We start from the raw sequence: 57,671 nt of genomic DNA, 5'->3' as shown, positions 1-57,671 counted from the left end.
CTTCCCTGTTTTTAAGTTGATAGATTTTAGATACTGAATCAAAATTTGTAGCATCGCAACCCAAACCCCAAACAGTATCTGTTGGGTACAAAATAGTTTTTCCTTCTTTGAGGTATTGATGTGTAATTGAAATTTGTGATAACATTATTGCTTTCCAAACATTTTATTCATTTTATACCTACGTAGCCAAGGAAGCTCTCTAGATTCTGGAACTCCATGTTTTTTAATATAATCTTCTGTAGCATCTACCATTCTTTCTGCAGATTTACCATCACTATAAGGATGGTATTCGTTAAAAATTTCTTTTCTCTCTTTCTTATACGGGTCTTGCTCTAAATTAATTTTTACCTTCTCAGTTAATTTCTCGTAAGTTAAAGAATTGTCCCATTTAAAAACTTTAGAGTGAGTCTTAAACGTAATTACGGGTTTATTTAGCAATAAAAACTCATATACAACAGATGATGTATCAGAAATCATTAAATCAGAAATTAATAAATATTTTATAATATTTCTTTCATCTACATATAAAATATTACTAGTTTTATCAGCAATATCCTTATATTTTTTTATGAATTCACTTGACATTAAATCATGGAATTTAATAATAATTAAATAATTTTTATGAATTGCTAAATGTTCAATTTCCTTCTCTAAAAAAGGGGCGCATGTAAGTGATGGTGAAAATGTTGGAGCAAAGAGAATTATTTTTTCTACATTAAACTTATTTAAAAGATCTTTTTTATCTGTGTCAAACTTATGTAGAGTTTGGCCATAAACATCAAGTTTTGGCCACCCAGTTTCTATAACTTCAAAATCTTTATACTTACTTTTTAATTGCAGGAATTTTCTTGTAAAATAAGGTCCTTGAGTTAAATATAAATCAAAGTACTTTCGAATTCTAAAATGTCCTTTTTTCTCTCCTGCAAAACCATGAAAAACCTGAACTTTTACCCCTCTTAAAAAATGTGGTACTTCATTCCCTGGAACAAAAAGAGCATCACTTTTAAAATCTACAACTTCTTTTATATTTGAAGTTATATATTCATTTTTAAAAGGAAACTTCTGAATAACTTCTTCTCTAACAAACCATACATATTGGTAATTTCTTTGCTTTAAAACTTTCATAATAGGTTCTAAAATACCAAAAGAGTATGGGTTCATACAGAAAAGTACCACTTTCATAATTACAGTAATTTATTAGCGTTCTCTAAATCTTCTTTAAAATCTATTTCTATACAATTATATTTAGAAATGTCAATCACTTTTAATTTTAAATTATCAGCACTTATTGCGTTTTCTAATCCTTTTTCAAAATAGTCATTATCATCACACAATTCTAAATGCTTGATAAAACTATTCAAATCTTTCGAAGAAATAAAATTAATCCCTACAGCTTCTCCTAAAGCATTTTTAACTTCTTTAGACAGTTCTGAAACAAAACCATTTTTTAATGTATATTTTACTTCCTCATCTGCAACACTTTGTGTATTTACAGAAATAAAAGAATTTTCATTCCTAATATCCTCTAATAATAAAGACAGTAATTTTTCATCAAAAACAACATCACCATTAAACCATAAAACTGATTTTCCTTTATGTTTTTTTAAGGCTTGTAGTAAACTTTTAGAAGTGTTTGTTCTATCAAAAAAAGGATTATAAACATAATTAACTTCAGGAAACCTTTCCATAATTAAATCCTTTTTAAATCCCACAACAGTTGTTACATCATTAATATCAAAATATTTCTTTATATTTTGTAATTGCTTCTGCATTATACTTTTACCATCTTTTAAGGGGGTTAACGGTTTAGGAAAAGGGTTTCCTAATCTTGAACCAATACCAGCAGCTAAAATAATTATCTTCATTATTTCTCTTTATTTATTTTAAATCTCTATTCAATAACCAAAGTTTTACATATCGTGTAAATACTCTATAAGCAAATGTTTTAGCAAACACAAATCCCGCAAAACCATCTAAAAACCCGAAACGGATTATATAATGAATAAAAAATCGAACAAACGGTTTTATTAAAAGATGATAAAGAGTTACCTTTTTCCCTTTCCCGTGAAGTTCTACTGCTTGTAACCAAGCATATCTATTTAATTTAGAAATATAATAATCAAAACTTCTATAAGAAAAATGATCAATTTTATTTTTAAAAAAACCTAATTTCCCATTTGCAGTAATGGTTTCATGAACAAGATTTCCGTTGTATTTACAATAATCTTTTAAGAACAAACGAATTACCTTATCTCTCTGGCAACCACCATAATTTAGTTTTCTACCCATAAAAAACAATGTTCTTCTTACATAAAAACCAACACAACCTTTGGGATTCTTTACAACTTCTAAAATTTCTTTTTCTACTTTAGGTGTAACACGTTCGTCTGCATCTAATATATATATCCAAGAATGATTTGCTTGTTCAATTGCAAAGTTTTTTTGGGTGGAAAAATCATCAAACTTTCGCAGAATAATTTTTACATTTAACTCTTCTGCTATTTCAATTGTTTTATCTGTACTATAAGAATCTATAACAATAATTTCATTAGCAAAACTAACAGATTTGATTGCGTCTTTTATATGTAATTCTTCGTTAAGCGTAGGAATAATTGCGGTAATCTTTGTCATAGATTTCTTTTATTAAACAGCTACGTCGTACTCTCGTAATGCATCGTTTAATGAAGTTTTTTTATTGGTACTTTCTTTTCTCTTTCCGATAATTAACGCACAAGGAACATTGTATGCTCCTGCAGCAAATTTTTTGGTATAACTTCCAGGAATCACTACAGATCTTGCAGGAACAACTCCTTTCATTTCTATAGGTTCATCACCTGTTACATCTATAATTTTTGTGCTCATTGTTAAAACAACATTTGCGCCTAAAACAGCTTCTTTTTCAACTCTTACGCCTTCTACTACAATACATCTAGATCCAATAAAAGCGCCATCTTCAATAATTACAGGTGCTGCTTGCAAAGGCTCTAAAACTCCACCAATTCCCACTCCACCTGAAAGGTGTACATTCTTACCAATCTGTGCACAAGACCCCACAGTTGCCCAAGTATCTACCATCGTACCTTCATCTACATAAGCACCAATATTTACATAACTTGGCATTAAAATAGTTCCTGAAGATATGTATGCACCATGTCTTGCAACTGCATTTGGCACAACTCTAATTCCTCTTTCTGCAAAGTTTCTTTTTAATGGAATTTTATCGTGATACTCAAAAATACCTGCTTCTAAAGTTTCCATTTTTTGAATTGGAAAATATAAAACAACTGCTTTTTTCACCCACTCGTTTACTTGCCATCCATCAATGGTTGGTTCTGCAACTCTTAATGCTCCTTTATCTAATAAATCAACTACTTTTCTAATTGTATCAATCGTTTTTTGTTCTTTTAACAAATCGCGATTTTCCCAAGCTGATTCAATAATTTCTCTAATATTATTCATTTTTAAATTTACTTTTTGCAAATATAAATCTATCTGTAAAAATAGATAGCGAAGATACATTTTTTAAACAGAAAACCTCCTTTTGTTTAAAAGAACGTACTTTTGTAAAAAATATTTAACTTGAGTAGAATTATTGCCATAGATTTCGGAAAAAAAAGAACAGGAATAGCTGTTACAGACGAAATGCAAATTATAGCTTCTGGCTTAACAACTGTAAATACAGATCAATTAATCCCGTTTTTAAAAGAGTATACTTCCAAAGAAAATGTTGAACTTTTTTTAGTAGGAAAGCCCAAACAAATGGACAATTCGGATAGTGAAAGTGAAGCTTTAATTCTTCCTTTTTTAAAAAAACTGTCAAAAAAAATTCCGCAAATACCTTTTAAAAGAGTAGATGAGCGATTTACATCTAAAATGGCTTTTCAGACCATGATAGATAGTGGTTTGGGTAAAAACAAACGAAAAGACAAAGCTTTAGTAGACGAAATAAGTGCAACTATAATTTTACAGTCATATTTATATAACAAATAGTTTCCCACAAAAAGCATTCTTTGTATTTTTGCAATCGTTAAAAAATTACACATGATATTACCAATTGTTGCTTACGGAGATCCAGTTTTAAGAAAAGTAGGAATAGAAATTGATGCAAATTACCCAGGTTTAGAAGAATTAATTTCTAATATGAAAGAAACAATGTACAATGCTTCTGGTGTTGGTTTAGCTGCGCCACAAATTGGTAAGGCAATTCGTTTATTTGTTATTGATGCTTCTCCCTTTGCAGAAGATGAAGATCTATCCGACAAAGACAGAGCAGTTTTAAAAGACTTTAATAAAGTTTTTATCAACGCAGAAATTGTAAATGAAGAAGGAGATGAATGGGCTTTTAACGAGGGTTGTTTGAGCATTCCTGATATCCTTGAAGATGTTTTTCGTCAACCTAAAATCACCATAGAATATCAAGATGAAGATTTTAACAAACACACAGAAGTTTTAGATGGGTTGGCTGCAAGAGTTTTTCAACATGAATATGATCATATTGAAGGAATTTTGTTTACAGACAAACTATCAACATTAAAGAAAAGAATCATAAAAAAGAAATTAGAAAACATTTCTAAAGGAAAAATAAAAGCAGATTACAGAATGCGTTTTCCTAATTTAAAGAAGAAAAAATAAGTCTTAAAAGACAAAAAAATATACAGATGGAATTTAATAAAATTATTGCCGTTACTGGTAAACCAGGATTATATCAAGTAGTTTCTCAATCTAAAAATGCAATTATCGTAGAATCTTTAACCGATCAAAAAAGATTAGCAATTAACTCTACACAAAATGTAAGCTTGTTAGAAAATATTGCTATTTATACCTACGAAGAAGAAGTTCTTTTATTATCGATCTTTAAAACTATGTTTGAAAAATCGGAAGGAAAAGAAGTCATTTCTCATAAAGAAAGTGGAAAAAAATTAATAGCTTATTTTTCAGAAATCCTACCTAATTATGATGATGAACGAGTGTATACTTCTAACATAAAAAAAGTAATACAGTGGTTTAACCTTTTAGTAAAAGCAGGAATGGATTTTTCTAAAATTGAAGCTACAACCGAAAAAAGTTAATTCATTTGTATAAAATATCACTAACAGGAAAAAATAAAACAGAAGCACTTCAATTATTAAAAGATGTAGCTTCTGTTTTACATTCTTGTAAATTAGATTATTGGCTAGAAGGAGGTACTTTATTGGGTATTATTAGGGAAAATAGGTTATTACCCTGGGATAACGATGTAGATATTTCAATGATGGTTCCTAAAAAAAAACAATTAAATAATTTAATTGTCACACTTAAAAAAAGCGGTTTTAGAATACGAGTTCGTACAATTCAAAAAAACACAAAACCTTTAATTAAAAATAATGTTAGGATTATTAAAGTTAGAAATAAACATTTTTTTGGTTTGTTAAAAGGAAATGTGTGTTTAGAAATTTTTATTAAATACAATATTGAGGGAAATGCATACTGGCAAGTTGGAGAAAAAGTTAAAAATGTTCCGTTTAAATTTTATGATACTTTAAAAACAGTAAAATTTAATGACTATAATTTTTTAATTCCAGAAAAAGCAATCGAATATTTAACATACAGGTATGGTGATTGGCAAACTCCTAAAAAAGAATGGGATACTTTTAAAGATGACAATGCCCTAAAATAAACTACTTTACCAACTGTAAGGTATTCTTTAAAATTGTACTACTTACACTTTCTGTATATTTAAAGTATTCAATATAACAAGTTGTTTTGGGAAAACGACCTTTCCAATCATCACCAACAGAAATGGCATCAATTTGATAATCATCAACAATTTTCTGTTTATTTTTATCTACTTGAGCAATTACTTCATCTACACAACTTATAGATTCAATAACACGCTTTCTTTCATGATAAGGAATTACAGGAACCTTTCCTTTTTCCTTTAAAATTAATTCATCTGTAGAAACACCTACAATTAAATAATCACACATTTTTTTTGTTTTTTCTAAGATATTTAAATGTCCATAATGAAATAAATCAAAACAACCAGATGTATACATTCTCTTGTACTTTTTGTTTGATTTTTTTAACATTACTATAATTTCTGAATTGGAATTTAATTGAACAGCAACTTCTTTTTCATTAAATATTCTGTATATTTCTTTTACTGTTCTTAGTAAAAAATCAACTCCTAGATCCAACTTAGTAGTCAAATTAATTATATTGTTTGACTCATTAAAAACGATACTCCATTCTTTATCTAATTTCCTTTTAATTATGGCAACCTGCTCTTTCATTATAATCATCTTTTAAACCGTAAATATACCACCAATAAACGAAACCTTTTTAAGATTAATTAACTACTTTAGTATTATAAAAAAGAACAATGTATCAAAGAAAAGATCAATTAGCCGCTTTTAATCGTTTGTTAGATATAATGGATGACCTTCGAGAGAAATGTCCTTGGGATAAAAAACAAACTTTAGAAAGCCTACGTCATTTAACAATTGAAGAGACATACGAACTTGCTGATGCAATTTTAGATAACGATTTACAAGAAATCAAAAAAGAATTAGGTGATGTGCTTTTGCACATTATTTTTTACGCGAAAATTGGAAGTGAAAAAAAAGCATTTGATATTGCAGATGTTGCTAATGCTATTTCTGATAAATTAATTCATAGACATCCTCACATTTATGGGGATGTAAAAGTAGAAAATGAAGAAGATGTAAAACGTAATTGGGAACATTTAAAACTAAAAGAAGGAAACAAATCAGTATTAGAAGGAGTTCCAAAAAGTTTACCTGCTGTTGTAAAAGCTAGTAGAATTCAAGAAAAAGTTGCAGGAGTTGGTTTTGACTGGGAAGAACCACAGCAAGTTTGGGAAAAAGTACAAGAAGAACTTTCTGAACTCAATGAAGAAATAAAAATTGGAAATAAAGAAAATACCGAAAAAGAATTTGGTGATGTCCTTTTTTCTATGATTAACTACGCTCGTTTTATTGGTGTAAACCCCGAAAATGCTTTAGAAAAAACCAATAAAAAATTTATCAATCGTTTTCAGTTTTTGGAGGAATCTGCTAAAAAAGAAGGCAAACAACTCTCAGACATGACTTTAATAGAAATGGATGTTTATTGGGAAAAGTCTAAAGAATTTTTCAAATAACAACAATTAGAAACACTTTTATTACCCTATTGAAACAAAAAGCAGAAAAAATTACTTGACAAATCTTCTTAAAACTAATATTTTAATAACCTAACAAAATTGGTACATTTGCAAATATGCGAATAGATATTATTTCAGTAGCTCCTAATTTATTAGAAAGTCCGTTTAGTCATTCAATAATTAAACGCGCACAAGATAAAAGTTTGGCAGAAATTACAATTCATGATTTACGTGAATTTGGCTTGGGCAACTACAAACAAATTGACGACACTCAATTTGGTGGTGGTGCAGGAATGGTTATGATGATTGAACCAATTGCAAACTGTATTCGAAAGCTACAATCAGAAAGAGATTATGACGAAATTATTTACATGACTCCAGATGCAAAAACATTAAATCAATCAACAGCAAATACACTTTCATTAAAAGAAAACATCTTAATCCTTACAGGACATTACAAAGGTGTAGATCAAAGAATTAGAGATTTATTTATTACGAAAGAGATTTCTATTGGAGACTATGTTTTAACTGGAGGAGAATTAGCTGCTGCTGTTTTAGTAGACGCCATAGTACGATTAATTCCAGGAGTTATTGGTGATGAACAATCTGCTTTAACAGATTCTTTTCAAGACAATTTATTATCGCCTCCTGTTTATACAAGACCTTCAGATTTTGAAGGAAATAAAGTTCCTGAAATCTTATTGTCAGGAAACTTTCCAAAAATTGAAGATTGGAGAAGCGATCAAGCTTATAAAAGAACTAAAGAAATAAGACCTGATTTAATAGCCGATGAATAAATTTATATCAACCCTAAAAAAAAACAAAGCCATTTCTTGGGTTTTTGGATTTCAACTTTTTAGATTGATATTACTTCCGTTTATGGGCTTAATGCCGCAAGATGCTTATTATTATTTATACGGACAAAACTTATCTTTATCTTATTTTGATCATCCTGGTATGATTGGCTATTTTTTAAGAATCTTTACAGATATCTTTGGTCAATCTGTTTTTTCAATAAAATTAGCTAATTTTGTAATTACCTCTTTTACAATCTTAAGTTTCTATAAGTTAGCCTCTTATTTCTTATCCAAACAGAAACTTCAAAGAGCTATTGTTTTGTTAGCTTCTACCATTTTTATTTCTATATTATCATTTAATTCTACTCCTGATGTTCCTTTATTATTATTCTGGACATTGAGTTTAATCTGTTTATACAAAGCCATTTTTGAAGAAAAAAAGTGGTTTTGGATTTTAGGAGGAATTGCTATGGGATTAGCTTTTGATAGTAAATACACTGCATTATTATTACAAATTGGTTTCATTGCTTTTCTACTTTTTTCAAACAAATACAGAAAACTTTTTCTATCTCCGTGGATGTGGATTTCTTTAATCATATCTGTGGCAGTAACATTTCCTGTTTGGTACTGGAACTATCAAAATGAATTTGCTTCTTTTGCCTTTCAATCATCAGAAAGAACTAGTTCTATATCAGAATTTAAAATATCTCCTAAAAATTTCTTTGGAGCTATTGGACATCAAATGTTCTTATTATTACCTGTATTATTTTTAGTTTTTATAACCTTCACTTATAAGTATATAAAAAGAACTTTATTAAAATTTAAAATACCACAAGGTAAAACCTTATTTTTATTAGCCTTTTTCGTTCCTACATTTATAGGTTTCTTTTGCCTTACTCCTATTTATTGGGTAAAATTAAATTGGATGATGCCCTCTTACATCACCGGTATTATTTTAGCAGGAATGTTTATCAGTAAAAAATTAATTAAGATTCAAATTATTTTTTCAATCGTTTTTCATGTTCTATTTAGCTTACAAATTTTATTTTATTTAGTACCTATTAAAAGCGATGACACTTGGGTTGGCTGGAAAGAATTGGCTATTGAAACAAAAAAACTACAAGAGAAACACCCAAATACATTTGTATTTTCTGATGACAATTATAAAACATCGGCGTGTTTAAACTTTTTTATGGATGACAAAATTTATGCACAAAACATCATTGGTTTACCTGCATTACATTTTGATTACTTAGGTGATAACCTATCGATTTTAAATAATAAAAACGCTTTATTTATTGACTCTGACAAACGTTTTAAAAACACTAATAAAAAAGGAAAACACAATCCTTTACTAGACCATTATTTTAGTAATGTCACAGAACTAGAGCCTATAATTATTAAAATTAACGGCAAAGAATCGCGAAAATTTTGGGTTTTCTATTGCACTAATTATCAAGCAAAAAAATAATTAATTTTAGTTTTATCAACAAAAAATAATGATTACTTTTGCAACCGCTAAATTAACCTCTGACGAAGAAATCGTGAATGTTGTTTTACAAAAACTATAAATATTAAATATGGAAGCTTTAATTAAATTTGTTCAAGACGAATTTGTAACAAAAAAAGAATTTGCAGAATTTGCTGCAGGAGATACAATAACTGTATACTACGAAATTAAAGAGGGTGAAAAAGTAAGAACTCAGTTTTTTAGAGGAGTTGTTATACAAAGAAGAGGAACTGGTCTTTCTGAAACTTTTACAATCAGAAAAATGTCTGGTACAGTAGGTGTTGAAAGAATTTTCCCTGTAAACTTACCTTCTATTCAAAAAATTGAAGTTAATAAAAGAGGTAAAGTACGTAGAGCTCGTATTTTCTACTTTAGAGGTCTTACTGGTAAAAAAGCTAGAATTACTGAAAAAAGAAGATAATCTCTTTTACACTATAATATTAAAAAAGCGTTTTGAATTTTCAGAACGCTTTTTTTAATGAACAAATGTTAACAACCTTAGTTAATATTCTGTTGATTATTAATTAGTTAATTTTTTTGAGCAATTAGAAATCAATCTTACTTTTGAACTTATATTTACAATTTAATTAAACTTATAAGTCTTCAAAACTAATAATAATTATAGTAAATATATAAAGAAAGGTAAAGTTCCTTATAAATTATTGTCATCATTCTCGATGTTTATTACTTAAACATACATCTAAAAAACGTATAATTATAAAATTGTACTTATTTAGGTTATGACAATTGAAATAGGTTATATTTTTTATATTAAATACAAACAATATAAAACTATTTCTAAAAAGCGATATCAAACAATAAATTGTTTGATATCGCTTTTATTTTATACTCATTATAAATTTACTTCTCCTTATTTTAAATTATTCTCATTAAAAGATAATAAATAATAAGAAATTAACAATAAGAAAGTCATCAGTAATTCTTAAATTTGTTCCGCTTATTTTTTGAGCAATTCCAACTTTTATCAATCTAAAATAACATACAGATAATGGCTAAAATTATATACACAAAAACAGATGAAGCTCCAGCATTGGCTACTCGTTCTTTTTTACCAATTGTAAAAGCTTTCACAAAATCTTCTAATGTAGAAATTGAAACAAAAGACATTTCTTTAGCTACTAGAATTTTAGCAAGTTTTTCAGATTTTCTAAATGAAGATCAACAAGTAGAAGATGCTTTAGCAGAGTTAGCCGAATTGACAAAAAAACCGGAAGCTAATATTATAAAATTACCTAATATTAGTGCTTCTGTACCACAATTAAAAGCGGCTATTGAAGAGCTACAAACTTTAGGTTACGCAATCCCAGATTTTCCTGAAGAAATAAAAACAGATGAGGATAAAGCAATTTTAGCACGTTATAATAAAGTAAAAGGCTCTGCTGTAAATCCTGTTTTACGTGAAGGAAATTCTGATAGAAGAGCTCCTAAAGCTGTAAAAAATTACGCTCGTAAAAATCCTCACTCAATGGGTGCATGGAGTTCTGATTCCAAAACTAGTGTTGCTACAATGAGCGAAGGAGATTTTGCTAATAACGAAAAATCTATAACTGTAGACAAAGCCACTAACATCAATATCGTTCACATTGCTAACGACGGCACAAAAACTCCATTAAAAGAAAATTTAGCTTTAATTGACGGAGAAATTATTGATGCTACTGTTTTGAGTAAAAAAGCATTGCTTGCATTTTTAGAAAAAGAATTTGCTGATGCAAAAAAACAAGGTGTATTACTTTCATTACACATGAAAGCAACTATGATGAAAGTTTCTGATCCTATCATTTTTGGTCATGCCGTAAGAGTATACTTTAAAGAATTGTTTGAAAAATACGGAGACCTTTTTGATGAAATCGGAGTTGACGTAAATAATGGTTTTGGTAATTTATTAAGTAATCTTGATGAAGTTTCTCCAGAGAAAAAAACTGAAATCTTAGCTGATATTGATGCTATTTATAAAAAAAATGCAGATTTAGCAATGGTAAATTCTGATAAAGGAATTACCAATTTAAACGTTCCTTCTGATATCATTATTGATGCTTCTATGCCAGCAATGATTAGAACTTCTGGTAAAATGTGGAATGCTAAAGGTGAATTACAAGATACAAAAGCAGTGATTCCTGATAGTTCTTACGCAGATATTTACTCTGCAACCATAGATTTTTGTAAAAAACATGGTGCATTTGACCCAACAACAATGGGAACTGTACCTAATGTTGGTTTAATGGCACAAAAAGCAGAAGAATATGGATCTCACGATAAAACGTTTGAAATTGCTGCTGATGGAAAAGTACAAGTTATAGACGAAAACGGAACTATCTTACTTGAACATAATGTAGAAAGTGGAGATATTTGGAGAATGTGTCAAGCAAAAGATTTACCAATTCAAGACTGGATAAAATTAGCTGTAACAAGAGCTAGAGAATCTAACACACCAGCAGTTTTTTGGTTAGATAAAAACAGAGCACATGATGCTGAGATCATTAAAAAGGTAAATCTATACTTACCAAAATATGATACTACTGGATTAGACATTAGAATTCTATCTCCTCTAAAAGCTACAGAGTTTACACTAGAAAGAATTATTAATGGAGAAGATACAATCTCTGTTTCAGGAAACGTATTAAGAGATTATTTAACAGATTTATTTCCAATTTTAGAATTAGGTACTTCTGCAAAAATGTTGTCTATAGTACCTTTAATGAAGGGTGGTGGTATGTTTGAAACTGGAGCAGGTGGATCTGCCCCAAAACACGTACAACAGTTTTTAAATGAAAATCATTTAAGATGGGATTCTTTAGGAGAATTTTTAGCCTTAGCAGTTTCTTTAGAACATTTAGGAAATACAACAAATAATTCTAAAGCTTTAGTTTTATCAGAAACTTTAGATGATGCAACAGATAAATTTTTAGATAATAAAAAATCTCCTTCAAGAAAAGTGGGCGAATTAGACAATAGAGGTTCTCATTTTTACTTGGCTTTATATTGGGCTGAAGCATTAGCTAATCAAGACAAAGACTCAGAATTAAAAGCTCAATTTAAAATTGTTGCAGCTTCATTAAAAGAAAATGAAACGAAAATTATTTCTGAATTAAATGAGATACAAGGAAAACCCGTAAATATTGGAGGATATTATAAACCTACTGAAGAGTTAGTAAATAATTCAATGAGACCAAATAGCACATTAAATGCTATTTTAAGTTCAATCTAATTGAATGTATTTCTAGATATAAATATAAAGAGTGCTTTTTAAGCACTCTTTTTTTTAGATTTGTTTTAAATTTAAAAAAGATAGAAATAAATAATTCAGTCTACAATTAAAACATTTTTTTAGGTCTATTTACTTTCAAAAGCGTACTTTTGTTTATTAAAAAACAATAATCATTAAACAAAATAATGTATAAAAAAATATTTTTACTAATTATCCTTTTCCCTCTATCTTTTTTGGGGCAAGAAAAAATAACCCTTAGTGGAACCGTTTATGACGAGCTAAATAACGAAACTCTTATTGGTGTTTCTATTTATTTTCCTGAATTAAATTCTGGAACAACTACCAATGAATATGGATTTTATTCTATAACCATTCCAAAAGGAAATTATAAAATACAAGTAAGTTATTTAGGATACAAACCTTTTCTAACAACTTTAAACTTATCAGAAAAAACTTCTAAAAATTTTAAATTAAAAGAAGAAACAGAAAGTTTAGATGAAATCATCATTGAAAGTAACATAGAAAAACTAAATGTAAGAACAGCTCAAATGAGTGTTAACAGACTTACAGCTGCGTCAATAAAACAAATTCCTGTAGTTTTAGGAGAAGCAGATATTATTAAATCTTTAATACTTTTACCAGGTGTAACTAGCGCTGGTGAAGGTGCTTCTGGCTTTAATGTTCGTGGTGGTGCGGCAGATCAAAATTTAATTTTATTAGATGAAGCTACTGTTTTTAACTCATCACATCTATTTGGCTTTTTCTCGGTTTTTAATCCTGATGTAATAAAAGACATCAAACTATATAAAGGTGGAATTCCTGCAAAATACGGAGGAAGATTGTCTTCTGTTTTAGACATTTATCAAAAAGAAGGAAATAGTAAAAATTTTAATTTAACTGGTGGAATTGGTTTAGTTTCAAGTCGATTATTAGCTGAAGGTCCTATAGAAAAAGAAAAAAGTTCTTTTTTAATTGGTGGTAGAGCTTCTTATGCTCATCTTTTTTTACCACTATTTGATAATGATAACAAAGCTTATTTTTATGATTTAAACAGCAAAATTAACTATCGTTTTAACGATAGAAACAACCTTTTTTTATCTACCTATTTTGGGAAAGATGTTTTTGGAATTAGCGATAATTTTGTAAACACATACGGAAATACCGTTGCAAACTTGCGCTGGAATCACCTTTTTTCAGACAAATTATTTTCTAATTTATCCTTAATTTATTCAGATTATTTTTATGGATTAACTCTTGATTTTGTTGGTTTCGAGTGGGATTCTGGCATAACCAACTTTAACCTAAAATACGATTTTAAACATTATTTAAATGAAAAATTTAAATTGAGTTATGGAATTAATAATATTTACATCAAATTTAATCCAGGAGAAATTACTCCTAATAGAGAAGACTCCGGAATTGTTGCAGAAAAACTAATCGACAAATATGCTAATGAATTTGCAGCCTATATAAATGTAGAGCACAAAGTTAACAATAGCCTACGTTTTCAATATGGAATTCGTTTTAGCAACTTTAAACGATTAGGACAAGATGAACTAAACATTTATGAAAATGATTTGCCAGTAATCTATAATTCTGAGTTTAAAAAATATGAATCTGCAGAAGCTATTGGTACAGAAAGTTTTAAAAGAAAAAATGTGATTTCTAATTTTAGCAATATAGAACCACGCCTATCTATGTCTTATATTATAGATGATAACACTTCTGTAAAAGCTAGTTATAATAGAATGGCACAATACCTTCATTTACTCTCTAATACTTCTTCTCCTACTCCATTAGATGTTTGGACTCCAAGTGGAAAATACATAAAACCACAATTACTCGATCAATATGCAATTGGATATTTTAAAAACTTAAAAAATGGAGATTATTCTATAGAAACAGAAGCTTTTTACAAAGACATTCAAAATAGAATAGACTACATAAACGGAGCCAATTTAATTGCAAATAATGAAATTGAAACCGTTATTTTAAATGGAAAAGCAAGAGCTTATGGTTTAGAAATTTTGTTAAAAAAGAATGAAGGAAAACTAAAAGGATGGTTTGCATATACCTTATCAAGATCTGAACAATTAACTGAAGGAAGAAATGCAAATGAACCTGGAATTAATCAAGGAAATTGGTATAATACGCCTTTTGATAAAACTCACGATTTTTCTATAAATGCAAGTTACGAATTAAATAAAAAATGGACATTTAATTCTAATTTCGTGTTTCAAACAGGACAACCTACAAATTATCCTGTTGGGCAATATGAAGTTCAAGGACTAAATGTACCAATTTATGATGACAACAGAAGAAATGCCGATAGATTACCAGCATATCATCGATTAGATATTTCTGCTACCTTAACCCCAAGAAAAAACAAAAATAGAAAATGGCAAGCAGAATGGGTTTTTGGTATTTATAATTTATATGGAAGGCAAAATGCAGCTTCCATCAACTTTAAACAGAACAGAGAAACCTTTAGAAATGAAGCTATAAAAACTTCCATTTTTGGATTAGTTCCTTCTGTAACCTATAACTTTAAATTTTAAGGCAATGAAAAAATCATATATAATTTCCGTTTTAATTATCATCTTTTTTTCTAATTGTGAAAAAGTAATAGATATTGATGTTCCTTCAACAGAACCTAGATTGGTAATAGATGCTTCTTTTGAAATACTGTTTAACGAAAATCCTGTAGTAGCAAATACTATTGTAAAATTAAGTTTATCTGCTGATTATTTTGATGATGACATACCTCCAGTTACCAATGCAGATGTATTTTTAACAAACTTATCTAATAATACCATTATAACTTTTTCTGATGGAAATTCTGATGGAAATTACGAACCAACTACTTCGTTTATTCCTGCGGATGATATAACGTATGAATTGACTGTTATTTATGAAAACCAAATATACAAAGGGAAGGCTACAAAAGTAAAATCAACTCCTTTTACAAGTGTAATTCAAGGAGATGAAACTCTTTTTTCAGGAAAAGAAACCGAAATAAAAATCACCTTTAAAGATCCTCCAATTGTAGAAAATTATTATTTATTTGATTTTGATAAAAATTTATTCTTAGCAATTGATGATCGATATTTTAATGGTTCTAATTATAATTTTTCTTTTTTCTATCAAGAAGATGATATTGAATTACCAACGACTGTAAACATAAAAATGTCTGGAGTCACCAAAGAATTCTACACCTATTTTGAAGTTTTAATAAGTCAAAGCGGACAAAATTCTGGTGGGCCCTTTCAATCAGCTCCATCCTCTTTATTAGGAAATATGATAAACACCACAAACGAAGTTAATTTTCCTTTAGGTTATTTTCACATATCAGAAACAGATACATACAGTTTAAACTTAATAGAGAAAGATTAATTTTGTTATATAAAATTCTATTAAAAATAGAGAAAAACTGTATTTTTGAGCGATGACTTTTATAAAAACAACAGAACAAGATTCTAACTATAATCAGTTAGAAAAAATGTCTTTGGCAGATTTGTTAACAAACATTAATAATGAAGATAAAACAGTACCTTTTGCCGTAGAAAAATCGTTGCCACAAATAGAAAAATTAACTCAACAAATAGTCGACAAATTAAAAATTGGTGGAAGACTTTTTTATATTGGAGCAGGTACAAGTGGTCGTTTAGGAGTTTTAGATGCATCTGAATGTCCACCAACTTTTGGTGTTCCAAGTGAATTAGTTGTTGGATTAATTGCTGGAGGAGATACTGCTATTAGAAACGCGGTTGAATTTGCAGAAGATTCGACAAACCAAGGTTGGTTAGATTTACAAGAAAAAAACATTTGCAACAAAGATGTTGTTATTGGCATTGCTGCTTCAGGAACAACTCCATATGTAATTACTGCTTTAGAAGAATGTAATAAAAATAAAATTATTACGGGATGTATAACTTGTAATAAAAATAGCCCCTTAGCAGATGTGTCTCAATTTCCAATAGAAGTAATTGTAGGTCCAGAATTTGTAACCGGAAGCTCTAGAATGAAAGCAGGAACCGCACAAAAACTTGTCTTGAACATGATTTCTACGTCAACCATGATTCAGTTAGGAAAAATTAAAGGCAATAAAATGGTAGACATGCAACTTTCTAACAAAAAATTAGTAAATAGAGGAGAAAACATGTTAGTTTCAGAATTAAATATCGACCAAAATATGGCTAGCAAATTATTAGCTAAGTATGGAAGTGTAAGAAACGCTGTAAAAAATTATAAAAAATGAGTACAGATGTAAACTTATTAGGCAAAGGATTAAGACAATTAGCTTTTCTAATTCTATTATTTATTCTCTCTCCTATTTCGTTAACTATGGGGTTTAAAGCCCTAAAAAAATACTCAGAGAGCCCAGAAATTTATATTGCCTATCTAATTTTAGGTTTCAGTTTTATAATTATAATTTTTACTTTTTACTTTGCTTTCAAAACTTTTAAGACTTTGCTTAATTCAATATTTGTAGATTCTAAAAAATAATAATGCAACATACTGATGGAATCATAATTATCTTATCCTATCCAGATACAGTAGTAAGACCAGCATATTGGGAAATTTCTAGTAAAATTTGGCCTAAAATAGGTATTGGTAGCAAACACGCCATACAAGCAGGTCATGCTGCTCTTTTATTAATTCAAAAAGACAATCCTAAAATTAATTATTTTGATTTTGGAAGATATATTACCACATATGGAAATGGGCGTGTAAGATCTAAAGAAACTGATCCAGAGCTAGAAATACCCCTTCATGCTGAATTTAAAAACGGAATTTTATCTAATTTAGAAAACATCTTACTTTGGATTGAAAGTCATCCTGATAAAACCCATGGAGAAGGAAGGTTAATTGCTAGCGTTAATACTGCTATTGATTATTTTAAAGCTAAAGATTTTATTAATGATTTAATCAAACAAAAGGAAATTCCTTATGGAGCTTTCATAAAAAAAGGTACCAATTGTGCTCGATTTGTAACGGATACTATTTTACATTCTTGTCATAAAAAAAGCATTAAATTAAAATTAAAGGCTTCTTATTTACTAACCCCTAGTCCTATAGGGAATGTTATAAAAGGGACAACAGAAGAAAAAGTTTACACCATTTTTAAACAAGAACTTAAAGAGTATTCTAATAGATCAATAGTCAAAGAATATAAGGCTTCTTTCTTTAATAAATTTGATAAAGAGCTTATTTTAGAAGGGACAGAGTTACCAAATAAAAAACATTTTAACTTACCCAAAGGAACCTGGTTAGGAGGAATTGGTAGTGGTGCTTGGTTTAAAATTGAAGCAAAATTAAATCAAAAATTCTATAAAATTGCTAGGTATACGAGTAATGGAAACAAAGATTTTGAAGGATTGTTTAACGCTAAAAACGTTAACTTTAATCCCAAAGAAGAACATCATTTTATACACCCAACCAATTGTTTTGAAGTTTTTATAAAGCAAAATGAAGAAGTTTTTTCTTTTAAAAGATCTTCTTAAGAATTCTTACAAACACTCATTTTAGGAGTTGTTGGATTAAAACCAAAATCTGCATCTGGAAGTTCTATTCCTAATTGATAAATGATATATCCAATTGTTGCAAAATGATGTAGAGCATGACTTTGAGCCTGCATCAAAGCTGCAGCTAAAGAATAATTTGCTGTAAACTTTCCCAAACCTAAATCATCCGAAATTTGAACTGTAGCAGTAAAATCAACTTCATTAATTTCTCTTAATTGAGAAATTACTTTGTTAAAGTACAATATACCATTAACTGTTTTAGTCTGTGCTAATTCATTTCTTTCTCTAATAGACAAATCTACAGATTTACTTTCTAAACCATTAAAAACACAGGTAAAAACATCTAAAACGTGACGAATATGACAACCTATACTAGAAAAATAAGGTGCTACAGATTTATCAGCATATTCCTCATCAGAAATTGTTTTTAATAATTTTATTCCTCTTTCTAAATTTTTCTCAATGGCATCAATCATAAAAGTTAATTTCTTGTTTTAGTCGTTAAATCTTTGCTCAATTTACAAGTTCTTTTTCTTTTATTGAAACTATTTTAAATATTTTATAAACCCTTAAAAAACAAAAACTTAAAACCGAATACCGAGAAATAAAACACAAAACCGAATACGATGATTATTTTTTTGGCACGTTCTTTGAAAATACAATAATCAAATACGGAAGCCGAAAAGTATTTAGAGTAGGCAAAACCCTTAAAACCATATATTATGAAAAAAGGTGTACTTATATTAATAGGAATGTTCATGATGGTTTCTACTGTTGAAGCCAAAAATGGCAACGAACTACCAAACAGAATTGGGTTTAATTACTCTTATGATAACTCCGTAAATTTTATTGAACGCGGTATAGAATTTTTTGTTTTTACAAATGGAGATTTTGATTTTAATACTCTTTCCAACAGCTCTTACTATGATTACAATGGTAAAAGAACAAGAAGAACTGTAGGTGTTAAAATTGACAGAGATTTTAGAGGAAGAATAAGAAGAGTTGGAAATGTTTTTATCAATTATGATCTAAGAGGAAATGTGACTAGAATTGGAAACATTTTCATGAGATATAATAGAGGAAAACTTACAAAAGTAGGTGATTTACAAATACGTTATGATAGAATGGGATACCCTGTTTTTTATGGAAACGTAAAAAATTATTACTACGATAATGACATTAAAATTAATTTAAGTTTTGGAGATGTTTTTGAATACAACGACACCTATTTCTACAAAAGAGATTTTAGAAGTAACTATTCTCAAATTAGAGAAGACAATAATTTCTATTATTATAAAGCTAAACCAAATGCTAAAATTGGGAAGCGTAGTAAAATTTTAAAAAGAAGAAAGCCTGTTTCTAAAAAAGTGCAAAAGAAAATTGTTAAGAGAAACACAAATCATTCTTATAGAAAATCTAATGACAGAAAAACTCCTGTTGCCAAAAGAAAAACGAATATAAAAGAAACAAAAAGAGTAACTACAAGAAAAAGAAATTAATAAAACAGGTGTTTATACCTAAATAAACCCCTTAGTAGTTCTCTATCTTTGTAATATCAATTTTATAATTGATTATTGTATAACTATGATAAGTTGTGATAGAAAAAGTAGAAGTCAAAAGCCTCATTTATAGTTATAAATGAGGCTTTTTAAATTTTAAAACTTATTTCAATTTATCTGATCAACTTTTTATATTTAATACGTTTTGGCATTAAATCTCCACCTAAACGATTCTTTTTATTTTCTTCATAATCAGAAAAAGATCCTTCAAAGAAATACACTTCACTATTACCTTCAAAAGCTAAAATATGAGTACAAACTCTATCTAAAAACCATCTATCGTGACTAATAACCACAGCACATCCAGCAAAATTTTCTAGCCCTTCTTCTAACGCCCTTAATGTATTAACATCCAAATCATTTGTAGGTTCATCTAATAACAGTACATTCCCTTCCTCTTTCAAAGTCATTGCTAAATGCAGTCTATTTCTTTCTCCTCCAGATAATGTAGCAACTTTTTTATTTTGTTCGCTTCCCGAGAAATTAAAACGACTTAAATAAGCTCTAGAATTCACTTGCTTTCCTCCCATCATTACTAAATCCTGACCATCGGAAAAATTTTCCCAAATAGTTTTATTAGGATCTATATCAGAATGTGCTTGATCTACGTATGCAATTTTAGCTGTTTCACCAACCTTAAAACTTCCTGAATCAGGGGTTTCTTCTCCCATAATCATTTTAAAAATGGTAGTTTTTCCTGCTCCATTAGGTCCAATAACACCTACAATTCCCGCTTGTGGAAGATTAAATTCTAAATTTTCATATAATATTTTATCATCAAAAGCCTTAGAAACACCAGAAGCCTCAATCACATTTGTACCTAAACGTGGTCCGTTTGGAATATAGATTTCTAATTTTTCATCAACTTGTTTCTGATCTTGACTCATTAATTTGTCGTAGTTCTTTAAACGTGCTTTTTGCTTTGTTTGACGACCTTTTGCTCCTTGACGAACCCATTCTAACTCCCTTTCTAATGTTTTTTGACGTTTAGAAGCTGTTTTACTTTCTTGTGCCATTCTATTTGATTTCTGATCTAACCAAGAAGAGTAATTTCCTTTCCAAGGAATTCCTTCACCTCGATCCAATTCAAGAATCCAACCGGCAACATTATCTAAAAAATATCTATCGTGCGTTACTGCAATTACAGTTCCTTTATATTGCGCCAAATGATGTTCTAACCAATGTACAGATTCTGCATCTAAGTGATTGGTAGGTTCATCTAACAATAAAATTTCTGGCTCTTGTAATAATAGTCTACATAAAGCAACACGTCTTTTTTCTCCACCAGAAAGCACACCTATTTTTTTATCAGAATCTGGAGTTCTTAAGGCATCCATTGCTATTTCTAATTTGGTATCTAATTCCCACGCATTAGCAGCATCAATTTTATCTTGCAATTCTGCTTGTTGCGCCATTAGTTTCTCCATCTTATCCGCATCAGAATAGACTTCTTCTAAACCAAACATGTCGTTGATTTTATTGTATTCATCAAGAATTGCAACAGTTTCTGCAACCCCTTCTTTTACAATCTCTAATACCGTTTTTTCTGGATCTAATTGTGGTTCTTGTTCTAAATACCCAACATTATAACCTGGTGAAAAAGTTACATCACCTTGAAAATTCTTTTCTACTCCTGCTATTATTTTTAATAAAGTTGATTTTCCTGATCCATTTAACCCAAGAATACCAATTTTTGCTCCGTAAAAGAAACTTAAATAAATATCTTTTAAAACTTGTTTATTTGTTGATTGGTAGGTTTTAGAAACCTTGTTCATTGAAAAGATAACTTTCTTATCGTCTGACATTTTTATTTTGTTTTTATAAAATTTAAATTGAAAATTGCTACTAAAAATGTGTAGACTGTTATACCCTTCCTTTTAAGGCATTAAAAACCCAAGCAATTGCAAAAAAACCAATACCAACTGCTGCAAATCCCCAACCTGCAACATCATCGTATCTAAAGGCTCCTAATGCAATTAAAGCTAATCCTACAAATATCATTATAAAAGTAGCCCAACCAAGGACAGTATTTTTATTCATTCCCATAATTCATTAATTAGTTTGTATAATTAACAAATATCTGAAAAATAAAGGAGATTTTATAAAATAGAATAATGTTTTTAATACCTTCCATTCCTTTGACCTATAGGAGCTCTTGTTCTTTGTACACCTTTTTGCTCTGGTTGTTTAGGAAGTAAACTTCTTTTCTTTTTCTTTTGATATTTTATCCATTTTTTATTTTGTTTTTTGGATAAAAAACTTTCTAAAGTTTGGTTTAATTTCTCTTCATTTTTTTTTATAGAATCTCTAATAGGTAATATGGTTAATTCTATTTTCTTTCTTATATTCATTGCTAAATCTGGATTTGATCTAGCTTGTTTTCCTATTGTATTCACAAATAATTCTAATTCTTGAAGTTTTTGAAAATTTAAAAAAGAAATGTTTTTTACTTTGTCATTGTAGACTCTTAAAGCCTTTTTTGTAGAATTCTTAACTTCATCTTTCTTTACTTTGATTTTACTAGGAACTTCATCCAAATCATAATAAAAAATATTGGCTGCATTTTTAGCATTGAACTTTATCATTTTTGGTGCCTCTTGAGCAAATGCTAAAATGCTTTGAAATATGATAATTAAAACTAGTATTTTTTTCATTTCTTAATAATTTACTACAAAAGTAAGGAATTTTAGAGTTTAGCAGCTAATCTTGCTCCTTGATTTATAGCTCTTTTTGCATCTAACTCGCTTGCAAAATCTGCTCCACCAATAACGTGTACGTTTTTATTAGCATCTAAAAGAGGTTGATATAATTCTTTAAACGGAGTTTGTCCTGCACAAATAACAATATTATCTACTTCTAAAACTTTTGCTTCTTCATTTTGTATATAATGCAAACCATCATCATCTATTTTTGTATAAGAAACTTCTCCAATAAATTGGACTTTCTTTTTCTTTAGAGTAGATCTATGAATCCAACCGGTAGTTTTACCAAGGTTCCCTCCAAATTTACCTTTGCTTCTTTTAAACATAAAGACTTCTCTTGGTGATGCTTCAAATTCTGGTTTTACATTTTCAATACCTGCTCTTGCTTCTAAAGATTTATCAATCCCCCATTCTTTTAACCAAGCATCAATATTTTTTGATGTAGATTCTCCTTCGTGTGTTAAATATTCAGAAACATCAAAACCAATTCCTCCTGCTCCAATTACAGCAACACGTTTCCCTACTGGTTTTTTCAGTTTTAAAACATCTATATAACTTAATACTTTTGGATGATCAATTCCTTCTATTTTTAACTCTCTTGGTTTAATCCCTGTTGCAATAACAATTTCTTCAAAATCAGATTTTAACAAATATTCTGTAGAAACTTTTGTGTTTAATTTTACAATTACATTGAACAATTCAATTTGTTTATTAAAATAACGTAAGGTTTCATAAAACTCTTCTTTACCTGGAATTTGTTTTGCAATATTAAATTGACCGCCAATTTCTTTATCAGCATCAAATAAAGTAACAATATGACCTCTTTGTGCTGCAATTGTAGCAGCTGCCAATCCTGCTGGACCTGCACCGATTACAGCTATTTTCTTTTTATTATCTGTTGGATTATAAACCAATTCAGTTTCATGACAAGCTCTTGGATTTACCAAACAACTTGCTACTTTTTGTTGAAACACGTGATCTAAACACGCTTGATTACATCCAATGCAAGTATTAATTTCATCTGCTTTTTCTTGCTCCGCTTTGTTTACCCATTCTGGATCAGCTAAAAAAGGGCGTGCCATAGAAATCATATCTGCGTCACCATTTGCCAGTACTTTCTCTGCAGTCTCGGGCATATTTATTCTATTAGAAGTAATTAAAGGAATCTTAATTTCTTCTTTCATTCTTTTAGTAACCCAAGTAAATGCTGCTCTTGGTACCGATGTTGCAATTGTTGGTATTCTTGCTTCGTGCCAACCAATTCCGGTATTTATTATAGTTGCTCCTGCTTTTTCAATCTCTTTACCTAATTGAACAACCTCTTCCCAAGAACTTCCATTCTCTACCAAGTCTAACATTGACAACCTATAAATTATAATAAAATCTTGACCAACAGCCTCACGAGTTTGTTTTACCAATTCTATTGGAAAACGCATTCTATTTTCATAATCTCCTCCCCAAGAATCTGTTCTTTTATTCGTTCTTTTTGCCATAAACTGATTAATTAAATAGCCTTCAGACCCCATAATTTCAACACCATCATAACCTGCTACTTTAGATAGTTTTGCACAGTTTACAAAATCATTAATAGTTCTTTTAATACCTGATTGTGTTAATTTAAAAGGTTTGAAAGGTGTTATTGGCGATTGTATTTTAGAAGGTGCAACACTAAATGGATGATATCCATAACGACCAGAGTGCAAAATCTGCATACAAATTTTACCCCCTTCTTTATGAACTGCTGCTGTAATTTTTTGATGATGTTTTGCATGTTTTTTTGTAGACATTCTTGCTGCAAATGGACCTGTCCAACCTTGAACATTGGGTGCAATTCCTCCAGTAACGATTAATCCAACTCCTCCTTTTGCTCTTTCTGCATAGTAAGCTGCTATTCTATCTAATCCATTTTTTTCTTCTTCTAAACCTGTATGCATAGACCCCATTAAAATTCTATTTTTTAAGGTTGTAAATCCTAAATCTAAAGGTTCAAAAATGTGCTTATATTTCATGTTATTTGGAATTAAATTTATTATGCACGCATAATACTTTGCAAGATATGTTTATTTTTTGAAAAGAAAAAACCAAAGAAATTGATTCTTTGGTTTCTAAATTACGAAACTCTATTAATTCATAGGAACATCAATAATTAATAATTTACTAGATTTATTTGCCTTGATAGAGACTTTTTTTACTTCAGAAATCCCTATAGCATCTCTTTTATTTAAAGTTATATCTGCAACAGAAATTTCACCTTCAATTAAGAAAAAATAAGCTCCATTTTTTAATTCATATTCAGTTTCAACACATTTATCTAAATCTATCATAGAAATATATCCTTGCTGATTAATCGGAAGAGCCCCCTCAACTAATTGATCTTTAGGAGAAACTAATATTTGAAATTTATTTTTTCTTTCGATTGGATCAAACTTTTTTTGATTGTAATATGGAGTAACATTTTCTTTTTCTGGAATAATCCATAATTGAAGAAAGTTGACTTCTTTAGTTTTACTATCATTAAATTCTGAATGCGTTAAACCTGTTCCTGCACTCATTACTTGAACTTCGTCAACTTCAATAGAACGTTTGTTATTTATACTATCTTTATGAGAAAGTGCTCCAGAAATTGGTATTGAAATAATTTCCATATTTTGATGTGGATGTGTTCCAAAACCCATTTTTGGCTGAACCACATCATCGTTTAAAACACGCAACCTTCCAAAACTCATTCTTTCTTTATTCTGATAACCTGCAAAACTAAATGTATGATATGATTTTAACCAACCGAAATTTGCGTAGCCTCTTGTATTTGCTTTATGTAATATTGTTTTCATTATAAATTTAAATTAATATAAATACCCCATTTTACCTTGTTTATAATCTCGCATTGCTTCTAATATTTCGGTTTGAGAATTCATAACATAGGGTCCGTATTGAGCAATTTTTTCTTGAATAGGTACTCCTGATAAAATTAAAATTGTACTTGCTTTTTTTGTTGTAAATTGAATTGTATTTCCAAGTTGACTAAAGGTAATCATTTGATTTTCTCCTTTTTTTAATGTTTCTGAATTATTTACCAAAAGTTCACCATCTAACAAATAAATCAAAGCTTGATGATTCTCAGGAATTTCAATCTCCATTTCCCCACCTACATCTGCTTTTACTGTAAAAACATTTACTTCTGTTTGCGTTTTGATGTTTCCAAAAACACCTTTTTGTTGTCCTGCTATAATATTTAATTGTACTGCTTTATCTTCAGAAAAAATTGTTGGTATTTGCTCTTTTTTTAAATGTTGATAATGAGGTGTTAACATTTTATCTTTTGCAGGAAGATTTACCCATAATTGAATACCTTCTAAATCTCCACCTTTTTTTACAAACTCTTTGGTTGGTGCTTCTGCATGAATAATTCCTCGACCAGCAGTTGTCCATTGAACTCCTCCTGCTTTTAATATCATTTCATTTCCCAAAGAATCTCTGTGCAATTGCTCTCCTTTAAACAAAAGTGTTATAGGTTCGAAACCTCTATGAGGATGAGGACCTAAATCAAAAGGATTATTAAATTCTGAAATTGCATAAGGCCCGTAATGGTGTAATAATAAAAATGGATCTACATTTTCTACGCCATCTGAAGGTAATGGCTGACGTAACTTTATAGCTCCCATATTTACTAAAGGACTTTCGACTTTATGTTCTATTGTTTTTAAATTTTTCACTTTAGTTTTGTTTAAATTATTTTCCAAGGAAAATATATTGACAAATTTTTACCTTATTTTATCTAATAAGTCGCTTAAAACAATTGCTTCTTCTTCTGTTATCTTGTCTAAAAAAGACATGTTTTTATTATTGTCTATGGTAAATAATAATTTTAGTCCAAGCTCTGTTATTTTTACATACACAACCCTTCTATCATGTTCACAACGCTCTCTTTCAATTAAATTTTTATCACATAATTTATCCATTAAACGAGTTGCGTTTGGTGCTCTTTCAATCATTCTGTCTTTTACAATTTGCACCTTAATTCTTTCTTTAGCTCCTCGTAAAATTCTTAAAATATTGTATTGTTGAGGTGAAATTCCATAAGGCTTAAAAAACTCATTTTCTTTACTATTTAACCAATTAGACGTATATTTTATATTAATTAAAGCCTTTAACTTATTGCTATCAAACTTAGATTTTATATCTTTTGAAATGTCTCCCATAATAATTTATTTAGTTTAAAAAACTAAGCTCTTAGTTTTAAATCTTGCATTATTTTATTAAATTCTTCTGTTGTTGGTGTACGGTAAATTAAATCATTTACAAATAAAGTTGGAAATTTTACCACACCATCATACAGTTCTTTACTGTGATTTCTAGCTTCTACGTCTTTAGAAAGGTCTTTATAAACATAAGGAACATCTGTTGAATTTAAAAAATTTTTAAATGCAACTGTATATGCATGTCCTTTTTTCCCGTATAAAACAATTTTCATTTTTTATAGATTTAGCAAGTTTTCAAATTGCTGTACTTGTTCTATCAATAATGACAACAAATCTTCATTTACAATTTTATCATCTTTAAAATTATCGTAAAAATTAGGTAAAGAAAAAGTAATTAATTCTTTTGCTCCTTGTCTTGGAAATCTTTGTTCTGCTGCTGCTAAAACAAACTTACCTCCCATTCCTCCTGGAGAGGTTGCCATTAATAATAATGGTTTATCTCTAAAAATTTTTACATCAATTCTAGAGCTCCAATCAAATATATTTTTAAAAGCTGCTGCATAAGAACCATTGTGTTCTGCTAATGATAAAATAAAGCCATCATAATGATCTAATAAAGAAGTAAATTTCTTTACATCTTCTGGAAAACCGTTTTTCTCTTCATCTTCACTAAAAACAGGAATCGTAAATTCTCTTAAGTCAATAATATCGAAAGAAGTGTTTTGTAGATTTTCTGCAGCGAATGTTGCTAATTTTTTATTGATAGAAGTTGAACTTGTACTTCCTGCAAATGCTAATATTTTTTTCATTTATTATATTTTTTTTAAAACTTGTTCTCGATTGCGCTCGAACTAGCAACTAATTTTACTGAATACTACTTACTATTTCAGTTTCTCCCTTTACCATTTTGGCAACTGGACATTTCCCTGCAATTACTAATAATCTTTTTTTCTGATCTTCTGTAACTTCTTTTTCAAACGAAATTTCTTCGTTTAAATACGAACCCGTTTCGTCTTTTAATTGAGAAACATGTACATTAATTTCACCAACATCCCAACCTTTTCTTTCTGCGTACATTCTTAAAGTGATAGAAACACAACCCCCTATTGCTGTTAATAGATATTCTACAGGAGTTGGCCCATTATTATCACCTCCAGAAGTAACGGGTTCATCAATCGTTAAAAAATGATTTCTAGCTTTAGCCTCTGCTAAGTAATTACGATTCGTTAAAGTAACTTTTGATGCAACAGTATTTTCCATTTTATTTTTGTTTTTGATATTCTATTAAAGAAACGATTATTTCTCTAATAGAATATTTAAATTCTTAACAAAGTTACAAAATAAAATTTTATTTACCAAGGAAAATAAATCCAAGGAAATATTTTAAAAAGTATTTAAAAAATAGATTGCTTAAAATTGGTAAACAAGTTTAGCCCTGATTGAAGTGGTATCCTTTTTTTGTTTTTCGCAAAAAAAGATAAAACGGAAAGCAGGAAATAGCTACAATGAAAATTACTGATTAATTTTAATAGAATCTATTTGTTTTTGAAGTCGTTGAATTTCTTTTATATTTTTTTCTTGTTTAGAAATTATCTTTATAGAATCTAATATTTGTTTATTTTTCTCTAAAATAGTTTTCTCTTTCTCAAAATAAACATTTGCTCCTTCACTCGTTCTCCAAGCTTCATTTAGTTGATTATACACCTCTTCATTCCAAGTACTAGGTTTCTTTGCATTGATCCAAACAACATCTCTGTACTCACTATCCACTAAGGCTAAATCTGGTGTTGCAGAACCATCAAACTGTTCTGGATTATTATCGCTAATTGTAGAAACTGTTCCCAAAAAAAACATTCGCTTTCTACCAGCAATATTTTTAATATAAGGTCTAAACTCTACTGGAGTATTAGAACTCCAATCGTATTCTTTTTTCGATTCTTTTACTTTTAAAGGCATTGCAGAAACACCTGCATATCCTTGTTTTTTAGATGCATGATCGTAATAATACATTTTATCTGTTCCATCTGCAGGAATAAAAACGCTGTAACTTAAACTCGTTCTTTCATTACCAACAGGTTCTAATCCAAACCAATGATACAAACCACTAAATGCATCCGTTTTAGTATCTGAAAAATCGAAATCGGTAACATAAGGTTGTGCATTTTGATCTTTAGGTGCATTCGGAATCTTTACAGCACTTTTCATATTCCAAGGAAGCGGATCTGAAAATCCTGCTAAAAACTTTAAGCTTTCTGCTTGTAAACGAGAAACTTTTTCTGCTAAGGTATTTTGCTTAGTTAAATACTCGTGATTTTTCATTTCTTCGGGAGAAATAAATGTTCCTTTTCCAATTGCAATTCTTTCTAAATAATCTTTAAAATTATGCTTCCCATTTTCTACAACCATCACACCACCAAAAGTTGGATAAGGAAAAAAGAAACCTTTCCATTTTATCAAACTTACAACTTCTACCCAAGCACCTGCATCATTTTTCATATAAAACGTATCACTTGGTTCGTAATTAAATAACATCCAAGGATTGAAACGTTGCACAACTGCATTGTAAGTATTTCTACTAAACTTTAAAGACTCTCCAATAGAAAATGTTACAGGAATTCTATTTTCGTTAGAAAAACGCGGGAAAGGTGTTGTACTTGACACAGAAAAAACCTCTTCTGTATTGTCTTTTATTCCTTGCCAAACATATTTTTCTGTAGGCTGAATTGCCATTGTCCATTGATTCTTTCCATCAACTCTAACCAAATGAGGAAGGGAAACATCTTTTGTTTCTCCTACAGATTCATTTGCCATCGAGAAAATATTTCTTAAAGGTTGGATTCTTTCATTCTGAGTTAAAGGCAGCTCAACAATTTCTATACGATTTAAATTATTAAAAACATTATATGTTTTCATATAATCATACATTTTAAAGTGAAAACCTACCAAATAAATCGCACCAAAAAATAATGTTAGTAGAAATAATATGCCTAATCTTTTCCCGGTAATTGCAGATTTTCTGAATTTTCTTAAACCCAAAAACAACACAATAGAACATAATAAAATGATGAAAATAAATTTTCTAAAAAACAATAATACAGGTTGATAATCATCTCTTAAAAAGAATAATAAACCTAATAAAATAAGACTAAAAAAAATGATTCTTTTTTTCTGTTTTGCTCCTTTATTCCAATAGTTTTTAATCATAATTATCCCCATCTTAATCTTCTAAAAAGAAGAAATTTACAGTGTGAGTAACTGTGTTTTATATTTTAAATAACGACTAATTTTCGCCATGTTTACTTACATGAATAATACTACCGTACATTGCAATGATTATACAAATTAGAGAAATAAAAGGCAACAAGTTCTTCCATCCAAAAAAGTGATTGTAATCTGAAATAAAAAATTGACCTATCATCATAATAATTGCAGCAAATAAAACATAATATCTTACTTTATTCCCCATTATAATAAACCTTTATCTTTTAAACGTTCTCTTGCACTTTTTTCTTCCGTTTTAGGTACTTCTTTTTTTACTTCTTTATTTTCTATTTCTTTAGATTGCAAATCTTCCATAAAGTCTTTTCCTTTTTCTATAACTTCTTGAAATTTATCTTCTAAAGAATCTGTTTGTTCTTCAATTATTTCTGATGATTTAAAAATAAAACCAGCAAAATAAGTTCCTATTAAGGTGCCAAAAATCATTGATGAAAATAAGGAAATCGTAGCTAAATCAATAGGTATTAAAAAACGAGTTATTAAAATAACTATTAAAAAAAAAGACATGATAAACACTAATCTTAATAAAAAACTTTGCTGATAAAAGAATCCTTTTTTATCAGTTGCTTTCATTTGTAGCTCTTTAGAGTTCATTAATTTATTAAAAAAACGGTAGAAGCTATTTCCTTGAGATTCTCTCCAATATAAAATGATTCCAAATACTATTGAGGCAATAAATATAATGAGTTCTAATGTCATGTTCTTAATTTTCTGGTTCTGTATAAAATTAATCTATTTTTTCTAAAAATTGTTACAAATGGTGTCAATAACCCAATCTTTCATAGAATCATCTAATTTTTTATATTGCTGATAAAAATCTTCTTTATCATACCAATATAAAAACAAAACATCTATTGAAACTACATTGACTAATAAATTCCAAATTAAATCTTGATGATTTGCTTTTAAAGAAGAATGTGGTTTGTGCAAAGCAAAATAGATTTCTTGATCTACAATATCTTGAACCTTAATATTTTTAGATATTTTCTTTTTCTCTAAATAGATTTCTAAACCCATCACTTTTTTTCTATCTGAAATAGCAATTTTATTTAAGTAACTTTTAAACAAAATCTGATCTTGTAAGATGTTTTTTATTGGATGATTCGTTTCTTTTAAATAAGTAGAAAAAGTAAATTTCTTAATTCTGTCGTATCTTTTTGATTGGACTTCTTCTTTTAAATCACACTCAATTATAAGATGTTTTTTTAATTTATCTATCAACTCAATATGGGAAATATGATACATTAAAACTTCATAAATTGTATCTTTTATTGCTTCTTTATAAGTAGTTTCATTTTCAAAAATTAAAATAGGTTCTATAAAATCTCTTAAAATGTAAATTCCGCCAAAAGCCTTTGTATAAAAAGAATCTGTAGTAAATAAAATATCTTCTAACTCTAAATCTCGTTCTCTTAAATCTCCATGTTTTTTTGCTGAAACTAATAATTTCTGATGCAGATCTTCATCAATAAAATTATTGTCTTTGTTAAATTCTTCTACAAGCTTTAATTGTGCTGCTTTTGCTTTGTCTAAATTATCAATTAGATGAAATTTAATAATAATATCTTTATATTTTAACACATCTAAAGGTTCGTAAAAGACATCAATATTTTGATCGAATTCTACACAAATAGCAGAGTCTCTTGTAATATCTGTGATTTTATTTCCATGTTTTTTAAAGACCGCTTTCATCATTTCTTTATCAAAAGAATGAAACGGATTATAAATAGCAATTCCTTTTTGCAAAGGTGTAATAATGATTCCATTAGGATTTGCCTCCCCATTATTAAGATAGTTTGTATCCTTTTTTTCTTCAGCAATTTCGGGGCTCCAACCAATTCCATCAATAGAAAACGTTGTTAGTTTAGAAGTAGTTAAACCTAGTTTTAATAAACATTTGTTATAACGCTCAACTAATTTTCCACTTACAGAAATTAGCTCATTTCTATATAAATTGGCCTGTTTTAATCTATCCATTATATTTACTTTTTACAACAAAAGTTCCAGCAGCTGCATCTCCAATTCTTTGGTTGTCTTTATTTAAAGCTGCTACAATAATTCCTATCAATAAAAAAAAGTCTAGAAAACCTAAAAAGAACCTTATAAAAGCTTGCCCCATTGTTATAGGTTCATTTTTTTTAGTTACAACTTTTATATCTAAAAAACGTTTTCCAATTGTTTGTCCCCAAATACCTTCACTTATTGGCCATAAAAAAAACAATAAGCAAAAACTTATTAAAGCAGGTATTCCTTCTAAGTGATAACTAAAAATACTATTATTTTCAGGATTAAATATCAACCCTAATATTACCCCTGTTAAGTAGTAAATAAAAAAATCGACAAAAGCGGCTACAATTCTTCTACCAATACTCGCTTTTTCAAATCTCTTATAATAATTTTCAAATTCTTCTAACATTCTAATAATCTGTTAACCTGTGCGTATTGTAATAATGAAATTGTTTTAATATCTCTTATTTCACCTAAAGAAATCATTTTAATTGCTTCTACAAAAGGGATTTCTAAAACTTCAATATCTTCTGTTTCACTTGCCAGACCTCCTCCTTCACTCACTTTCATTTGATCTGAATATTCTGCAATAAAATAATGCAAAATTTCAGTCACAGAACCAGGAGAAGAATAAGCTTCAAAAACTTTTTGTACTGTTTTAATTTTATACCCCGTTTCTTCTTCAACTTCTTTTCTTATACAATCTTCGGGATTATGATTGTCTAAAACCCCTGCACAAGCTTCAATTAAAAAACCATTTTTATTATCATTTACATAGGTTGGCATTCTAAACTGTTTCACCAAAATAACTGTTTGTTTCTCTCGATTATACAAAAGAATTACAGCTCCATTTCCTCGATCATAACATTCTCTAATTTGGGTTACCCAATCTCCATTATTCATTTGAAAATCAAAAGTAAACTTGTTAAGTGTATACCAATTATCTGACAACAACTCTTTCTTTATATTTTTAATTCTTTTATCGCTCACTTTCAAAAGTATTTCTAGCTTCTAAATCTATATTTAATTGATTTACTCTTGCATCAACTTTTCGTTTAAAGTCAGTATCTGCAATTGTTGCTACATTATCTAAATATCTTACTACTTCTTGTCTTCTTATTTCTGAAAAATCTAAACCTTTCATGTTTGCTTTCATCAATTCTTGCAACATATTAAACTTAGTTTCGTATTTCTGCTTGAAATAAATTTCAGGGTTCTCAAACCAATTTGGTTCTAAATCGAAATCTGTTAAACGTAAAGAAATTGCAGATTGAATATTACGAACATCTCTAGATGAAAAGAATGGAAATATTTTCTGAATTTCTTTATATAAATTGGCAAAGAATAAATGCTCGTTAGTTCTATGTGTATTTTCTGCTTTATCATAAGCCTCTAAAACTCTTTCTTCTGATGGTTTTTCTACAGAATTTAAAATATCTCCCATGTTTTTTGCCAATCCTTGATCTTTCAAAAATTGATAATTTGATGGATTTTGCATATTCACAAAATCAGGAATTGTTTTTTCAAATTTCTTCCACCAAATATAATCTTGATCTAAAAAATCGTGTTCTGTTCTTGCCCCATCAATTTTAAATCTTCCTTGCACTCTAGAAATTACCGCTTTATCTAACATTTCTGGTAAATTGGTAAATAATCCTATAGAAGAATTTCCATAATTTACGGCATAAGCACCTTCAGTATAACGTAAGAAAACACCAATTACTTCTTTCACTCCTGCAGAAACTCCTTGAGCAGTTCTTTCTTGCAAATTATTTTCTGCATCATCTATAGGCGCAAAAATTAATTTTGTTGGATCTTGCATTGGCTTCATCCATTCTACCATTTTTTCGGCAGATCCTCCTTGAAAAGTAGAAATCAGTGTGTCTGGCATTGGATGAAATAAAAACGGAATGTCTAAATTCTCTGAATGCTCTTTTAAACGAGTTGCAATGGCAGCAATTAGCATACTTTTTCCTGTTCCAGGAATTCCATATCCCATAAAAACAGGCATAAATCCTCCCAATTCTTGAAATGGATTTTTCTTTGCTTCAAAATCATAACTCAGCATTCTTTCTGTTAATCTACGTGCAAAATGTTTGGCATCTTTATTACCTACAATTTGTTCAAACTGAATTTTATTGAACTCTATACTTTTTGCCGTTCCAGAAAAAACATTATTCCAACCAGAAATAGCAAAATCAGATTTTTCTAATTTATAAGTTCTATCTTCTATGGTTTCTGTGTATTCTAAACTGCTTTTTCGCAACTGAATTTCATCTATCAAAGCTTCAAAATAAACTACTGTAAAATCGATAACATCTCTATCAGATTTAACAATATCAGGGTGTCCCAAATATTTATCAAAATAAAACAAAGTACAAGCAATTCCTTTTGATGGTGATAATAAAGAAACTTCTGGAATGCCAGCAAACTTTTGCTTCATCACAGATAAATCGTCTGAAGCATGTGGCTTTAAATCATGTAAAATTTTATACGAAATAGCAAATAATTGAAAAGCTGTTGCTGTTTGCATTTTGCTTTCAAATTCTCTTTTGCCTGATGAATCTAAAGCTGATTTTCTTTCGTTTAAAGACGATAATCCAGATGCATCATAATAAGAATCTTTGATCCAGATTCCTAAAGTTAATCCTTCTTGAACTGCAAATAAAGTTTGATTTAAGTGAACAGGAATTGCAATTGAATCTGGTAATAATCGTTTTTTTAAAGCTAAAATAGTTCTAGAAACTGAAGTAACTTCGATATTAGATCCAGAGTTTGCCCTAGACAAATACAATAAAATTGAATTGTCTTTTGCGTCTTTATTTTTAGCCCTATTACTTTGCTCCCATTGAATACTTTTTAAATAACTAGAAGCTTCATCTCGAAGCATATCTAATTCATTTTGTTTGATAGGAAAAGTTGAGTTTTTTTGCATAGTTTTTTTTTAGTTTTCAATATACAGTTATAGTAAGCAGTATTGAAAACTGCTCCTGTTACTGCCAACTTTATATTTTATCAATTTTCAAACTGGCCAACTCAATAGGCGGTTTTGCCAATTTATTTAAAGTATTTGGTGTCTGATTATATAATAATTGAATAATTCTGTGGGGAGCTAAAACGTATTTTTGCTGAATGACTTCACTCCATTTTTGCATAGTTTGTTTTGAGAAAAAACCTCCTTCTGTAAACGTATCTCCAGAAAAAACCTCATCTATTTTTAAGGACAAGGCATATGATTCTAAAGGAATTTCATTTTTAGCAATTCCGCTTAAAATAGTATGTGTAATTTCATTTTCATCTTTTGCAAACACATTATGAAACGGCCCCAAATCTATTCTTTTAATATGTTTTGGATGAATATTTGATAATTTCCGATCGATATTATACGCCATAGTGTCTAAAGACATTTCTCTATCTGCGCTTTCTTTTAGTACTTCATAAATTTTTTCTTTATTTATTTTACCATCATAATCAAAGTATAAATAACAAATAAAAGGGCGGTTATGACTTACGTCATAAAAACTCCAACTTGTCATATATTGATGATTTTCAGCTTCTTTTGCTGTTATAATTTTACCCTGTACAAATCGATTAAAAATGTATTTTTTTTCTACAGAAGTATAATAAACAATAGACGAAGCTTTAAATAAATCTAACCTTTTAATAGGTTGTTTTTTATGTAAAAGTGTATTTAAAAATTCTGCTTTTAGAATTTCCGTATCTTTTAAATTATCTATATAATCGTTTTTTAGTTCTAAATCGTTGTACAAAAACCGAAACTCTAAATAATTTGGAAATCCAGAATCTGTTAAATCAACTTTCATGTTATCTTCTTCATCATACATATATTTAATACGCATAGCTTCGATAGAATATAAAAGTAAATCTGAATATTGTTTAAAAAGTAACAACTCTTGATGCGTACATAATTGTTCTTGTTGTACACTTACAATGAGTTCTTTTAATACAAAATCTACCATTTTATGATAAAAAACATATTGTTCTTTCGAATCTAAAAGTGCAGAATCTAAAGGTGTTGTAATCATGCTTATTTTAGTTTTCAGTATTCAGTTACAGTTTTCAGTCAACTTATAACTATAAACTACTTCTGTAAACTTTTCACTTTCTTTTTAATATTCAATTTAATTAACGAACGACTCCGCGTTAAGGATTGAAATGGCATCCTTTTTTGTTTTTCACAAAAAAGATATAATGTAAAGCCTGACCCCAATTTTTACATTGGGGTAACGCCCAAATTACTCTTTTTGTAGTGGTTTTCATTCTCATTTTTTTCATCAAAATTGAAACTTGAAAACTGAGACTGAATACTACAAACCATTTTATCCTAACAAATCATCATTAGAAACATCTTTCTTTGGAGCTTCAGAAGTTTTATTATCATCTGCTTTTGGTGCTTCCTTATCTGCTTTGTAATAATCTTCAAAAATCTCTTTCATATCAATTCCATAACGATCTGCAAAATTCTTTTGAATATCAATATCTTTTTCACGAATTTCCTGTAAAGCTTCAGCATATGTGCTATAAACACCTTTCATTACTTTTTCGTGAACAGGAATATTATCCATCATTTCTTGACGAGCTCTAGCACTTGCAGAATGCATAGAAGCCAAAGTTTCCCCAATATGCTCATCTGTTTTTACACCTAAATGCTCTAAAATAGCTGCAAACTCTTGATCTGTTCTTGCCTTTAAAGCAACTACGTAACCATCATAATACTTTAACCTTTCTTCTGTATCTGATTTTAATTTTGCTCTATGTGTTTGTAAATTAGAACGCAAAGAAGTCAACACTTTAATGGTTAAATTGTGTTTATGCACAAAACTATCTTTACTAGCAGCCAATGTTGTGTAAGCATTTTTAAGACCTTCTAATTCTTCTACTTTTTGTTCGATGCTTGTCATTTTACCAATTGCTTCTGAATAGGCAGTAGATTGTTTGTCTGCAATTTCATCTAATTCTTGACGTGCTTGTTTTAAAAGCGCATATTGTTCTTCTAACTTATCTTCTACTTCTTTCTTTTTCTCTAAAGCTTTGGTGTGGTTTTTAGAAGCTTCTACAATAGCATCTTTTAACTTTTCTTCTACTTCTTTGATTTCAACTTCTCTGTTTTTTAAACGCGTAACTGCTGCTTGAGATTTATAAGAAAGCTCTCCTAATAATGTTTGAATATCTGCACTTTCTATTCGTTGTTGAAACATTGCTTTTGCTTTATTATCTGCACCAGCACGTATTTTTTCTGCTTCCTTAAACTCTATTTGTTCTTTTTTAATCTTAGATTTTCTGCCCCATAAATTGTTCCACCAAGTATCTGGTTTGTTTTCGGCATCTTCTAATTCCACTCTTGCTCTTTCTAATGCTTTTTGAGCATCATCAATTACTTTTTGTTCTGATGCATTTAAAGATGAAAATTTTTCGAACATAATACCAACTTCTTCTTGGTAATCTGTTAAATCTTTAATTGCGTCTAACAAGGTGGTTCTATCTTTTTCTGCCATATGCACCACGTCATCTAATGTAGCATTTAATATTTTCTGACGTTTTTCTGGATCTTCTTCTTGAGAAAGTTTAGATTTCATGGTATCTATTGCTTTCCCCCAATTTACATCTACTTTTTCAGCTTTTGGGTTGGAATTTGTTTCTAATAAATCAAAATCATCAGACATAGTTATGTGTGTTTTTTATAGTTGAACAATTTTTAGACAAGCAATTTCGTTATTTTTTTTTAATAAAAACGAATAATGGTATAATTATATGTATCCATAAATTGCTTTTTGTTACATCTTTTTTATTTTTTAAAAAAAATAAAACCTCTTTGATTTCTCAAAGAGGTATACAACTAACTATTAAAAGTTCTCACGTCAACAAATTAAACAAACAAAAAAAGTTTTTATGAGAACAAATTGCATTCTATTTTAATATGGATTATTATGAAATAACCATTTCATATTCTTCTTCTATTTCTTTGTCTTTGGCTAAATTAACTTCAAACTGATTGGACGTATTATTTACCCCACCAGCTTTTAATGCTTTTTCTCCTGCAAAAAATGTTTTGTGATCATCACCTAAATCAGAACCTGCCATTCTTTGATGTTTTACACAAGAAACTCCTTTTCTAATTTCTTGTCTTTGAACATCTTTTACATACGCCAACATACCATCTTCACCAAAATAACCTTTTGTTAAATCATTCATATGTAAAGCAGTTGTGTGATACGTAGGTAAGGTAATTAAGTGATGGAAAATTCCTGCTTCTCTTGCTCCATCTAATTGAAAATTTTTAATCTTTTCATCGGCAAGATGACATAATTCTGATCCATCATATTGTGCATCCATTAAATTATTTCTATCGTAAGCTGTCATATTTTTTCCATCTGCAAGCATTTCATCAAATGCTTGATTTCTAAAATTTAAAGTCCAATTGAAAGAAGGAGAATTATTATAAACTAATTTTGCATTTGGCACAACTTCTTTTACTCTATTTACCATACTCGCAATTTGTTTTACATTTGGTGTTGGAGTTTCTATCCATAATAAATCTGCACCGTTTTGTAAGCTAGTAATACAATCTAACACTACTCTATCGATATTAGATCCTTCTTTAAATTTGTACAATCCATTTGGCAACCTTACAGGACGCACTAATTTCCCATCTCTTTTAAGCAACACATCATCTTCTTTAGCATCATTAATCGCTATTTCTTCCGCTTCTACGAATGCTAAATATTGAGATGCTAAATCACCAGATTCTTGGCTAACAGGAAGTTTTTGTGTTAAACCAGCGCCTTCAGAATCTGTTCTTGCAACAATAATTCCGTCTTCTACACCTAATTCTAAAAACGCATAACGAACAGCGTTTAACTTCGCAATAAAATCCTCATGAGGAACAGTTACTTTACCATCTTGATGTCCACATTGTTTTGCATCAGATACTTGATTTTCAATTTGAATAGCACATGCTCCAGCTTCAATCATTTTTTTTGTTAACAAATAAGTAGCTTCTTCATTACCAAACCCTGCATCAATATCTGCAATAATAGGCACAATATGTGTTTCAAAATTATCTATTTGATCTTGAACATTTTCACCATTTCTTAATCTTCTAAACAAATCATTTAATTCGATGGCATCAGCTTGACGAAGGAAATCGTAAATTTCTGCAATAAGATTTGGTACAGCTGTTTTTTCATGCATAGATTGATCTGGTAAAGGTCCAAATTCCGAACGCAAAGCAGCTACCATCCAACCAGATAAATACAAATATTTTTTACTTGTTGTTTTATGATGTTTTTTAACTGCAATCATTTTTTGTTGCGCCACAAAACCATGCCAGCAACCCAAAGATTGTGTGTAATTTGATGAGTTTGCATCATATTCTACCATATCTTTTCTCATAAGAGCAGCCGTATATTTAGCAATATCTAAACCCGTTTTAAAACGATTTTGAACTGTCATTCTTGCCGCACTCTCTGGATTTATTGAGTTCCAAGAATTACCATATTTTACTTTCAGATTTCTTACAGTTTCTAGAGCTGAACTATAATTACTTTGTGATAAATTTTTCATAATTTTGTTTTTTTAATTATTAAGGTTATTCCAAATTTTGATAATTACGTCTCGCAATCTATTGCCGTAGTTGCGAGACATTTTTTTTATATATAATCGTATGCCGATAGTGTTAAAAATTCTTTATACTCTTTTGACAAGACAAGATCATCAAATAACTCAATAGCAAGTTTAAATTTTCCGTTTACAAACTTATTTTCACCAACTAATTTTTTAATTTTTAGTAATTCTTCTCTTTTAAACAATTGATACATTGCCAAATTAAAATTTCTTCCATCTTCTATTTGTACATTTTTATGCAACCATAACCAAACTTGTGTTCTAGAGATTTCAGCTGTTGCAGCATCCTCCATTAGATGATACAATGCTGCTGCACCATTACCTCGCAACCAACTTTCTATATATAAAATACCCACATTTATATTTTTTCTAATTCCTTCTTCTGTAATGGTTCCTTTTGGAATTTCAACTAAATCTTCTTCCGAAATTTTTACATCATTTCTAGCAATATGAATTTGATTTTTAGTTAACATATTCTCATTAAAAACATTCATAGCTACAGCAACCAATCCTGGATGTGCTACCCATGTACCATCATGACCGTTTTTAACTTCTTGCTCTTTATCTGCATACACTTTTGCAAATGCTATTTGATTGGCTTCATCATCATTTTTAATAGGAATTTGAGCAGCCATTCCTCCCATTGCATGTACATTTCTCTTGTGACATTTTTGAATAACAAGTAAAGAATATGCTCGCATAAAAGGAGAGTTCATTGTAACTTGATCTCTATTTGGCACCATAAAACCTGGGTGATTTCTAAACTTTTTTATGTAAGAAAAAATATAATCCCATCGTCCACAATTTAAACCTGCCATATGATTTCTTAGTTCGTAAATAATTTCATCTAATTGAAAACTAGCCGTTATCGTTTCTACTAAAACAGTTGCTTTTATTGTTTTTTGAGGTATCGATAAATAATCTTGTGAAAACACAAAAATATCATTCCACAAACGAGCTTCTAAATAATGCTCTAATTTTGGTAAATAAAAATACGTTGCAGAACCTTGTTCTTGTAACTTTTTAATATTATGAAAAAAGAACAAACCAAAATCCACTAAAGAAGCAGACATTTCATTTCCTTCTACTAAAAAATGCTTTTCAGTGAGATGTAAACCTCTTGGTCGCACAATTAAAGTTGCAACTTCTTCATTCAATGAATAAGTTTTATTCTTTTTTTCATTGTAAAACGATATAGTTCTATTAACTGCATCTCTTAAATTAATCTGCCCTTCTAAATTATTTTCTATATTAGGCGAGTTACTATCTTCAAAATCTGCCATAAATGTTTTAGCCCCAGAATTTAAAGCATTGATAACCATTTTTCTATCTACTGGTCCAGTGATTTCTACTCTACGATCTAATAAATCGTCTGGTAACTCCGCACAAACCCAATCAGATTCTCTAATATTCTTTGTTTCTTTCGGAAAAGAAGGGGATTTTCCTTCATCAAAATAAGCTTGCTCAACTTTTCTTGCTTTCAGTAATTTTAATCTTCTTTGATTAAACTTACGATGCAATTCCAATAAAAACTGTTGCGCATCACTTGTTAAAACCTGTTGATAATCATCAATATTAAACCCTTTAAAATCAATACCTTTTGCAATAACACTTTCTTCCATAATTAGAATAGTTTAAGTTCTACACTGCAATTATATAAATAATTTTTGAACTCTACAAGCGAACGTTCGCTAAATATGTAAAAAATTAATATTGTTTAAGTTCGCTAAATATTATTATCTTTGATTTTATGATGATAGAAGACGAATACATACGCTTAATTTTTGGTTTAAAATTAAAGCAAATAAGAACAGAGAAAAACCTATCTCTTTTTGGATTAGCAAAATTAACAGGCTTATCTAAATCGTATTTAAATGAAATTGAAAAAGGAAAGAAATACCCAAAAACCGATAAAATTTTAATTCTTTCAGAAAAACTAGAAACTCCATATGATCATTTAGTTTCTCTAAAATTAGATAAAAACCTTGCACCTATTGGTGAAATTCTACAATCTAAAATTTTAAAAGAAATTCCTTTAGACCTCTTCGGCATTAAAGAAAACAATTTGATTGATATTGTAGCTAACGCACCGGCTAAAGTAAATGCGTTTATCAGCACTATTATTAAAATTGCCAAGAACTATAATTTAACTAGAGAGAGTTTCTTTTTAGCATCCCTAAGATCTTACCAAGAAGCACACAGCAACTACTTTGATGATATTGAAAAAGATGCTGAACGATTTGCAGAGTTATATCAATTAGATTTATCAAAAAAAATAACTTCAACAGATTTAGAAGAAATCTTAATTGAAGAATACGCGTATACAGTTAATGATAACGAATTATCTAAACATGACAACCTTGGTGAATTAAGAAATATATTCATCCCAAAAAATAAAACCCTTTTAATAGATAAAAATATCTCAGAAGCTCAAAAAACATTTATTTACGCCAAAGAATTAGCCTATAACTTTTTAAACATAAACGATAGATTATTTACTTTTCCATGGATAAAATTTGAGAATTTTGATCAAGTTTTAAATAATTTTATTGCTTCTTATTTTGCAGGCGCATTAATTATTCCTAGAAAAAGTTTGACAGAAGCATTAACAAACTTCTTTGCTTTAGAAGAATGGAAACCATTAAAACTACACCAAATTATCAATCATTACAATTGTTCACAAGAAACTTTTTATCAACGATTAACCAATATTTTACCGAAGTATTTTAATATAAAGAACCTGTTTTTTTTACGATTTACACACAAAATAAAATCACCTACATATAGATTAAGCAAAGAATTACACATTACACAACAACAAGCTCCACATGCCAATAGAAATAATGAGCATTATTGCAGACGATGGATTGCAATAAAAACAATACAAGATTTAGAAAACTCTAGCAAAACAAGAGCAACATTTGGCATACAAATATCTTCATATGTAAATCAAAAAAATGAATATTTGGTTTTATCATCAGCAACAACAGACCCTTTTAAAAAGGACATCAATCGAAGTGTAAGTATTGGTATGTTACTATCACCTCATTTAAAAAAGAAACTTCGCTTTTTTGAAGAAAATACATTTACTAAAAAATTAGTTGGTGTAACCTGCGAAACTTGTGCTGTTAAAAACTGTAAAGAAAGAGCCTCTGAACCTTTTAGATTAGAAAGACAAGAAAAATACAAAGAAATTGCTAATACAGTAGAGCAAATTATTAGTTCATACAGCTAAAAAATTCTTATTTTAGCACTCGAAAACAAATACTTTTATGGATTTAAACTTCAATAAAAACGAAGATTATAACAAACTTTTAGTTTCTGATTTACGCAAAAGATTTGCCAAAGTAAAATTAGGCGGAGGGCAAAAACGTATTGACAAACATCACGAAAAAGGAAAAATGACTGCCCGTGAAAGAGTTGATTATTTATTAGACAACAATACAAAGTCCATAGAAATTGGTGCCTTTGCTGGGGATGAAATGTACAAAGAACACGGTGGCTGCCCTTCTGGTGGAGTTGTTGTTAAAATTGGCTATATAAAAGGAAAACAGTGCATTGTTGTAGCTAATGATGCAACTGTAAAAGCAGGAGCTTGGTTTCCAATTACAGGAAAAAAGAATTTACGCGCTCAAGAAATATCTATAGAAAACAAATTGCCAATAATTTACTTAGTTGATTCTGCTGGTGTTTATCTACCATTGCAAGATGAAATTTTTCCAGATAAAGAGCATTTTGGACGTATTTTTAGAAATAACGCAGTAATGAGTAGCATGGGAATCACACAAATTTCTGCTGTCATGGGAAGCTGTGTAGCAGGTGGGGCCTATTTACCTATTATGAGTGATGAGGCTTTAATTGTAGACAAAACTGCAAGCATTTTCTTAGCAGGTAGTTACTTAGTAAAAGCTGCAATTGGAGAAAGTATTGATAATGAAACTTTAGGTGGCGCAACAACACATTGTGAAATTTCAGGCGTAACCGATTACAAAGCTAAAGATGATAAAGATGCCTTAGATAAAATAAAATTTATTGTAGATAAAATTGGTGATTACGACAAAGCTGGTTTTAGCAAAACAGAATCTTTTCCTCCTAAAGAGAATGAAGATGACATTTTTGGAATCCTCCCTAGAGAAAGAAATGCGCAATACGATATGTTAGAAATCATAAAGCGCTTAGTTGATAATTCTGAATTTGAGCAATACAAAGAAGGTTACGGGAAAACCATTATTACTGGTTATGCTAGAATTGATGGTTGGGCAGTTGGTATTGTTGCCAACCAACGAAAATTAGTAAAAACAAAGAAAGGTGAAATGCAATTTGGAGGTGTGATCTATAATGATTCTGCCGACAAATCTACTCGTTTTATAGCCAATTGTAATCAGAAAAAAATTCCATTAGTTTTTTTACAGGATGTAACAGGATTTATGGTTGGTAGTAAATCGGAACACGGAGGAATTATAAAAGATGGAGCCAAAATGGTAAACGCTGTAAGTAATTCTGTGGTGCCAAAATTTACAATTGTTATCGGTAACTCATACGGAGCAGGTAATTACGCAATGTGCGGAAAAGCTTATGACCCAAGATTAATTGTTGCATGGCCAAGCGCCGAGTTAGCAGTAATGAGCGGAAACTCTGCCGCAAAAGTTTTATTACAAATAGAAACAGCATCACTAAAAAAACGTGGAGAAGAAATTACCCCTGAAAAAGAAACCGAATTGTTTCATAAAATAAAATCTCGTTACGACAATCAAATCTCACCTTATTATGCAGCCGCAAGGATATGGACAGATGCCGTAATAAACCCTTTAGATACTAGAACATGGATATCTATGGGGATTGAAGCTGCAAACCACTCTCCAATTGAAAAAAAATTCAATATGGGAGTTTTACAAGTATAAATAAAAATTCACTAAAAAGTACAATACAAACATCATTAAGAAATGGGAAGAGCATTCGAATTTAGAAAAGCAAGAAAAATGAAACGTTGGTCTGCAATGGCAAAAACCTTTACCAGAATTGGTAAAGATATTGTTATGGCTGTTAAAGAAGGCGGACCAAATCCTGACACCAATTCTCGTTTAAGGGCAGTTATACAAAATGCAAAGGCTGCAAATATGCCTAAAGACAATGTTGAGCGCGCCATAAAAAAAGCTACCGACAAAGACACTGCTAACTATAAAGAAGTTTTATTTGAAGGATATGCACCTCATGGAATTGCAATTCTACTAGAAACAGCAACAGACAACAACAACAGAACAGTTGCAAACGTTAGAGCGGCTTTTAATAAATGTGATGGAAACCTTGGAACTTCTGGATCTGTAGTGTTTATGTTTGATCACACCTGTAACTTCACAATTAAAAAGGAAGACATTACAATGGACATGGAAGAACTTGAATTAGAATTAATTGATTTTGAGGTAGAAGAAGTGTTTGATGATGAAGAAGGAATTATTATTTATGCTCCTTTTGAACAATTTGGAGCTATCCAATCTTTCTTTGAAGAAAATAATGCAGAAATTTTATCTTCAGGATTTGAAAGAATCCCTACAACTACCACAAAACTAAGCGAAGAACAACAAGCTGACGTAGAAAAACTTTTAGAAAAACTAGAAGAAGATGATGACGTTCAACATGTTTATCATTCTATGGAAATGTAAAATTTCTAATTTGTAAAACCAATTAAATCCAATGTTTTTTTACGTTGGATTTTTTTTGTTTTAGTTTCAATAAATTTATCTATAAAATAAACCTCTTTAGGTTGCTCAAACTTTGTAAGAGTTTTATTTTTTTTTATGTTATTCAAAAAATTATTATGCTTTTTTCCTTCTATAATTAAGATTAATTTTTGGCCTAATTTCTTATCGGGAATACCTGCTACAAAAAAACGCTTCCCTATAATTTCTGATAATTTTACTTCTATTTTTTCTGGATATAATTTTATCCCTCCTGAATTAATAACATTATCAAAACGCCCCAACCAATCAAATTGAGTATCTGAAATCAATTGAATTACATCATTAGTTACTACACAATCATTTGCAACGTTTAAAGCTTCAATAACTAAACAATTTCTTTCATCTTTAAAAATTTTTACTCCTGGTAAAATTTGATAAAAACTGGGATTTCCTTTTCTATTATTTAGTTTTTTAACTGCTATATGTGTAATCGTTTCTGTCATACCATAAGTTGCAAAAGCCAGTGTAGAGAGACATTGCAACTTTACCTTAAGTTCTTCTGACACAACTCCTCCTCCAATAATAAGTTTCTTTATTTTCTGCAACTTATTTATTGAATTTTCTACCTGTAAAGGAACCATTGCAGAAAAATCATACTCACGTTCTACCCTTTCTAAAGGAGCAGAATTTGGAGCTATAACATCAATACTCCACCCCAAGGTCATCGCTCTTACCAACATCATCTTTCCTGCAATATAAGATACTGGTAAACACAGAAGTGCTTTTGTATTTTCATGCAAGTCAAAAAACTGACCCGTTACTAAAGCAGAATTAATCATCAACTCTTTTTTAAGTGAGATTGATTTTGGTTTTCCTGTCGAACCAGAAGTTTGCACTACTATAAAATCATCTTTAGAAAACCAGTCAACTAAAAATTGGTAGATTTCATTAGAAAACTGATGAGCAAAGACCAACAACTCATCTACAGAAGCAAATGAAATTCCATTTAATTGAAAATTTTTATGAAAATTATTCTGCTCCAATTTCATCTAAAACTCTATAGTTTTCTTTCAAGTTTACAGGTTTTGAAATTTTCCCAGTTAATTTTTCTAACCAATTATTCCATCCATATTTTTTTGAAAAGACATAGAGCATCAATGGATATAAAACCAATACAGGAAAAAACATTTCCCATCCAACAGAAGGCTCTGAGGTATCTACATATAAAGCATCTGTTTGAAAAACCGTCCAATCTGTAGTTACAATAAAGGCAGCAACAATATTGTTTATCGCATGTAATCCTAAAGACAATTCTGTCCCTTCATCCATTAAGGTAGTAATCCCATAGAAAAAACCTGTTCCAATATAAAAAACCATAGAAATATAACCCAATTTTTCAACTTCAGGATTTGCACCATGTAACAAACCAAAAGAAACAGAAGTTACAATTAATGGGATCCATCTATTTTTAGCCAAAATTCCCAGTCCTTGCATAAAATATCCTCTAAAAAGTAATTCTTCAAACGAAGTTTGAAATGGTAAAAAGAGAAAAGAAATGGCTACCAAAATAAAAAATGGTGCGGGTTTAAAATTCCATACATAATCTTCTGGACTCATTAAAATTCCTAAATAAATAATAACAGTAGCAATAACTCCCCAAGAAACAAAACCAAACCAAAAACGTTTCCAATCTACTTTATTTCTACTTGTAACTAAAGAAGTTATGTTTCTTTTATGTATGTATTTTATTGAAATAAAAAGGAAAATTAAACCGACAAAAAACATTAATATCATTAAAAACAGAAACAAATTACTGTTAATTCCTAATGACATAAAACTATCTTTTGCTGCAATCATAAAAGCTGTAGCGTCCTTAGAGTGAGCTGCTGCAACCATAACTAAAGGAATAATTCCTAAAACTTGCCAACCAATAAAAACTAAAATGATGGTAAAAACCCAATGATACCATTCGTTATTACCTTTGTAAGCTTGTTGTATAAAATTCATTTTTTTATAAATTAAAATTCCATTTCTTAGAATTGTTATAATGTAATGTTCCGTTTTTAACTTGTAGAGGACTCTCAAAATTATTTGTAAACAAACTTCCTGTCCCTAATCCTTGTGGCAATTTACTCTTTAAAGTAAACGTAAATTGCGCTATTGCATTTAAACCAATATTACTTTCTAATGCAGAAGTAATCCACCAATCAATATTATTCTTTTCTGCTAAATTAATCCAATCTTTACTACCAGAAAAACCTCCAATTAAACTAGGTTTCAAAATAATGTATTGAGGCTTTATAGATTCTATCAATTTCTTTTTGCTTTCTGAAGAAAACACCCCGATCAATTCTTCATCTAATGCAATTGGTAATGGTGTTTTAGCACACAATTTAGCCATTTCTTGCACTTGCCCCTGTTTGATTGGCTGTTCTATAGAATGAATATTTAAAGCCGATAAGGCTCTTAATTTTTGCAAGGCATTATTTGGATTAAAAGCACCATTTGCATCTACTCTTAATTCTATTTCTTTAGATGAAAATTCTTTTCTAATCGATTTTAATAAATCTATTTCTGTATCAAAATCTATGGCTCCAATTTTCATTTTAATACAAGTAAAACCAGATTTGAGTTTTTCTTTGATTTGAGTTTTCATAAACTCTTTATCTCCCATCCAAACCAACCCATTTATAGGTATTGATTTTTTTCCTTGAGTAAAATCTGATGGATATAAATTAAAAGAAGTTGCGCTTTTAAGTGATAAAAAAGCTTGCTCTAATCCAAATTGAATTGATGGAAACTCAGAGAGTTCTTTTAATAAAACTTCTAATCCTAAATTAATATTTTTACAAACCCAATTTAATGTATCTTCATAATTAGGAACATCATCACTACTTAAGCCTCTAAATAAGCCTGTTTCTCCAATTCCTTTTTTTTCATTTTTTTCTAAAATGATAAACCAAGTTTCTTTCGTTTTTAAAACCCCCCGTGACGTACCACTTGGATTTTTAAAATTAAGAATGTATTTTTTATAGGTTGCTTTTATCAAAATAAAAAATTATTTTTCTACAAATGCTTTAAAATTATTTAAATATGTTTGGTCTTGCTCTTGAAAAGTTCCTTTAAAATAAGGAAACATACAAGCCATAATATAAGAATCACTTTGACAACTTGAATTTAAAGTTATGGTTGTAATACCATTTTTTTCAGTAAAAACATAATCATCTGTTTTTAACATATTTTCAGCATCAAAAAACAAAGTTACTTTTTGATTTTCTACATAAGCAATGACTTTTTCTGTCATCTCAATTTCTTGTCCCTGATTATCTACAACAATCTTATAGATACTTCCTGTTTTACCTGGATTGTTATTTACAATTTCAAAAGATTTTACTTCAGGAATCCAGTTTTTAATATTTTCTGTTTTATTAAATGTTTTAAAAACTTCTTTTATTGGTTTGTTTACAGAAACTTGAGCCGTATAATTTGTTTCTTTTACAAGTAAACCTGTTGCTAAAAAAGCCAAAACTAAAGCGGTAATGATACCTAAAATTATTTTTATTGTTTTCATTTTATATTTTTATATTTTGTCCAATTTCTAATACAAACAACTCTTTATTTTTTGATGCAAATTTAGATTTTGCTTCGTTCACGTCTATTTCAATAGGAGGAAAAGTATTAAAATGACATGCTATAATTTTATTACATTTCACTAAATCACTTGCAATAATTGCATCTTCAACTCCCATCGTAAACGTATCTCCAATAGGAAAAATAACCACATCAAGCTTTGTACTTAAAGGAATCAATTTCATATCCATAGACACAGCGGTATCACCTGCCACATATAAATTTTTATCTTTTGATGTAATAACAAAACCACCAGGTTCACCACCATAAGTTCCATCGGCAAAAGAAGAGGTATGAATTGCATTTACGTATTTTGCAGAAAAGTGCTCCGTTTTAAAAGTTCCTCCATGATTTAAAGGATGTACCTTTAAATCTTTTGCACCATAATACATCGCTATTTCATAATTAGAAACAATTACTGCTTTTGTTCTCTCTGCAATTACTTCTACATCTAAAACATGATCTTGATGCGCATGTGTTAACAAAATAAAATCTACTTTCAAATTAGAAATATCTATATGAGAAGCTAGTGAATTTCCAGTAATAAAAGGATCTATTAAAATATTTACACCCTTTATTTCTAAAGAAAAGCAAGAATGTCCTAAAAATTTAATCTTCATATCTTAAAATTATATTTAATTTCTAAATCACAAAATTTGACCAATTCCAAAAAGGATTGCAAACAAAAAAGTACTCAATGCTACTTTCTTTAATTCACTGTCTAATTCGGCGGGAACAATATTTTTTTCTACCGTAAAACAGTTTTTTACCAATGGAATAAAAGCAACTAAAAACAATAATTGAAATAGCGTATAAAAGTTTAAAAAGACATAAACCAATGCACAAAGCAATGCTCCAAAAATTAAAAAATAATGATATTTTTTAGCCTTTTCACTTCCTAATTTAACAACCAAAGTGTTTTTATTATTTTTCTGATCTTCTTCCCTATCGCGTAAATTGTTTAAGTTTAAAACGGCTGTACTTAACAATCCAACAGATATTGCGGGCAAAAGAACATACAAATTAACATGTTTTGTATACAAAAAATAACTTCCCATAACACTTAACAATCCGAAGAAAAGAAACACAAAAACATCACCAAAACCACTGTAACCGTATGCTGATTTACCAACGGTGTATTTTATTGCAGCTCCTACAGAAGCAATTCCTAATCCAAAAAACAAAATTGAATATATAAAATTATCTTTACCAAAAGAAACGTAAATCAACAACAAAGCAATTATTAAAGTGATAATTGTAGTAATTAACATAGCTCTTTTCATTTGTTTTGGTGTAATTGCTCCAGATGAAACCATACGAGCTTCTCCTGTTCTATTTTTATCAGAACCCTTAATACCATCTCCATAATCATTGGCAAAATTAGACAACACCTGAAAACCAATTGTAGTAAAAATTGCTAAAATAAATATTGAATAATTTTTTTCATAATGAATACAAAAAGCTTCTAACAAATTATAACCTGCCGGATGAGTATCATTATTAAATCTTGCTAAAAAACTTCCAACAATTATTCCCGAAACAGATAAAGGTAAAGTTCTTAAACGAGCTGCTTTTATATAACTTTTTACATCCATGAATTCTTACTAGTTTCTACTTTAAACAATGTGTAATCATAAATTTTTATTGCTTCTTTTTCTTCTATACATGGAAGTTTAATCTTTCCGGAAGCAGTTTGAAAAACCAAATCTACAACCTTATTTCTTTCTTGAAAAAAAGATTGTTTCATTTTAATGTTTTGCACCTTAAAAAAAGGTAAATATGTAAAATGTGTTTCAATACTTCCTGCACCAACTAACAAAATATCATCACTCATTTTATAAAATCTTTTTTTATAAATTAAATTGATAAAAAAGATAAAAAAAGGTACTAATAAAAAATTACTCAAAAATATTTTAAGATCTGTAAACATAAAATAAAAAGCAATATTTATAAATAATAAGAATATTGAAGTTCTAAAATACATTCTTGTTTTTAAATGAAAATGAGCATATTTTTTTTCTAACAAATCTACATCAGAAAAATTAAAAAGGATTTTTTTAACTTTTTCTACCTGTTCTTTTTTACAACCAACAATTCTTATTAGTTTTTCTTTTTTTTGATTTACTTTACCACTAACAGCTTGTTTAAAAGTAATAAAAGAAATTCCTAAAATTCTTTTTATAGGATTCGTTGAAATGGTAATATTTTGAATTTTATCTTTTTTTAAAATAAACGATTTCTTTGTAAGTAAACCTTGATAAATTTCAAAAGCTTCATCTTTAACAAATACGGTTAAATTAAAATGAAATAAAAATACTCTTACAAAAGAACTTAATATTGCAACAAAAACAAGCAGAATTACAAATACAATCAACACAAAAATACTTTGATGAAATGAATTACTGCTTTCTTTTATATAATCTGCTATCAAATTATCTTTTAGCAATCCTTTAAAAACTTGTTGCAATTGCTGAAATAAACCAATTAATAGTGCCACAAAAATTAATAAACTTTGTATGTGATTTTCTGTTAAACTAATTTTTAATAATTCTAACGGATTGATTTTTAAAAATGGTTTTTCTACCACTTTTTCAGTTTCTTTTTCTAGTACTGCTTTACTTGATGTAAGTTGACTTTTAAGCGCCTTTGCTTTTTCAAAAGACAATGCTTTAATAGAAATTTCTGTTTTATTAGAACCAGCAGTTTCTATATTTACCTCATGGACATTAATTATTTGTTGAATAATATTCTGTTTAAAATTGATGTTCTGAATTCTATCAAAAGAAATAGAAGTATTTGTTTTTTTAAAAACTCCTTGTTTTAGAACAAAGTGATTTTTTTCTATTTTAAATTGAAAATTTTTAAATAATAAATACCCTCTTATCAAAATAAAAATTAAAGTAAGGCCAATTCCTAAATAAATATAAATTAACTTTTGATCTGTAAATTTTGAAAAATCTTTAAATATTAAAAAAAGTAAAATCCAAGAAACTCTAAAAAACTTATAAAGTAGATTTCCATAAATTACTAGAATTCCTTTTTTTGATTGATGAGAAAATTTACTAAAATCAAAAGTATTATTCATTAATTTTCTGACTAATAAATTCTTTAATTTCTAGTGCTTCTTTTTTAGTGATTCCTTTTATTACTAAATCGTCACTACTATCTCCAGCTGTGTAAACACTTAAAGAAGCTAATTTAAAAAACCTAGAAAAAAGCGCTTCATCAACTTCTATATGTTGAATTCTAGAAAACGGAACCGTTGTTAATTTCTTAAAAAATATACCTCTTTTGTATGAAATATCTTTTTCCCTAACGGCAAATTTTCTTTTTTTAAATCCAACAAAAAACAGAAGGGTTATTATAATAAAAACAACTGTATAAGTAATATAAATCAGGTACATATAATTATGAACCTCTTCAAATAAATTAAAAAAATCAATTAAAAAAAGTCCTGTTAAAACCCCAGAAAAGAGTAAAACGATATTCAATAAAATTACTTTTAAATAGTTTTTATTGATATTTTTAAAAATTATTTCTGTAACACTTGGAAAACTAGAAACAGATTTATTTACAAACATTTAAAGTTTATTATTTTAAAGCTTCTTTTATGTGTATAGGTTTATTGCTTTTTAAAGCTTGTACAAAAGCATCAGGATAAATATCTAAAAGAGAAGTTCTATACGTTCTTGCTTCTTTATAGGTAGAAAACATACCCAACCTGTATTTTGTTAAATTTTCTTCTTTATAAATCTGAATATCTTTTATATTATTAAACGTAGCATTTGTGCTTTTTAATGCAGCTATTTGAACGGTGAAAAAAAGTTTAGGAACTTCTTCAATTTCAGTAACAGATTTTACAACAGTATCTTTTACTATAGGGTTTTCTTGCTTAACAGTTTCTTTTTTAATTTCTTTCTTCCCACAAGAAGCGATAATTAAAACAAATAATAACAAATATTTTTTCATGATTACAAATTATTAGCTTCTGCAATTAACTCTGCAATATCTTTCACTAAAACTTCTGCCTCTTTTTCTTTAAATTTAATTCCGTCTGTCATCATTGTATTACAATAAGGACAGCCAGTTGCAATAATCTGAGGTTTGGTTTCTAAAGCATCTTCTGTTCTTAAAACATTAATTTCTTTATCACCTTTTTCTGCATCTTTAAACATTTGTGCTCCACCAGCACCACAGCATAAAGCTGTAGATTTATGACGTTTCATTTCTGTTAAATTTACACCGAGTCTTTTTATTAAATCTCTAGGAGATTCATACTCTTCATTAGCTCTTCCTAAATAACAAGGATCATGAAAAGTAACTCTTTTACCTTTTAGTGTTCTATCATCAATTTTTAAACGTCCTGCTGAAATTAAATTTTGGATGAATTGTGTATGATGAAAAACTTCGTATTTACCACCCAACCCTGGGTACTCATTTTTTAGGGTATTAAATGAATGCGGATCACAAGTCACAATTTTCTTTACTTCATAACCATTTAACACTTCAATGTTCATCATGGCTTGCATTTGAAATAAAAACTCGTTTCCTGCTCTTTTTGCTGCATCCCCCGTGGATGATTCTTCTGTTCCTAAAACTGCAAAATCTACATTTGCTTGATGTAATATTTTTACAAATGCTCTTGATATTTTTTTAGCTCTATCATCATAACTTCCTGCTGCGCCAACCCAAAACAACACTTCTGGTTGCTTACCTTGAGCCATCATATCTGCCATTGTTGGTACGTTCATAACTTTAGTTTTAAATTATTCGTGTTGAGTTTTTGGTGATTGGTTTTTAACAAAAATTAAAAACTTAACACTCAAAATTAATTTTATTCTTCGTTTGCCCAGTTTAATCTATCTTGTTGATTGTATTGCCATGGTGCACCATTATTTTCGATGTTGGTCATCATCATATTTAATTCTTGTGGAGCTGCACTTTCTTCCATTACCAAATACCTTCTCATATCCATAATAATAGAAAGAGGATCTATATTTACGGGACATTCTTCTACACAAGCATTACAACTTGTACATGCCCAAAGTTCTTCAGGGGTAATATAATCGTTTAACAATTGTTTTCCATCATCAACAAAAGTTCCTTTATTAGCATCAATATTTTTTCCTACCTCTTCTAATCTATCACGTGTTTTCATCATGATATTTCTTGGAGATAATTCTTTACCTGTTAAATTTGCTGGACAAGAAGATGTACATCTACCACATTCAGTACATGTATATGCATTCATTAATTGTACCCAATTTAAGTCTGCAACATCACTTGCTCCAAATTTTTCTGGTACTACTTCTTCAGTTCCTTCTGCTGGCGTTGCATAGGGATCTGCATCTGGATCCATCATTAACTTCACTTCGTTAGTAACAGATTCCAAATTTGTGAATTGTCCTTTTGGATTTAAATTTGCAAAATAGGTATTTGGAAATGCTAATAAAATGTGTAAATGTTTTGAATAGTATAAATAATTTAAAAATACTAAGATTCCTAAAATATGCACCCACCAACAAGCTCTTTCTATTATATGATTTGTTTCTGGAGAAAGTCCATCAAACAAAGGAGCTATAAATTGACTGATTGTATTTCCTACTCCTCCTGTTTGAAATATTGTATCTGTGGCATTCATTACCAAAAACAATGTCATTAAAACCATTTCAAAATATAGGATATTATTTCCATCATTTTTAGGCCAACCTTTCATTTCTTTACTTAAGAAACGTTTAATCTTTGATACATTTCTACGCAACCAAAAAATAATAACAGCAACAAAAACGAGTGCTGCTAAAATTTCAAAAGTTCCTATTAAGAAACCATAAAAAGCATCTCCTAAAATACCATGAAATATTCTATGAGTTCCAAACAAACCGTCAATAATTATTTCTAGTACTTCTATATTTATGATAATAAAACCTACATAAACAATAATATGTAAAAACCCAGATAGAGGTCTTCTGACCATTTTAGATTGCCCAAGAGCAATTTTAATCATATTTTTTAATCTCTCTGGTTTTCTATCTGTTCTGTTTACATTTTTTCCTAACTTAATGTTTCTTGATAGTTTGCGAATATTCATCACAAAAAAACCAATTCCTGCTAAAAGTGCTATTGCAAAAATTATGTTTGGTAAGTATTGCATATTGGTTATTGATTTGTATAGTTATAAGAACTATATGTTAGTTGATTTTATTTTTCTTTTTTATTTTCTTCTTGATAGGGTTTTGCTCTTTTTCCAAAAAGAGAAAAGTGAACAAAACGTTTTGGATTTAACTTCATTTCTCTAAGCAATTCTTCTAATTCTTTAGAAACATTTGTTAAATTATTATACATGGCATCATCGGTAACTAATTTTCCTAAAGAGCCTTTTCCTTTTTCTATACCCTCTAATATCGAGTTTACAGAAGCTAATGTTATTTCTGCTTTTCTAACAATATCTCCAATATTAGCATTGACAAGTGTATCAGATATTTTAGATAAATTCTCGGTAATGTTTTTTGTATTTTTAATTGTAGCGCTTAAATTTACAGAACTAGAATCTAAAACACTATTTACAGATTTTACGGTTTTTCTTACATCAGACAGTGTGTATTCTAATGTTTTAATAGATGCCTTTAAACTATTCTGAGTTTTTACATCTAAAATATTATTTATGTTCTTAAATAATGAATCTGCAGTAACTAAAACCATTTCTACTTTTGCTTGTAATGGATCTAATTTTTCTCCGATAGAAGTAAACAAGCCAGGTTCTACCAAACCTTTTAAATAATCTCCATCTACCGCTACTTCTCCTTCATAACTAGGTATAACCGCTAAATTTGAACCAGAAATTGGACTTGGAGAATAAATTTTTACAATACTATTTTTAGAAAATTCAAAATCATTTTCTACAGTAAAACTTACAACTAACTGTCCTTTTTTGGTTGGATCCTCATTAAAATTGATTTTATTCACCATTCCAACTTTTAATCCATTAATAGTTACCAAGCTAGCCTTTGTTAAACCACCAACATTCTTGTATTCAACTTTAAAATTACGAGAACCAGGACCTAAAATATCTTGACCTTTTAGAAAGTTAAAGCCCCAAACAAATGCAACTATTATAATAACTGCTACAATTCCTATTTTTAATTCTTTAGACATACGTAGATAATTAGCAACAAAATTACTGATATTTTTTGGTTGTAACCATTAAATTTACTGCAATTTCTTAGCTTCGTGTACAGAGATTTTTTCTCCATTTTTAAAAGCTACAATAAATGCAGATTTATACCCTTTTTGTTTTGCTTTTTTTAATGATTTACTCACATCTTTATACTGTGAGGTATTTCCGTAATAGTACTTATAAAAAGCACCAACCTTTACTCTTTCTATGTTTTTTAAGCCTTTAAAATTATATGATTTTGTAGCTATTTTATTTTTACCGGAAGCAATTTGTATTTTAAACTCTACTTTATCAATCTTTTTTCCTTCTACAACATTCTCTATAACAGTATTCATTTTAAGATTACTGATATAATTTTCTACCGCATCTGCAATTGCATTGCTCATTAATAATTGCCCTTTCTTTGAGTTTAGAAATCTCCCCTCTTTTTTATTGGTTAAAAAACCCAACTCTACTAAAACACTAGGCATAATTGTTTCTCTTAAAACTTGAAAGTTATCTTGCTTTACTTTTCTATCTAACCTTTTTAGCTTGTAGGCAAAATTATTCTGAATTAAACTAGCAATTGCTAAACTTTTATCTAGGTTCTCTTCTTGTAAAAGAGACAAACCAATAACAGATTCTGCTGAATTAGGATCAAATCCTTTGTAGCGATCTTTGTAATTATCTTCCAAAAGAATAACAGCATTTTCTCTTTTAGCGATCTCTAAGTTTTTTTTATTCCCCCTTAAACCCAATACAAAAGTTCCTGCTCCATATGCGTTAGAAGTGTGAGAATCGCAATGAATAGAGACAAATAAATCTGCTTTTGCATGATTTGCAATATCTCCTCTTTTCCATAAATCAATAAATACATCTTTATTTCTGGTGTAAATAACTTCTATATCTTTCTTTTTCGCCAATTGTTTTCCAACTAATAGAGCTACTTTTAAAGCTATATTTTTTTCTTTATAACCATTTCCTAAATTACCAGGATCTTTACCACCATGGCCAGCGTCTAAAACAATAGTATATTTTTTTTGTGAAAATACCGATAAAGTATTCATCAAAAAAAAGCTTAAAAACAAAAAAAGAAAAATATTTTTTGCTTTGATATTAAATTTGTGTGTTTCTTGAAAATGCATCAATAAAATTTAACTAATTTTGGCAACTTAAATTTGGTGCTTCAAATATTGAGCCATATTTTTACTCTTGTACAAAAATAGTATATAAAGCATTGCAAACAAACCTATCATACACACTTTTATTTCTAAGTTTCTTTTTTATAAGAATAAGCTTTGCTCAAGATATAAAGCCCAAAACAAAGATAGTAGTTCCTGCTACTAAAAAAGACAGCCTAAATTTAATAAAGAAAGATACAATATTTAATCAAAAAAAGGATTCTTTAGTACTAAAAAAGAAAGACACAATTGCTATTGACTCTTTAAAACCTAAAGAAACAGTAGAAGATATTATTACCCACATTGCAAAAGACTATACAATTCAAGATGCAAAAAACAAAACAGTAACACTGTATAATGAAGCTAACATAACCTATACTGATATAGATTTAAAAGCAGGAATTATTATTATAGATTACAAAAAAAATACACTTTTTGCT

60 protein-coding genes (2 of these 60 only partly in view) are annotated in these 57,671 nt (G+C 29.1%); 19 read left to right on the top strand and 41 right to left on the bottom strand.

The window, feature by feature from the left end; translation table 11 throughout:
• The 5 genes in view from MC378_RS01300 to MC378_RS01280 are tightly spaced (at most 13 nt apart) and all read right to left on the bottom strand, a layout consistent with a single transcriptional unit that may run on beyond the window.
• On the bottom strand, positions 1-145 hold the beginning of the coding sequence (locus MC378_RS01300) for an L-threonylcarbamoyladenylate synthase (protein ID WP_242176904.1). It extends 410 nt beyond the left edge of the window; only the first 145 of its 555 coding nucleotides appear in the window; it begins with the start codon at positions 143-145; its stop codon lies beyond the left edge, outside the window.
• Positions 145-1,182 (bottom strand): CDP-glycerol glycerophosphotransferase family protein, encoded by a 1,038-nt coding sequence (locus MC378_RS01295; protein ID WP_242176903.1) that lies wholly within the window; start codon positions 1,180-1,182, stop codon positions 145-147. The genes MC378_RS01300 and MC378_RS01295 overlap by 1 nt, the downstream gene beginning before the upstream one ends.
• 2 nt (positions 1,183-1,184) lie before the next feature.
• Positions 1,185-1,865: a phosphocholine cytidylyltransferase family protein gene (locus MC378_RS01290; protein ID WP_242176902.1), complete on the bottom strand. Its 681-nt coding sequence runs from the start codon at positions 1,863-1,865 to the stop codon at positions 1,185-1,187.
• A 13-nt stretch (positions 1,866-1,878) separates the two neighbouring features.
• Positions 1,879-2,631: a glycosyltransferase family 2 protein gene (locus MC378_RS01285; protein ID WP_242176901.1), complete on the bottom strand. Its 753-nt coding sequence runs from the start codon at positions 2,629-2,631 to the stop codon at positions 1,879-1,881.
• 12 nt (positions 2,632-2,643) lie between these two features.
• Complete coding sequence (locus MC378_RS01280; protein ID WP_242176900.1) at positions 2,644-3,459, bottom strand: 2,3,4,5-tetrahydropyridine-2,6-dicarboxylate N-succinyltransferase; 816 nt, start codon at positions 3,457-3,459, stop codon at positions 2,644-2,646.
• Positions 3,460-3,579: 120 nt separating this feature from the next.
• Here MC378_RS01280 and ruvX point away from each other — a divergent pair, with 120 nt between their 5' ends.
• The 4 genes from ruvX to MC378_RS01260 are packed head-to-tail and all read left to right on the top strand — an operon-like array spanning position 3,580 to position 5,656.
• Positions 3,580-3,990, top strand: a complete 411-nt coding sequence (gene ruvX / locus MC378_RS01275) for a Holliday junction resolvase RuvX (protein ID WP_242176899.1) — start codon at positions 3,580-3,582, stop codon at positions 3,988-3,990.
• Positions 3,991-4,041: 51 nt separating this feature from the next.
• Positions 4,042-4,632 carry a peptide deformylase gene (gene def / locus MC378_RS01270; protein ID WP_242176898.1) on the top strand — a complete coding sequence of 197 codons (591 nt, stop codon included), beginning with the start codon at positions 4,042-4,044 and terminating at the stop codon, positions 4,630-4,632.
• 26 nt (positions 4,633-4,658) lie between these two features.
• Complete coding sequence (locus MC378_RS01265) at positions 4,659-5,069, top strand: DUF5606 family protein (RefSeq protein WP_242176897.1); 411 nt, start codon at positions 4,659-4,661, stop codon at positions 5,067-5,069.
• A gap of 5 nt (positions 5,070-5,074) precedes the next feature.
• Positions 5,075-5,656: a LicD family protein gene (locus MC378_RS01260; RefSeq protein WP_242176896.1), complete on the top strand. Its 582-nt coding sequence runs from the start codon at positions 5,075-5,077 to the stop codon at positions 5,654-5,656.
• A 1-nt stretch (position 5,657) separates the two neighbouring features.
• Here MC378_RS01260 and MC378_RS01255 read toward each other — a convergent pair whose 3' ends face one another.
• Complete coding sequence (locus MC378_RS01255; RefSeq protein WP_242176895.1) at positions 5,658-6,272, bottom strand: FAD synthase family protein; 615 nt, start codon at positions 6,270-6,272, stop codon at positions 5,658-5,660.
• Between the two features lie 89 nt (positions 6,273-6,361).
• Here MC378_RS01255 and mazG point away from each other — a divergent pair, with 89 nt between their 5' ends.
• The 10 genes from mazG to MC378_RS01205 all read left to right on the top strand — a co-directional run bounded on the left by mazG (position 6,362) and on the right by MC378_RS01205 (position 18,178).
• Positions 6,362-7,141 carry a nucleoside triphosphate pyrophosphohydrolase gene (gene mazG / locus MC378_RS01250; RefSeq protein WP_242176894.1) on the top strand — a complete coding sequence of 260 codons (780 nt, stop codon included), beginning with the start codon at positions 6,362-6,364 and terminating at the stop codon, positions 7,139-7,141.
• Positions 7,142-7,257: 116 nt separating this feature from the next.
• A complete protein-coding gene (gene trmD, locus MC378_RS01245; RefSeq protein ID WP_242176893.1) occupies positions 7,258-7,938 on the top strand; it encodes a tRNA (guanosine(37)-N1)-methyltransferase TrmD in 681 nt (226 codons plus the stop codon).
• The gene (locus MC378_RS01240) at positions 7,931-9,409 is read left to right on the top strand and encodes an ArnT family glycosyltransferase (protein WP_242176892.1); all 1,479 of its coding nucleotides are present in this window, start codon (positions 7,931-7,933) and stop codon (positions 9,407-9,409) included. Before trmD ends, MC378_RS01240 begins: the two co-directional genes overlap by 8 nt.
• A 109-nt stretch (positions 9,410-9,518) precedes the next feature.
• Positions 9,519-9,869, top strand: a complete 351-nt coding sequence (gene rplS / locus MC378_RS01235; RefSeq protein ID WP_088354144.1) for a 50S ribosomal protein L19 — start codon at positions 9,519-9,521, stop codon at positions 9,867-9,869.
• 588 nt (positions 9,870-10,457) lie between these two features.
• Entirely contained in the window at positions 10,458-12,674 is a 2,217-nt protein-coding gene (locus MC378_RS01230; RefSeq protein WP_242176891.1) for an NADP-dependent isocitrate dehydrogenase, read from the top strand.
• Between the two features lie 185 nt (positions 12,675-12,859).
• On the top strand, positions 12,860-15,232 hold the full coding sequence (locus tag MC378_RS01225) for a TonB-dependent receptor (protein WP_242176890.1): 2,373 nt from the start codon (positions 12,860-12,862) through the stop codon (positions 15,230-15,232).
• 4 nt (positions 15,233-15,236) lie between these two features.
• A complete protein-coding gene (locus MC378_RS01220) occupies positions 15,237-16,067 on the top strand; it encodes a DUF4249 family protein (protein WP_242176889.1) in 831 nt (276 codons plus the stop codon).
• 52 nt (positions 16,068-16,119) lie between these two features.
• Complete coding sequence (gene murQ / locus MC378_RS01215) at positions 16,120-16,932, top strand: N-acetylmuramic acid 6-phosphate etherase (protein WP_242176888.1); 813 nt, start codon at positions 16,120-16,122, stop codon at positions 16,930-16,932.
• The gene (locus tag MC378_RS01210; protein WP_242176887.1) at positions 16,929-17,180 is read left to right on the top strand and encodes a DUF6095 family protein; all 252 of its coding nucleotides are present in this window, start codon (positions 16,929-16,931) and stop codon (positions 17,178-17,180) included. Before murQ ends, MC378_RS01210 begins: the two co-directional genes overlap by 4 nt.
• A 2-nt stretch (positions 17,181-17,182) precedes the next feature.
• Positions 17,183-18,178 (top strand): DUF6695 family protein, encoded by a 996-nt coding sequence (locus MC378_RS01205; RefSeq protein WP_242176886.1) that lies wholly within the window; start codon positions 17,183-17,185, stop codon positions 18,176-18,178.
• On the opposite strand, the gene MC378_RS01200 is transcribed toward MC378_RS01205, so the two are convergent.
• Positions 18,175-18,675 (bottom strand): DinB family protein, encoded by a 501-nt coding sequence (locus tag MC378_RS01200; RefSeq protein WP_242176885.1) that lies wholly within the window; start codon positions 18,673-18,675, stop codon positions 18,175-18,177. The two genes, MC378_RS01205 and MC378_RS01200, sit on opposite strands and share 4 nt — an antisense overlap.
• 246 nt (positions 18,676-18,921) lie before the next feature.
• Between MC378_RS01200 and MC378_RS01195 the strand changes: the two genes are divergently transcribed.
• The gene (locus MC378_RS01195; protein ID WP_242176884.1) at positions 18,922-19,698 is read left to right on the top strand and encodes a hypothetical protein; all 777 of its coding nucleotides are present in this window, start codon (positions 18,922-18,924) and stop codon (positions 19,696-19,698) included.
• A gap of 173 nt (positions 19,699-19,871) precedes the next feature.
• Here MC378_RS01195 and ettA read toward each other — a convergent pair whose 3' ends face one another.
• The 21 genes from ettA to aceB all read right to left on the bottom strand — a co-directional run bounded on the left by ettA (position 19,872) and on the right by aceB (position 41,211).
• Complete coding sequence (gene ettA, locus MC378_RS01190) at positions 19,872-21,563, bottom strand: energy-dependent translational throttle protein EttA (RefSeq protein WP_242176883.1); 1,692 nt, start codon at positions 21,561-21,563, stop codon at positions 19,872-19,874.
• A 58-nt stretch (positions 21,564-21,621) separates the two neighbouring features.
• On the bottom strand, positions 21,622-21,804 hold the full coding sequence (locus MC378_RS01185) for a CAL67264 family membrane protein (protein WP_242176882.1): 183 nt from the start codon (positions 21,802-21,804) through the stop codon (positions 21,622-21,624).
• A 74-nt stretch (positions 21,805-21,878) separates the two neighbouring features.
• Positions 21,879-22,412 carry a hypothetical protein gene (locus tag MC378_RS01180; protein ID WP_242176881.1) on the bottom strand — a complete coding sequence of 178 codons (534 nt, stop codon included), beginning with the start codon at positions 22,410-22,412 and terminating at the stop codon, positions 21,879-21,881.
• Between the two features lie 32 nt (positions 22,413-22,444).
• Complete coding sequence (locus MC378_RS01175) at positions 22,445-24,469, bottom strand: NADPH-dependent 2,4-dienoyl-CoA reductase (RefSeq protein WP_242176880.1); 2,025 nt, start codon at positions 24,467-24,469, stop codon at positions 22,445-22,447.
• A gap of 114 nt (positions 24,470-24,583) precedes the next feature.
• Positions 24,584-25,291 carry a pirin family protein gene (locus tag MC378_RS01170; RefSeq protein ID WP_242176879.1) on the bottom strand — a complete coding sequence of 236 codons (708 nt, stop codon included), beginning with the start codon at positions 25,289-25,291 and terminating at the stop codon, positions 24,584-24,586.
• Between the two features lie 12 nt (positions 25,292-25,303).
• The gene (locus tag MC378_RS01165; protein ID WP_242176878.1) at positions 25,304-26,173 is read right to left on the bottom strand and encodes a pirin family protein; all 870 of its coding nucleotides are present in this window, start codon (positions 26,171-26,173) and stop codon (positions 25,304-25,306) included.
• Between the two features lie 48 nt (positions 26,174-26,221).
• Complete coding sequence (locus MC378_RS01160; protein WP_242176877.1) at positions 26,222-26,659, bottom strand: MarR family winged helix-turn-helix transcriptional regulator; 438 nt, start codon at positions 26,657-26,659, stop codon at positions 26,222-26,224.
• Positions 26,660-26,682: 23 nt separating this feature from the next.
• Positions 26,683-26,931 (bottom strand): glutaredoxin family protein, encoded by a 249-nt coding sequence (locus tag MC378_RS01155; RefSeq protein ID WP_242176876.1) that lies wholly within the window; start codon positions 26,929-26,931, stop codon positions 26,683-26,685.
• A gap of 3 nt (positions 26,932-26,934) precedes the next feature.
• Positions 26,935-27,468 carry an NADPH-dependent FMN reductase gene (locus tag MC378_RS01150; RefSeq protein WP_242176875.1) on the bottom strand — a complete coding sequence of 178 codons (534 nt, stop codon included), beginning with the start codon at positions 27,466-27,468 and terminating at the stop codon, positions 26,935-26,937.
• A 55-nt stretch (positions 27,469-27,523) separates the two neighbouring features.
• The gene (locus tag MC378_RS01145) at positions 27,524-27,919 is read right to left on the bottom strand and encodes an OsmC family protein (protein WP_242176874.1); all 396 of its coding nucleotides are present in this window, start codon (positions 27,917-27,919) and stop codon (positions 27,524-27,526) included.
• 252 nt (positions 27,920-28,171) lie between these two features.
• Entirely contained in the window at positions 28,172-29,863 is a 1,692-nt protein-coding gene (locus MC378_RS01140) for a prefoldin domain-containing protein (protein ID WP_242176873.1), read from the bottom strand.
• A gap of 76 nt (positions 29,864-29,939) precedes the next feature.
• A complete protein-coding gene (locus MC378_RS01135) occupies positions 29,940-30,125 on the bottom strand; it encodes a hypothetical protein (protein ID WP_242176872.1) in 186 nt (61 codons plus the stop codon).
• The gene (locus tag MC378_RS01130; protein ID WP_242176871.1) at positions 30,125-30,637 is read right to left on the bottom strand and encodes a hypothetical protein; all 513 of its coding nucleotides are present in this window, start codon (positions 30,635-30,637) and stop codon (positions 30,125-30,127) included. Before MC378_RS01130 ends, MC378_RS01135 begins: the two co-directional genes overlap by 1 nt.
• A gap of 42 nt (positions 30,638-30,679) precedes the next feature.
• On the bottom strand, positions 30,680-31,915 hold the full coding sequence (locus MC378_RS01125; protein ID WP_242176870.1) for a DUF6638 family protein: 1,236 nt from the start codon (positions 31,913-31,915) through the stop codon (positions 30,680-30,682).
• The gene (locus MC378_RS01120) at positions 31,908-32,354 is read right to left on the bottom strand and encodes an RDD family protein (RefSeq protein ID WP_242176869.1); all 447 of its coding nucleotides are present in this window, start codon (positions 32,352-32,354) and stop codon (positions 31,908-31,910) included. The genes MC378_RS01125 and MC378_RS01120 overlap by 8 nt, the downstream gene beginning before the upstream one ends.
• A complete protein-coding gene (nudK, locus tag MC378_RS01115) occupies positions 32,348-32,935 on the bottom strand; it encodes a GDP-mannose pyrophosphatase NudK (protein ID WP_242176868.1) in 588 nt (195 codons plus the stop codon). Before nudK ends, MC378_RS01120 begins: the two co-directional genes overlap by 7 nt.
• The gene (locus MC378_RS01110; protein ID WP_242176867.1) at positions 32,925-34,880 is read right to left on the bottom strand and encodes an AAA family ATPase; all 1,956 of its coding nucleotides are present in this window, start codon (positions 34,878-34,880) and stop codon (positions 32,925-32,927) included. Before MC378_RS01110 ends, nudK begins: the two co-directional genes overlap by 11 nt.
• 70 nt (positions 34,881-34,950) lie before the next feature.
• On the bottom strand, positions 34,951-35,991 hold the full coding sequence (locus MC378_RS01105) for a hypothetical protein (RefSeq protein WP_242176866.1): 1,041 nt from the start codon (positions 35,989-35,991) through the stop codon (positions 34,951-34,953).
• Between the two features lie 294 nt (positions 35,992-36,285).
• Positions 36,286-37,629 (bottom strand): coiled-coil domain-containing protein, encoded by a 1,344-nt coding sequence (locus tag MC378_RS01100; RefSeq protein WP_242176865.1) that lies wholly within the window; start codon positions 37,627-37,629, stop codon positions 36,286-36,288.
• A 262-nt stretch (positions 37,630-37,891) separates the two neighbouring features.
• Complete coding sequence (locus MC378_RS01095) at positions 37,892-39,529, bottom strand: isocitrate lyase (RefSeq protein WP_242176864.1); 1,638 nt, start codon at positions 39,527-39,529, stop codon at positions 37,892-37,894.
• An 86-nt stretch (positions 39,530-39,615) separates the two neighbouring features.
• The gene (gene aceB / locus MC378_RS01090; RefSeq protein ID WP_242176863.1) at positions 39,616-41,211 is read right to left on the bottom strand and encodes a malate synthase A; all 1,596 of its coding nucleotides are present in this window, start codon (positions 41,209-41,211) and stop codon (positions 39,616-39,618) included.
• Between the two features lie 128 nt (positions 41,212-41,339).
• Here aceB and MC378_RS01085 point away from each other — a divergent pair, with 128 nt between their 5' ends.
• Genes MC378_RS01085 through MC378_RS01075 form a run of 3 tightly spaced genes read left to right on the top strand, consistent with a single transcriptional unit; the run spans position 41,340 to position 45,249 of the window.
• Positions 41,340-42,824 (top strand): helix-turn-helix domain-containing protein, encoded by a 1,485-nt coding sequence (locus MC378_RS01085; RefSeq protein WP_242176862.1) that lies wholly within the window; start codon positions 41,340-41,342, stop codon positions 42,822-42,824.
• A gap of 37 nt (positions 42,825-42,861) precedes the next feature.
• Entirely contained in the window at positions 42,862-44,490 is a 1,629-nt protein-coding gene (locus tag MC378_RS01080) for an acyl-CoA carboxylase subunit beta (protein WP_242176861.1), read from the top strand.
• A gap of 42 nt (positions 44,491-44,532) precedes the next feature.
• Positions 44,533-45,249, top strand: coding sequence for a YebC/PmpR family DNA-binding transcriptional regulator (locus MC378_RS01075; RefSeq protein ID WP_242176860.1), 717 nt, complete (start codon positions 44,533-44,535; stop codon positions 45,247-45,249).
• Between the two features lie 5 nt (positions 45,250-45,254).
• Here MC378_RS01075 and MC378_RS01070 read toward each other — a convergent pair whose 3' ends face one another.
• The 13 genes from MC378_RS01070 to MC378_RS01010 all read right to left on the bottom strand — a co-directional run bounded on the left by MC378_RS01070 (position 45,255) and on the right by MC378_RS01010 (position 57,195).
• Positions 45,255-46,316, bottom strand: a complete 1,062-nt coding sequence (locus tag MC378_RS01070) for an AMP-binding protein (protein ID WP_242176859.1) — start codon at positions 46,314-46,316, stop codon at positions 45,255-45,257.
• A complete protein-coding gene (locus MC378_RS01065) occupies positions 46,297-47,274 on the bottom strand; it encodes a CPBP family intramembrane glutamic endopeptidase (RefSeq protein WP_242176858.1) in 978 nt (325 codons plus the stop codon). The genes MC378_RS01070 and MC378_RS01065 overlap by 20 nt, the downstream gene beginning before the upstream one ends.
• A 4-nt stretch (positions 47,275-47,278) precedes the next feature.
• On the bottom strand, positions 47,279-48,316 hold the full coding sequence (locus MC378_RS01060) for an o-succinylbenzoate synthase (RefSeq protein WP_242176857.1): 1,038 nt from the start codon (positions 48,314-48,316) through the stop codon (positions 47,279-47,281).
• A gap of 9 nt (positions 48,317-48,325) precedes the next feature.
• Positions 48,326-48,838 carry an SRPBCC family protein gene (locus MC378_RS01055; protein ID WP_242176856.1) on the bottom strand — a complete coding sequence of 171 codons (513 nt, stop codon included), beginning with the start codon at positions 48,836-48,838 and terminating at the stop codon, positions 48,326-48,328.
• Position 48,839: 1 nt separating this feature from the next.
• Complete coding sequence (locus MC378_RS01050; protein WP_242176855.1) at positions 48,840-49,517, bottom strand: metal-dependent hydrolase; 678 nt, start codon at positions 49,515-49,517, stop codon at positions 48,840-48,842.
• A 27-nt stretch (positions 49,518-49,544) separates the two neighbouring features.
• Complete coding sequence (gene menA, locus MC378_RS01045; protein ID WP_242176854.1) at positions 49,545-50,492, bottom strand: 1,4-dihydroxy-2-naphthoate octaprenyltransferase; 948 nt, start codon at positions 50,490-50,492, stop codon at positions 49,545-49,547.
• Positions 50,483-51,982: a PH domain-containing protein gene (locus MC378_RS01040; RefSeq protein WP_242176853.1), complete on the bottom strand. Its 1,500-nt coding sequence runs from the start codon at positions 51,980-51,982 to the stop codon at positions 50,483-50,485. Before MC378_RS01040 ends, menA begins: the two co-directional genes overlap by 10 nt.
• Positions 51,975-52,478: a PH domain-containing protein gene (locus tag MC378_RS01035; RefSeq protein ID WP_242176852.1), complete on the bottom strand. Its 504-nt coding sequence runs from the start codon at positions 52,476-52,478 to the stop codon at positions 51,975-51,977. The genes MC378_RS01040 and MC378_RS01035 overlap by 8 nt, the downstream gene beginning before the upstream one ends.
• A gap of 10 nt (positions 52,479-52,488) precedes the next feature.
• Positions 52,489-52,866: an SPOR domain-containing protein gene (locus MC378_RS01030; RefSeq protein WP_242176851.1), complete on the bottom strand. Its 378-nt coding sequence runs from the start codon at positions 52,864-52,866 to the stop codon at positions 52,489-52,491.
• Between the two features lie 2 nt (positions 52,867-52,868).
• A complete protein-coding gene (locus tag MC378_RS01025) occupies positions 52,869-53,648 on the bottom strand; it encodes a (Fe-S)-binding protein (protein ID WP_242176850.1) in 780 nt (259 codons plus the stop codon).
• An 83-nt stretch (positions 53,649-53,731) separates the two neighbouring features.
• Positions 53,732-55,048 carry a 4Fe-4S dicluster domain-containing protein gene (locus MC378_RS01020; RefSeq protein WP_242176849.1) on the bottom strand — a complete coding sequence of 439 codons (1,317 nt, stop codon included), beginning with the start codon at positions 55,046-55,048 and terminating at the stop codon, positions 53,732-53,734.
• A 47-nt stretch (positions 55,049-55,095) separates the two neighbouring features.
• Positions 55,096-56,049, bottom strand: coding sequence for an MlaD family protein (locus MC378_RS01015; protein ID WP_242176848.1), 954 nt, complete (start codon positions 56,047-56,049; stop codon positions 55,096-55,098).
• Between the two features lie 54 nt (positions 56,050-56,103).
• Entirely contained in the window at positions 56,104-57,195 is a 1,092-nt protein-coding gene (locus tag MC378_RS01010; protein WP_242176847.1) for an N-acetylmuramoyl-L-alanine amidase family protein, read from the bottom strand.
• A 92-nt stretch (positions 57,196-57,287) separates the two neighbouring features.
• Here MC378_RS01010 and MC378_RS01005 point away from each other — a divergent pair, with 92 nt between their 5' ends.
• Positions 57,288-57,671, top strand: partial view of a putative LPS assembly protein LptD gene (locus MC378_RS01005; RefSeq protein WP_242176846.1) — the start only. 2,319 nt of this gene lie beyond the right edge of the window; 384 of the gene's 2,703 nt are visible here — the first part of the coding sequence; the start codon lies at positions 57,288-57,290; the stop codon falls past the right edge of the window.

The sequence above is a fragment of the Polaribacter marinus genome, from assembly GCF_022662535.1.
GTDB lineage: Bacteria > Bacteroidota > Bacteroidia > Flavobacteriales > Flavobacteriaceae > Polaribacter > Polaribacter marinus.
This window is presented reverse-complemented; position numbering and strand designations above follow the sequence as displayed.

Excerpts from the sequence above, each read along its gene's own strand:
- MC378_RS01295 (WP_242176903.1), bottom strand. The coding sequence starts at position 1,182 with ATGAAAGTGGTACTTTTCTGTATGAACCCATACTCTTTTGGTATTTTA.
- MC378_RS01290 (WP_242176902.1), bottom strand. The coding sequence starts at position 1,865 with ATGAAGATAATTATTTTAGCTGCTGGTATTGGTTCAAGATTAGGAAAC.
- MC378_RS01285 (WP_242176901.1), bottom strand. The coding sequence starts at position 2,631 with ATGACAAAGATTACCGCAATTATTCCTACGCTTAACGAAGAATTACAT.
- MC378_RS01280 (WP_242176900.1), bottom strand. The coding sequence starts at position 3,459 with ATGAATAATATTAGAGAAATTATTGAATCAGCTTGGGAAAATCGCGAT.
- def (WP_242176898.1), top strand. The coding sequence starts at position 4,042 with ATGATATTACCAATTGTTGCTTACGGAGATCCAGTTTTAAGAAAAGTA.
- MC378_RS01265 (WP_242176897.1), top strand. The coding sequence starts at position 4,659 with ATGGAATTTAATAAAATTATTGCCGTTACTGGTAAACCAGGATTATAT.
- MC378_RS01255 (WP_242176895.1), bottom strand. The coding sequence starts at position 6,272 with ATGAAAGAGCAGGTTGCCATAATTAAAAGGAAATTAGATAAAGAATGG.
- mazG (WP_242176894.1), top strand. The coding sequence starts at position 6,362 with ATGTATCAAAGAAAAGATCAATTAGCCGCTTTTAATCGTTTGTTAGAT.
- trmD (WP_242176893.1), top strand. The coding sequence starts at position 7,258 with ATGCGAATAGATATTATTTCAGTAGCTCCTAATTTATTAGAAAGTCCG.
- MC378_RS01240 (WP_242176892.1), top strand. The coding sequence starts at position 7,931 with ATGAATAAATTTATATCAACCCTAAAAAAAAACAAAGCCATTTCTTGG.
- rplS (WP_088354144.1), top strand. The coding sequence starts at position 9,519 with ATGGAAGCTTTAATTAAATTTGTTCAAGACGAATTTGTAACAAAAAAA.
- MC378_RS01230 (WP_242176891.1), top strand. The coding sequence starts at position 10,458 with ATGGCTAAAATTATATACACAAAAACAGATGAAGCTCCAGCATTGGCT.
- MC378_RS01225 (WP_242176890.1), top strand. The coding sequence starts at position 12,860 with ATGTATAAAAAAATATTTTTACTAATTATCCTTTTCCCTCTATCTTTT.
- MC378_RS01220 (WP_242176889.1), top strand. The coding sequence starts at position 15,237 with ATGAAAAAATCATATATAATTTCCGTTTTAATTATCATCTTTTTTTCT.
- murQ (WP_242176888.1), top strand. The coding sequence starts at position 16,120 with ATGACTTTTATAAAAACAACAGAACAAGATTCTAACTATAATCAGTTA.
- MC378_RS01210 (WP_242176887.1), top strand. The coding sequence starts at position 16,929 with ATGAGTACAGATGTAAACTTATTAGGCAAAGGATTAAGACAATTAGCT.
- MC378_RS01205 (WP_242176886.1), top strand. The coding sequence starts at position 17,183 with ATGCAACATACTGATGGAATCATAATTATCTTATCCTATCCAGATACA.
- MC378_RS01200 (WP_242176885.1), bottom strand. The coding sequence starts at position 18,675 with ATGATTGATGCCATTGAGAAAAATTTAGAAAGAGGAATAAAATTATTA.
- MC378_RS01195 (WP_242176884.1), top strand. The coding sequence starts at position 18,922 with ATGAAAAAAGGTGTACTTATATTAATAGGAATGTTCATGATGGTTTCT.
- ettA (WP_242176883.1), bottom strand. The coding sequence starts at position 21,563 with ATGTCAGACGATAAGAAAGTTATCTTTTCAATGAACAAGGTTTCTAAA.
- MC378_RS01185 (WP_242176882.1), bottom strand. The coding sequence starts at position 21,804 with ATGGGAATGAATAAAAATACTGTCCTTGGTTGGGCTACTTTTATAATG.
- MC378_RS01180 (WP_242176881.1), bottom strand. The coding sequence starts at position 22,412 with ATGAAAAAAATACTAGTTTTAATTATCATATTTCAAAGCATTTTAGCA.
- MC378_RS01175 (WP_242176880.1), bottom strand. The coding sequence starts at position 24,469 with ATGAAATATAAGCACATTTTTGAACCTTTAGATTTAGGATTTACAACC.
- MC378_RS01170 (WP_242176879.1), bottom strand. The coding sequence starts at position 25,291 with ATGAAAACAATATTACATAAAGCAAATACAAGAGGCTACGCAAATTTC.
- MC378_RS01160 (WP_242176877.1), bottom strand. The coding sequence starts at position 26,659 with ATGGGAGACATTTCAAAAGATATAAAATCTAAGTTTGATAGCAATAAG.
- MC378_RS01155 (WP_242176876.1), bottom strand. The coding sequence starts at position 26,931 with ATGAAAATTGTTTTATACGGGAAAAAAGGACATGCATATACAGTTGCA.
- MC378_RS01150 (WP_242176875.1), bottom strand. The coding sequence starts at position 27,468 with ATGAAAAAAATATTAGCATTTGCAGGAAGTACAAGTTCAACTTCTATC.
- MC378_RS01145 (WP_242176874.1), bottom strand. The coding sequence starts at position 27,919 with ATGGAAAATACTGTTGCATCAAAAGTTACTTTAACGAATCGTAATTAC.
- MC378_RS01140 (WP_242176873.1), bottom strand. The coding sequence starts at position 29,863 with ATGATTAAAAACTATTGGAATAAAGGAGCAAAACAGAAAAAAAGAATC.
- MC378_RS01135 (WP_242176872.1), bottom strand. The coding sequence starts at position 30,125 with ATGGGGAATAAAGTAAGATATTATGTTTTATTTGCTGCAATTATTATG.
- MC378_RS01130 (WP_242176871.1), bottom strand. The coding sequence starts at position 30,637 with ATGACATTAGAACTCATTATATTTATTGCCTCAATAGTATTTGGAATC.
- MC378_RS01125 (WP_242176870.1), bottom strand. The coding sequence starts at position 31,915 with ATGGATAGATTAAAACAGGCCAATTTATATAGAAATGAGCTAATTTCT.
- MC378_RS01120 (WP_242176869.1), bottom strand. The coding sequence starts at position 32,354 with ATGTTAGAAGAATTTGAAAATTATTATAAGAGATTTGAAAAAGCGAGT.
- MC378_RS01110 (WP_242176867.1), bottom strand. The coding sequence starts at position 34,880 with ATGCAAAAAAACTCAACTTTTCCTATCAAACAAAATGAATTAGATATG.
- MC378_RS01105 (WP_242176866.1), bottom strand. The coding sequence starts at position 35,991 with ATGATTACAACACCTTTAGATTCTGCACTTTTAGATTCGAAAGAACAA.
- MC378_RS01100 (WP_242176865.1), bottom strand. The coding sequence starts at position 37,629 with ATGTCTGATGATTTTGATTTATTAGAAACAAATTCCAACCCAAAAGCT.
- MC378_RS01095 (WP_242176864.1), bottom strand. The coding sequence starts at position 39,529 with ATGAAAAATTTATCACAAAGTAATTATAGTTCAGCTCTAGAAACTGTA.
- aceB (WP_242176863.1), bottom strand. The coding sequence starts at position 41,211 with ATGGAAGAAAGTGTTATTGCAAAAGGTATTGATTTTAAAGGGTTTAAT.
- MC378_RS01085 (WP_242176862.1), top strand. The coding sequence starts at position 41,340 with ATGATGATAGAAGACGAATACATACGCTTAATTTTTGGTTTAAAATTA.
- MC378_RS01080 (WP_242176861.1), top strand. The coding sequence starts at position 42,862 with ATGGATTTAAACTTCAATAAAAACGAAGATTATAACAAACTTTTAGTT.
- MC378_RS01075 (WP_242176860.1), top strand. The coding sequence starts at position 44,533 with ATGGGAAGAGCATTCGAATTTAGAAAAGCAAGAAAAATGAAACGTTGG.
- MC378_RS01070 (WP_242176859.1), bottom strand. The coding sequence starts at position 46,316 with ATGAAATTGGAGCAGAATAATTTTCATAAAAATTTTCAATTAAATGGA.
- MC378_RS01065 (WP_242176858.1), bottom strand. The coding sequence starts at position 47,274 with ATGAATTTTATACAACAAGCTTACAAAGGTAATAACGAATGGTATCAT.
- MC378_RS01055 (WP_242176856.1), bottom strand. The coding sequence starts at position 48,838 with ATGAAAACAATAAAAATAATTTTAGGTATCATTACCGCTTTAGTTTTG.
- MC378_RS01050 (WP_242176855.1), bottom strand. The coding sequence starts at position 49,517 with ATGAAGATTAAATTTTTAGGACATTCTTGCTTTTCTTTAGAAATAAAG.
- menA (WP_242176854.1), bottom strand. The coding sequence starts at position 50,492 with ATGGATGTAAAAAGTTATATAAAAGCAGCTCGTTTAAGAACTTTACCT.
- MC378_RS01040 (WP_242176853.1), bottom strand. The coding sequence starts at position 51,982 with ATGAATAATACTTTTGATTTTAGTAAATTTTCTCATCAATCAAAAAAA.
- MC378_RS01035 (WP_242176852.1), bottom strand. The coding sequence starts at position 52,478 with ATGTTTGTAAATAAATCTGTTTCTAGTTTTCCAAGTGTTACAGAAATA.
- MC378_RS01030 (WP_242176851.1), bottom strand. The coding sequence starts at position 52,866 with ATGAAAAAATATTTGTTATTATTTGTTTTAATTATCGCTTCTTGTGGG.
- MC378_RS01025 (WP_242176850.1), bottom strand. The coding sequence starts at position 53,648 with ATGAACGTACCAACAATGGCAGATATGATGGCTCAAGGTAAGCAACCA.
- MC378_RS01020 (WP_242176849.1), bottom strand. The coding sequence starts at position 55,048 with ATGCAATACTTACCAAACATAATTTTTGCAATAGCACTTTTAGCAGGA.
- MC378_RS01015 (WP_242176848.1), bottom strand. The coding sequence starts at position 56,049 with ATGTCTAAAGAATTAAAAATAGGAATTGTAGCAGTTATTATAATAGTT.
- MC378_RS01010 (WP_242176847.1), bottom strand. The coding sequence starts at position 57,195 with ATGCATTTTCAAGAAACACACAAATTTAATATCAAAGCAAAAAATATT.